The sequence below is a fragment of the Longispora albida DSM 44784 genome, assembly GCF_000379825.1.
GTDB lineage: Bacteria > Actinomycetota > Actinomycetes > Mycobacteriales > Micromonosporaceae > Longispora > Longispora albida.
The window spans coordinates 228,044-277,096 of the sequence record NZ_KB903838.1 but is presented as its reverse complement, the minus strand read 5'-3'; the positions used below and the strand labels follow the sequence as shown (position 1 = coordinate 277,096).

Genomic DNA, 49,053 nt, shown 5'->3' with positions numbered 1-49,053 from the left:
TACTCACCCGTTCGCCGCTCGAGTACCCCGAAAGGCCTTTCCGCTCGACTTGCATGTGTTAAGCACGCCGCCAGCGTTCGTCCTGAGCCAGGATCAAACTCTCCAATAAGAATTCAATACCCGGCGATCAGACCGCTGACATCACTAAAATGTGTTGCCATTGTCCGTATCACCAAAGGAATCCCGCCCTGAACAATGCCAGGGCCGGGGTATCAATAACTTGGCACTAACTTTCAGACACCCTGTTGAGTTCTCAAAGAACAAACACACACCTTCAGGAACCCGGTATCACCCGGATCTCTTCGGGGGCTGTTCAAACAACCTACCAGATCAGTTCCGCGACCCTCACCGGCATCACCAGTGATCCGCACCGCTCTGGCATTCGAGACTGACAAGCTGTCCTGCCGCCCTAAGCGGTGTCCATCGCCTTGTCGCTCGACCACACTACCCGGTCGTTCACGCCGAACCAAATCGGCCTCGCCCGGTGTCTTCGTGATCCGCGCCGCCCCGGTGTCTTTCTTTCCGGTTTGTCGCGTTCCCCGCTGACAGAGAGAAATTTACGCTAGGGCCCCGGCGGGGTCAAATCGGGGGTCGGGTTAGGCCAGCGGGAGGCTCGCCCTATCCACATTCGACGATGGCTTGTGTCCCTTGAGCAGGTGCGGGGCCAGTGTTGGTGTTCGGGTTGTCCACAGTGCTGGCCGCAGGCGAGTGCACGGTGGGTCGCTGTTCGCGTCTTTGACGGGACTCTCCGTGACGAGCGTGTCCCCGTGCGCAGGGTGGGCAGCGGCTGGCGGGGCGCCGGGAGCCATAGACTGGATTCAGTCTAGATACGGGAGGCAGACGTGGCGCACTGGTACGAGTCCCGCATTGACCGTCAGATCCGTGAGGCTCAGGAGCGCGGGGAGTTCGACAACCTGCCTGGGGCGGGTAAGCCGCTGCCTGACGCCGGCCGTCCGCTCGGCGAGGACTGGTGGCTCAAGGATCTGCTGCGGCGGGAGAACCTGAGCTTCGCCGGCCCCGCCACGCTCATGCTCCGCAAAGAGGTCGAGGAGTTCGCGGCCGCGCTGGCGAAGAAGAAGACCGAGCAGCAGGTACGGCTGGCTGTGGCCGCGTTGAACGAGAAGATCGTGCGGGCCCAGCGCGGGCTGATGGACGGGCCCTCGGTGGTCATCAGGACGATCGACGAGGACGAGGCCGTCCGCGCTTGGCGTTCAGCCAGGTCGTGAGGTGGGCCGGGCCGGCACAGGTACAAGATCAAGAAGTTTTCCCGGAGACTCTTGGCCTGGGGTGTCGATCTGGCCTGGTGCCGTTCGACGTGAGGGTGTGAGAGGCGGGGGCTGGCCCCGCCTCCTGCTCGCTGAGGAGTCGTCATGCCGCGTTTTCTGACCCTGGTCCGGTTGTCGGAGAAGGAGCCCGCTGAGGGGCACGGCCCTGAGTTCGGGGAGAAGATGGGTGCGCTGTTCGAGGAGATCACGAAGGCCGGGGTCATGCTCGACACGGCTGGTCTCACCCCGAGCGCGCAGGCCACCCGGGTGACGTGGGAGGACGGCAAGCTGTCGTACACCGACGGGCCGTTCGCCGAGAGCAAGGAAGTGATCGGCGGCTACTCCATCTCTCAGTGCAAGGACAAGGCTGAGGCGCTGGAGTGGGCGCGGCGGTTCCTGGAGTGCCACGAGGCGCACTGGACGGTCACGTGTGAGGTCCGGGAGATCACCGAGGGGTGATGATCCGGGGTGCGGCCGGGTGGCGTGCTGCCACCCGGCTGGGATCATGGGGCGGTGTCTGCTGTGGAGGTTAGGGCGACCGTCGAGGCGGCGTTCCGGATCGAGTCGGCGCGGATCATCGCCGCGGTCACGCGGATCGTCCGCGATGTGGGGATCGCCGAGGAGCTCGCCCAGGATGCGCTGGTCGCGGCACTGGAGCAGTGGCCGGAGGCCGGGGTGCCGGATCGGCCGGGTGCCTGGCTCACCGCTGCCGCCAGACGGCGGGCCATTGATCTGGTACGGCGGCGTGAGGTCTACGCGCGCAAGCTCGCGGAGGCTGGGCGGGAGCTGGCTGACGTGCCGCCGGTGGAGGTGGGTGATGCCGAGGACATTGATGATGACCTGCTCCGGCTGATGTTCACCGCTTGTCATCCGGTGCTGGCGGCGGAAGCGCGGATCGCGCTGACCCTGCGGCTGCTGGGCGGGCTGACGACCGGGGAGATCGCGCGGGCGTACCTGGCGCCGGAGCCGACCGTCGCGCAGCGGATCGTCCGGGCGAAGCGGGCACTGGCGAAGGCTGCTGTGCCGTTCGAGGTGCCGTACGGGGCTGATCGGCAGGAACGGCTGGCCTCTGTTCTTGAGGTTGTGTATCTGGTGTTCAACGAGGGGTACTCGGCTACCGCCGGGGCCGACCTGGTGCGGCCCGCGCTGTGCGAGGAGGCGATGCGGCTGGCGCGGGTACTGGCTGGGCTGATGCCGGGCGAGCCTGAGGTGCACGGGCTGGTCGCGTTGCTCGAGTTGCAGGCTTCGCGGCTGGCTGCGCGGACGGGGGCCGGCGGGGAGCCGGTACTGCTGGCCGACCAGAACCGGCAGCGCTGGGACCGGCTGCTCATCCACCGGGGGCTGTCGGCTCTGGAGCGTGCCGGTACCGGGCCGTACTCGATCCAGGCGGCGATCGCGGCGTGTCATGCCAGGGCTGCCCGGTACGAGGACACGGACTGGGCGGCGATCGCCGTGTTGTACGGGGGGCTGATGATGGTCGCGCCCTCCCCCGTCGTCGAGCTGAACCGGGCTGTCGCGCTGTCGATGGCGGAGGGGCCCGCCGCTGGGCTGGCAGTGGCCGACCAGCTGACGGGCGTGGCGGCGCTCCGGGACTACCACCTGCTGCCGAGTGTGCGCGGTGACCTGCTGGCGCGGCTGGGCCGGGTGGAGGAGGCCCGGGCCGAGCTGGAGCGGGCTGCGGCGCTGACCCGGAATGAGCGGGAGCGGGAGTTGCTGCTCGCGAAGGCTCATGGTCTGGGACTTCAGCGCGGGTAGCGTCGGGTGGATGCGCATCCTGGTGCTTGGCGGTACCGCTTTCGTGGGCCGCGCCATCGTGGCCGACGCTCTCGCACACGGCTTTGATGTGACTCTCTTCAGCCGGGGCCTGACCGGCTCCGATCTCTTTCCCGGCGTACCGCGCCTGGTTGGTGACCGGGCCACTGGTGACTACTCGGCGCTCACTGGCGGCGAATGGGACGCGGTGGCGGACGTCAGCGGGTACGTGCCGCGTGAGGTGAACCAGGCGATGGCTGTGCTCGGGGACCGGGCCGGGCGGTATGTGTTCATGTCCAGCCAGGCCGTGTACCAGGAGGACTGGGCAGAGGACGGGTCCACCGAGGACACTCCGCTGCGGCCGGCGGTCCGGGACACCGAGGTGCTGACCAATGCCACGTACGGGCCGTGCAAGGTGGCGTGCGAGGAGGATGTCGCTGGCCGGTACGGGGACCGGGCGACGATCGTGCGGGCCGGGAAGGTCGCCGGGCCGTGGGACAACCAGGGGCAGTTCACGTACTGGGTACGGCAGGCGCAGCGGGGCGGGACGGTCGAGCTGGCCGCCGACCCGGAACAGCCGGTGCAGATCGTCGACGTGCGGGACCTGGCCCGGCTGACCGTGCGGCTCGTCGCTGATGGGCGGGCGGGAGCCTTCCACGCGGTCGGGCCCGCCGAGCCGACGACGCTCGGCGGGCTGATCCGGACGTGCGCGGAGGCTGCGGGGAGTGCGGTGCGCATCGTGCCGGTCGAGCACCGGCCGGGTGTGCCGCTCGCCAGGCCCCGGGAGCACTGGGCGACCCAGCGGCGTTCGGCTGCAAAGGCGCGGGCCGCAGGGATGCCGGCTACTCCCCTGCTCACGACCGCCGCGGATGTGCTCGCGTGGGATGTGGCCCAGGGGCAGCCGGACTTCGTGTGATCCCCTGGCTGGGTTCCCGCACCGCCGTGAGTGGTGGCGGATGCGGGAACCAAGGGTCCGGGCCAGGGCGTGTCCTGCCGGTCTTGCCGAGGTCGCGGCGAGCCTGAGAATCCTGCGCCGCCGGTCGTGCTCTCAGGCCGGCGCGACCCGGTGAAGATCGGCAGGACACGCCCTACGTGAGGGCCAGGCGGATCACGTCCGCCACGTCGGCGACGGGGTGGATGGTGAGTTCCTTGCGGATCTCCTCGGGTACGTCGTCGAGGTCCGGCTCGTTGCGGGCCGGGATGATCACCTCGGTCAGGCCGGCCCGGTGCGCGGCGAGCAGCTTCTGCTTCACGCCGCCGATCGGGAGCACGCGGCCGTTGAGGGTGACCTCGCCCGTCATGCCGACCTCGGGGCGGGCCGGGCGGCCGGTCGCCAGGGAGGCGAGCGCGGTGACCATCGTGATCCCGGCGCTCGGGCCGTCCTTGGGGATCGCGCCGGCTGGTACGTGCAGGTGGATGCGGCGTTCGAGGGCCTCGGGGTCGACGGCGGATCCGGCGCCGTGGGACTTGAGGTACGACAGGGCGATGTGCGCTGACTCCTTCATCACGTCGCCGAGCTGGCCGGTGAGCGTGAGGCCCGGCTCGCCCTTCGCGAGGGCGGTCGCCTCGATGAAGAGCACGTCGCCGCCGGCGCCAGTGACGGCCAGGCCGGTGGAGACGCCCGGTACGGCCGTGCGCTCGGCCGACTCGGGGGTGAACCTGGGGCGGCCGATGTAGCTGGACAGGTTCTCCTCGGTGACGGCGATCGTGGCCGGGTCGTCGGCGAGCCGTACTGCCGCCTTGCGGAGGATGCGGGCCAGCGAGCGTTCGAGCTGCCGGACACCGGCCTCGCGCGTGTGCTCGGCGGCGATCCGGCCGAGCGCGGCGTCCGTGATCGTCACGTCGGCCGTGGTCAGGCCTGCCCGGTCGAGCTGGCGTGGCCAGAGGTGGTCGCGGCCGATGGCCACCTTCTCCGCCTCGGTGTACCCGTCGAGGGTGACCAGTTCCATCCGGTCGAGGAGCGGGCCCGGGATGGCTTCGACGACGTTGGCCGTGGCCAGGAACAGCACGTCGGACAGGTCGAGGTCCACTTCGAGGTAGTGGTCGCGGAAGGTGTGGTTCTGGGCCGGGTCCAGCACTTCGAGGAGGGCCGCGGCGGGGTCGCCTGCGTACCCGGCCGAGATCTTGTCGACCTCGTCCAGGAGCACGACCGGGTTCATCGTGCCGGCCTCGCGGATCGCGCGGACGATCCGGCCGGGCAGCGCGCCGACGTACGTGCGCCGGTGGCCGCGGATCTCGGCCTCGTCGCGGACGCCGCCGAGCGCGACGCGGACGAACTTGCGGCCGAGCGCGCGGGCCACCGACTCGCCGAGGCTGGTCTTGCCGACTCCGGGCGGGCCGGCCAGCGCCAGCACGGCACCGGAGCCCCGGCCGCCGACGACGTCGAGGCCCTTGGCTGCGCGGCGGTTGCGGACGGCCAGGTACTCCAGGATGCGGTCCTTGACGTCCGCCAGGCCCGCGTGGTCGGCGTTGAGGATGTCGCGGGCGGAGGGCAGGTCGGTGTTGTCGGTGGTCCGCGTGTTCCACGGCATGTCGAGGATGGTGTCGAGCCAGGTCCGGATCCAGCCGGCCTCCGGGGAGGCGTCGCTGGCTCGCTCGAGCTTGCCGGCCTCGCGCAGCGCGGACTCACGGACGGCTTCTGGCAGGTCAGCCTGCTCGATCCGGGACCGGTAGTCGCCGGCGCCCTCCGGCTCGTCCTCGCCGAGTTCCTTGCGGATGGCGGCGAGCTGCTGGCGGAGGAGGAACTCGCGCTGTGTCTTCTCGACGCTCTCGCGCACGTCCTCACTGATCTTCTCGGAGACGTCCAGTTCCGCGAGGTGGTCACGGACCCAGGTGGTCAGCTTCTCCAGCCGCTCGGCCACGTCGGCCGCCGCGAGCAGCTCGACCTTCTGCTCCAGGGACAGCCAGGGTGCGTAGCCGGCGGAGTCAGCCAGTTCCGCTGGCTCGGTGATCCGCTCCACGGCGTCGATGACCTGCCAGGCGCTGCGCCGCTGGAGAAGACCAATCAGGACTTTCTTGTACTCGCGGGCCAGCTCCCGGATCCGCTCGGTCGCGGGGGTTTCGGGTACGGCCTCGGCCTCGACCCACAGCGCGGCACCCGGGCCGGGGACTCCGGAGCCGATCCTCGCCCGGGTCAGGCCGCGGATCACGGCGGCTGGTTCGCCGCTGGGGAGCCGTCCGACCTGCTCGATCACGGCGATCGTGCCGACCGGGCCGTACTCGCCGTCCAGCCGGGGTACCGCGAGTACCTTGGAATCGCCTGCCGTCCGGGCCGCGTCGACAGCCGCCTGGGTGGCCGGGTCGAGGGTGACCGGGACAGCCATTCCGGGCAGGAGTACCGAGTCGGCCAGGGGCAGGACCGGAAGTGTCGCCATCTCGCACCTCTGTAATCAGGTAAACATGAGCCTGCACCACTCAAGTTACGAAAGGTTAGTTCTGTTCCCGGTGAGTGATGGCCGTCACAGCCGGCGTTGCTCTCGATGGCCGCTTCCGCCGATCGAGGGTGATGATTGGCGAAGGGGCCGGTTGTGCCCTGCGCGGGAGGGTGTCATGGCCCGGCGTGCGTGGTTCGTCCTGCTGTTTTCGCTGGTACTGGGCCTGGTGGGCTTGCTGGGCTCACTGGGCTGGGGTGGCTCCGGCTGGCTGCCTGGCGCGGCGGGGGCGGCGGATGGCGACGGCGCTGTGCTGCGGACCCGGGTAGCCGGGCCGATCACGCCGGTCATCGCCGACCACCTGCGTGACGGGGTCCGGGAGGCGGAGCGCGACGGGTACCGGGCGTACCTGGTGGAGCTGGACACGCCGGGCGGGCTGGACACGTCGATGAGGTCGATCATCCAGGGGTTCCTGGAGGCTGGCGTGCCGGTCATCGTGTACGTCGAGCCGTCCGGCGCGCGGGCGGCGTCGGCCGGGGCGCTGATCACGTTCTCCGCGCATGTGGCGGCGATGGCCCCGGGTACGACAATCGGGGCGGCGACCCCGGTCGACCTGCAGGGCGGCAAGATCAGTGACAAGGTCATCAACGATGCCGCGGCTTTCGCGCGTTCGGTGGCGGCGCACCGCGGCCGGGACGCTGACTTCGCGGAACAGACCGTCCGGGAAGGCCGCGCCGTGGCCGCCGACGAGGCGGTGCGGCTGGGGGCCGCGGACCTGATCGCCCGGGACCGGGGCGAGCTGCTGGCCCTGGCCGACGGGCGCACCGTCACCCTGGCGGACGGCCGGGAGATCGTGCTCCACACGGCCGGAGTGACCATTGTGGACCGTGACCTCGGGGTGTTCCGATCGCTGCTGCAGCTGCTCGCCGACCCCAACCTGGCATTCCTGTTCCTGTCGCTCGGCACGCTCGCGCTGCTGTACGAACTCGCGAACCCAGGCCACCTGGTCAGCGGGATCACCGGCCTCATCATGCTCGTGCTCGGCTTCGTCGCGCTGAGCGTGCTGCCGATCAACATCGGCGGTGTGGTGCTGGTGCTGGCTGGGATGGCGTTGTTCGCCGCAGAACTGTTCACGCCCGGGACCGGCGTACCGGCCGCCGCCGGAGCGGTGTGCCTGCTGGCTGGCGGGCTGCTGCTGTTCCAGGGGCCGTTCCGGCTGAGCCTCGCCGTCGTGCTGCCGGCCGTGCTCGTACTGGCTGGCGGCGCGATCCTCGCTGGCAGGCTCGTCTGGGCTGGCCGGCAACGACCGGTCGTGAGCGGCACGGCGCTCCTCATCGGGCAGGAGGCGACGATCCGCCTGGTGGACGGGCCCGGGGCTGGCGCTGGGGCTGGTGGACTGGGCCGGGTCGTTCTCGAAGGCGCTTGGTGGAACGCCAGGCGGGCTGGCGGGGCGCTGCGGGCCGGGCAAAGGGTACGTGTGGTCGGGGTGGAGGACCTTGATCTCGTGGTCGAGGTGGTTAAGCCGGTTGGGGTGGACGGGCAGGTTGACGCGGCCGAGCTTGTGGGGGTGGCAGGAGTCGTCGAGCCGGTTGACGTGGTCGAGGTGGCTGAGCCGGTCGAGGTGGTCCAGCCGGCTGAGGAACGTCTGGGGGCCGAGGTCGCTGACGGGCCGCCGGAGGCTGGGTCTGCCGGCGGGGGCCCGGCGGGAAAGCCTCGGGACGGAGGCGCGGGTGGCGGGCCTGGTGATGGGCGTGGAGGAGGCGGAAGATGAGTAGCGGGCTGTTCGGGCTGGTGCTCGCCCTCCTGGTGGTGATCGCGCTGTTCGCGGCGTCGGTGCGCGTGCTCCGGGAGTACGAGCGAGGGGTTGTTTTCCGTCTTGGGCGCGTGATCGGAGCGAAGGGGCCAGGTCTGTTCTTCCTGATTCCGGTCATCGACCGGATGGTGCGGGTATCGCTGCGCACCGTGACCCGCGAGATCCCGCCGCAGGATGTCATCACCCGCGACAACGTCACGGTCAACGTCAACGCCGTCACGTACTTCAACGTCGTGGACCCGGTCCGGTCGGTCGTGGCCGTGGAGGACCACCTGGCCGCGACGTCGCAGATCGCGCAGACCACGCTGCGCAGCGTCCTGGGCCAGGCGGATCTCGACGACCTGCTCGCCAAGCGCGACGAGCTCAACCAGCGGTTGCAGCAGGTCATCGACGAGGTGACCCAGCCGTGGGGTGTCAAGGTCACACTCGTCGAGGTCAAGCAGGTGGAGCTGCCGGAGACCATGCGCCGCGCGATCGCCCGCCAGGCCGAGGCCGAGCGGGAACGCCGCGCCAAGGTCATCCACGCCCAGGGCGAGAAGCAGGCCGCCGAGGCGCTCTCGGACGCCGCGGCGATCCTGGAGGTACATCCGGCGGCGGTCCAGCTCCGTGTCCTGTCCACGATGGCCGAAGTGGCCGCCGAGCGGAACTCGACGCTGATCTTCCCGCTGCCGGTGGAGGTGATGCGCCTGATCGACGCGATGGGGCGGCGGGAGTGAGGCTCAGCTGGGACTGGGCTGTGTGACTGGGGTCGGCCGGAACGTATTACTGGGCCGGAACGGGTAGTTCGCGGAGCCGGACCACTGGGGACAGGGCGATGCCGATCACCACGGCCGCCGAGCCCGACGCCGCCACGGCCAGCGCGCCCCACGCGCCGAGCCAGCCGGTCGCGTACCCGGCGAACAGGCCGCCGAGCGCCCCGCCGCCGAAGAGCAGCGTGCGGAACGCGGCCGTCATCCGCCCCATCATCGCCTGCGGGGTACTCGACTGGCGGAGGCTCACGATGATGACGCCGGCGACGCCGAGTCCCAGGTACGTGACGAAGAACGAGGCGACGAACATGCCGATCATGAGGGGGCGCGGGCCGGCGGCGAGGACGAGGAGCGCGGGGCCGAGCAGGAGGGCTGACTGGGCGATCAGGTACACCTTCCCGAGCGGGAACCTGGCGATCACCTTGCGGGAGATCAGCGCGCCGCCGAGCCCGCCGACCGAGGCGGTCGCGAAGATGCCGCCCAGGGTCGCCGACGGCAGGCCGAGGTCACGGGTGCCGTAGAGCAGGAACATCGTCCACACCGTGATCATCGAGAAGTTGCAGCAGAAGCCGATCAGGGCCAGCGCGCGCAGTACCGGGCTCCCCCACACCCAGCTCAACCCGGCGCGCAGCTCGGCCAGCAGGTGGCGGCGGGTCTCCGGCGGGGCTGGCTTGGGTTCCGGGGTGCGGATGAGCAGCAGGGAGACCATCGAGACGAGGTACGAGAAGGCGTCGACGACGAGGGCGACCGGAGCGGTCAGCCAGCCGATCAGCAGGCCGGCCAGGCCAGGACCGGCCACATCGGACGCCGAGGAGCTGACGCCCATCTTCGCGCTCGCCTCGACGTAGTGGCCGGGGTCGCGGACGAGGGCCGGTACGTAGGACATCCAGCTCACGTCGAAGAGGACGGACGCGATGCCGATCGCGCACGCGATGACGAGCAGCGGGGTCATGGTGAGCAGGTCGAGCCAGTACAGGATCGGAATGGCGGCGATCAGGACCAGGCGGACGGCATTGGCAGCGAGCATCACGTTCCGGCGGCGGCACCGGTCCACCCAGACCCCGAACAGCAAGGCCAGGCCGAGGTAAGGGGCCAGCTGAAGAAACCGGAGCACGCCGACCTGCTCGTCGGACGCACCGAAGGCGTGGATGGCGGTCAGCGGCAGCGCCAGGGTGGTGACCTGCGTGCCGAGGAGCGACAAGGTCTCGCCGAGCCAGAACTTCAGGAAATCCCGGTTACCCCAGAGGCTGGCACTAGTGCTGGCTCCGGCCGTTCCGGTTGCTGGGGCCGGGGCCTTGGCAGGGGCGGGGCCGGGAGCTGCGGGCGGAGCGGATAGCGGTTCCGGGGAGGTGGCAGTAGCGCTATTCTTGTCTCTCATGGCAGACAGTAGCACTTCTGCGGAACTGGCAACCAGCCTCCGGACCCTGCTGGGCGAGCTGTCCCCTGGCGACCGGCTGCCCAGCAGCCGCGAGCTCGTTCAGCGGTACCGGGTCAGCCCGGTCACCGTCGCGCGGGCCATCGCGCAGCTCGCCGCCGAAGGTTCAGTGATCACGCGGCCCGGCAGCGGGACGTACGCCGCTCAGCGAGTCAGGCCTGGGCGGGCGGCCGCCGATACCGGCTGGCAGACCGTGGCACTCACCGACCGCACCGTGGACCTCCAGTCCATTGCGGACATGCCTGGTGTCCCGCCGCCCGGCACGATCATGATGGACGGCGGGTACCTGCACCCGAATCTCCAGCCCGTGAAAGCCCTCAGCTCCGCCCTGGCCCGTGCGGCCCGCCGCCCGGGAGCCTGGGACCGTGCGCCGTCCGAGGGCCTGGCCCCGCTGAGGTCCGTGTTCGCCAACCTGGCTGGCGGGGGCGGCGGTACGGGAGGTGCAGCGGGTGGCGTCAGTCCCGAGGACGTGCTGATCACGTCGGGCGGGCAGAGCGCGCTGTCGATGACGTTCCGCGCGATCGCCGCCCCGGGCAGCCCGATTCTGGTGGAATGCCCGACGTACCCGGGCGCGATCGCGGCGGCGCGGGCTGCCGGGCTGCGGCCGGTACCGGTGCCGATCGACGAGCACGGTACCCGGCCGGACCTGCTCGCCGACGCGTTCGCCATGACCGGGGCCAGGTTGTTCTACTGCCAGCCGGCGTTCAGCAACCCGGCCGGTACGGTGCTGGCGGCTGCACGTCGTGCCGAGGTCATCGACGTGGCGCGGGCCTCGGGGGCGTTCGTGGTAGAGGACGACTTCGGCAGGTACCTGAGCCACGGCTCCATCCCGCCGCGCCCGCTGCTGACCGACGACCAGGACGGCACCGTCGTGTACGTCACCTCGCTCACCAAGCCCGCCGCGCCGAGCATGCGGATCGGTGCCCTCATCGCCCGCGGGCCGGTCATGGAGCGGCTTCGCGCGATCCGCCAGGTCGACGACTTCTTCGTCGCCAGGCCACTCCAGGAAGCCGCGCTGGAACTGCTCAGCTCCCCGGCCTGGGAACGCCACATCCACGGGCTCGGGATGGCCTTACGCGACCGGGCGGCAGCGCTCGTCGCCGGGCTGGAACGGCACCTGCCGGGGTGGGAGGTGACCCGGTACCCGGCTGGCGGGCTCCACCTGTGGCTCCGGCTGCCGGCCGGGACGCGGTGCTTGCAGGTGACCGTGGCGGCACGGGCGGCGGGGGTGGCGGTGAGCCCTGGATTCCGGTACTTCGCGGCAGAGGTACCCGGGCCATACCTCCGCATCGGCTTCGCGGCGACGGCCAGCCAGGCCGAACTGGGCGAAGCCGTCCAGCGCCTCGCCACCGTCGCAGCCTGACCGATACCGCCGCGCGCCGCCCCGGAAGAGTGCGCTACTCTGTACCGGCTGCCGGGGTTCGTCCCCGGAAGTGTTCGGGCTGTGGCGCAGCTTGGTAGCGCACTTGACTGGGGGTCAAGGGGTCGCAGGTTCAAATCCTGTCAGCCCGACAGTGTAGTACCAGGTCAGGGCCGGGTTTCTGAAGATCAGAAACCCGGCCCTTGATCATTTGACCCCAGTTGCCCCCCGAGGGCCGGGGTGACATAGGACGGCAGCTCAGCGGGGGTGAGCGGATATCCAGACGGTTGTCCCCTGTGGTCAAACCGATCCTCGGCGGCAGCCACCCGGCATGCCCCTCCTGGCCCCACATCCACGCCCGAAGTTCCAGTGAATGGCTCAAGTCCGCGCCGTGACCACATGACGCCAGCCAATCATGGGCATCGGAGGGAAGTCTCGGGCCGCAAGTACGCTGCGCCATGCAGTTCAGGCCCTCACTTCACAGTGAAGGCCTGAAACTTCTGCCGCCCTCGGGGACTGCTGGCCCGACTCGGGCCAAAAATGTCACGTGCCGCCCTCAACACAGCTTCATCCACGGTTATCGATTACTTGGAGTGGCAGGCGCAGCTGCGGGGCTAGCGCACACGCCAGGTCAGCCAGCCTGGGGCGGCTCACCCCGGATCGCTGCCGAGGCGCGGTTCAGCAGGTCGCGGAGCTGCGCGGCTTCCTGGGCTGTGAACGCCGCCGCCAGCCTGCGCTCGATCTCCACCGCCCGCCGGTCAGCCAGCCCGAGCAGCCTCGTGCCCTGTGGCGTGAGCCGGGTCTCCAGCACGTGCTGGTGCAGGGAGTGCGCCGCCCGTTCCACCAGACCGCGTCCTTCGAGGACCTTGAGCACCGCCGCCATGTTCTGCGGGGTGACCAGGCAGGCCCTGGCCAGGGCCGCGCCGGAGATACCGGGCTGCTCAGCGAGGGCGAACAGCGCCGCGTACTGCCCCACGGTCAGCCCCGCCTCCCGCAGGGCTGCCTGCTTGGCGCTCATCAGTTCCTGCTCGGCCCGTTTGATCTCCAGGCCGAGCCGCTCGGCGGCGGGCATTGTCATGGCGGTGAGTTTACCCAGCGCAACTCTCGTACGTTTATCAAAAATTTGATTCTCATCAAAAATGAGACTACGGTTCGGGTCATGCGCACCATCCTGATCACCGGGGCCGGCCGCGGCCTCGGACTGCACCTGGCCCGCGAGCTGGCTGGCGAGGCCCGCCTCCTCCTGCACGGCCGTGACCCCGCCCGGACCGCCGAGGTGGCGCGGGAGTTCCCCAGCGCCCGGCCGCTGATCGCCGACCTGTCCGACCTGAGCCAGGTGGACGCCCTGGCCGCCGAGATCCTGGCGACGGAGCCCCGGCTCGACGTCGTGATCCACAATGCCGCGATCGGCGGCGGGCCCTTCCGGGGCCGCGAACTGAGCGCCGACGGCCACGAGCTGCGGTTCGCCGTGAACCATCTGGCACCGGCCCTGCTCACGCGGCTGCTCCTGCCGCTGCTTCGTGCCTCGGCCCCGGCCAAAGTGATCAATGTGGCCTCGATGGGCCAGGCCCCGATCGACTTCTCCGACGTGATGCTGGAGCACGGGTACGACGGCATCCACGCCTACTGCCAGGCCAAGCTCGCCATGATCATGGATACGTTCGACCTGGCCGAAGAAGCCGCCGGTTCCGGGGTGGCCGTCAACGCCGTGCACCCCGCCCACCTGATGGCCACCACGATGGTCGCGGACGCCGGCCTCACAGCGGCGACCAGCACCACCGAGGGCGCCGCGCCCGTACTTCGGCTGGTACACGACGAGTCCGGCACCACCGGGCGCTACTTTCACCAGCTCGAGGACCGGCCAGCGCACGAACAGGCCTACGACCCAGACGCCCGGGCCAGGCTCCGCGCCCTCACCGCCGCCCTGCTGCGCCCGTAACCGCCCGGCTGCCCGGCTGCCCGGTGCCAGGAAACACGCGGGTAACGGGACGGGGCTTCCCCTGGTCGTGCGGGGCGATAAAACGAGCGGTGCGCCGTCGAGGCGATGTGGCGGTTCCGGGGTCGGGGTGGACACGGCGTGATCGGTGGTTCAGCCTTGTCCGGTGCGGAACGAAACGTTCTATGTCACGGTAGCCCAGGTGCTGCCGGCCCTGGTCATCGCGCTCGTGGTCGAGCTGGGTTCGATCCTCGGCGTGATGCTCAAGCAGTACGACGACCGGGGTGCCGAGGTGACCCGGCTGGAGGCGGCCAGAAGCGCCGGGTCGGGCATCGACGCCAGCTTCGAGGCCGAGGAGCGGCACGCGAGGGAAACACTGGCCCGCGTGACCTTTCCCCTGCGGATCATCGCGCGGCTGGCCGCGGTCGCGGGCGCGGCATTCCTGCTCGGCGAACTGGCCTCGCTCGCGGTGGTCTTCGCCGGTACCGGCGGCTGGTTCCCGTGGGTCGCGGCACCGCTGGCCTGGCTCGCGCTCGTCGTGTGCCTCCTCGTCGTCATCGCGCTACCACTGGTACGGGCCTTCTGGTGGGCGATGAGCTCCCGCAACGGCATGCCAGGAGCCAGCTAACGGCCTGAAAGGACTCGCTCATCGCGAGGCGCCGCACACCGGCCGGATCGCGGGCGTGCGCGCCGGCCGTGAACGGAACGAGCGCGGGGAGGGCCTGTGCCCTGCCGAGGCGCTGGCCCGCACAGCGCAGTGCCAGGTCTGCACTGGAGGTAGCCCGCCAGAGGCTTGTCACCGGCCACGCGTGGCACATGGCCCGGCATCCTCCCTGAGGCTGCGGCCCCGGTTTCTCACCTGGGCTGGTGCATCTCTCCCGGCGTCAGCCGGGGTCCCGGCCGCCGGCGGACGGCTGCTGCGCGGGGCGTCAGTGAGTGGGCTAGGGAGTGTTTGGACATCATCGGAGCCATTCGCCGATGGCGGCGATGCCGATGGTGGCCAGGTAGCGGACGGCGAGTTTTTCGTACCTGGAAGCCACGGCCCGGTATCGCTTATGGCCGTTGATGCCGCACTGGGCTGTGAGGAGTTAGCGCGGTCGGCCAGCACACGGGCAGGGCGTTTGCTGGGCGGCGGACGGTGATCGCGTCGAGCACGCCTGCGAACTGCGGCGCGTCACCGGCCTGGCCCGGCGTGATCAGAACCGGCAGCGGACGTCCCGCCACGGCGACCCGGTCCGCACCCGCCACCGGATCACGTCGATCAGCCTGCGCCGGACGCGACACCAAGGTACGCGGGAAACGGTTTGGATTTGAGGCTGTTGGGTGGCCGGGTGCCCGGCTCTGAGGCCGGGCACCCGGTGGGTGACCGCTAGAGCAGGGTCATCCGGTTCCAGTCGGTGCTGGGGCTCTCCCAGCGGGTGGTGTCCTGGTTGTCGAAGTTCGATCCGTTGGAGTGGATGCCGAACAGCCGGTTGAGCGTGTCGTAGCGGTAGAACGCTAGTACGTCGGCTCGGCCGTCGCCGTCGAAGTCGCCGGTGGTGAACTTGGTCCGGTTGCCGTCCCAGGTGCCCGGGGGCCGGTACCAGGCGCTGGTGCTGGTCAGCTGGGAACCGCTCAGGCTGAAGGACCAGATCCGCGAAGAGCCGTCCGTGGTGCCGTACCACGCCAGGACCTCGGTACGTCCGTCACCGTCGGTGTCGCCGGCGCTGTAGGTCGCAGCCGTGCCGTACCAGTTGCCCGCGCCTGAGTTCCAGACCTCGGTCACGGCGAGGGCGGTGCCGTTCGACTTGAACAGGAAGGCCTTCGAGGAGTTGCCGAAGTCGTACATCGCCATGATGTCGCCACGGCCGTCGCCGTCGAAGTCCCCGCCGAGCAGGCGAGCGGCGTCGCTGCACCAGGTGCCCGCCGGCGCGTTGTGCCAGATCTGCTCGGGCCCGAGGCCGGAACCGTCGGCCTTCGCGAGGTACACGAACATCTTCATCGCGCAGCCGTCGTACTTGTACGACAGCACCAGGTCATCGAAGCCGTCACCGTTGAGGTCGGTGGCGACCGGGCTGACCCTGGCGATCGCGGCGCCGTTGAGCACCGTGGTCTCCGGCAGCGCGTCGAACCCGGTGGCGGTGTTCTTGAGCACGCTCGCCTTCACCACGCCGCCGGTCTCCCGGAGCACGACCACGTCCCGGACGGTCATGCCCCGGGCGGTGAACGCCCCGGACACCGCACGGCTGCCGCTGCCGTAGATCGTGGAGGTCCACGCGGTGTTCAGGTCATGCTTGGCACCGTTGTCCGTCCACTTGAGAATGCTGCTGGAGCCGTCGGCGTTGTTGTGCAGGGCGAGCACGTCGGCCCGCCTGCCGATCGGGTCGCGAACGCCCTGGTACACCTGCACCTCGTCGATCTGGCCGGCGAAGTAGCCCGCGCCGCCCCGGCTGCCGATCAGCAGGTTGCCGGTGCCGGCCCAGGCGGCCGCCCCGCCGATGGTCTGCTGGAGCACGTTGTTGACGAACAGTTTCACCTCGCCGGTCTGCGCGTTGTAGGTACCGGTCAGGCGGACCCACTTGCCGACCTCAGGCGAGGCGATCGAGCGGGCGCTCCACCAGGTACCTGTGCCGGTCTTCATCTGCGGGACCTGCATCGTCCACCGGTCGATCCCGGCGTTGTACATCAGGTAGAACGGCTTGAACTGCGTCGGGTTCTCCTGGGTGATGACGACCTGGTCGCCGCCCTTGCTGGCCAGCTTGGCCCAGGCGGAGACGGTCAGCGACTGGTCGGTGTGCAGCACCGGCTCGTTCGTCGTACCGTCGCCGGCCCCGGTCAGGTGCAGGCAGCGCCCGTCGTAGTTGCACTCGGTACCGGCCGGGTTGGTCGGCACCGTGGCGTTACCCCGCCATTCCAGATCGTGGTAGTAGCCGGAGGTGTCGGTGGACGGCGGCGCGTCCTCACCGAACGCCCAGTCCCCCACGCGCACCGGCGGTGCGAGGTCGGCGACCTCTGCGGTGCTGATCGCCCGGTTCCAGACCTGCACCTCGGACAGCTCGCCCTGCAGCGAGCCGCCGTCACGGCCTAGGTAGAGCGGGCCGGTCGCGGCCCAGGTCTGCGGGACGGCCGCCGTGCCTTCCAGCACGCCGTTGACGTACAGCCTGACCTGCCCGGCCTGGCCGTCGTAGACGCCGGTCAGGTGGGTCCACACGTTCAGCTTCGGCGGGGCCGCGGACAGCGCGCTGTAGTACGCGGCTGGCGGTGCCTGGTCGCCGGAGTCCGGGCGGACGAAGGACCAGCGGTTGCTACCCGGGTCGTACTGGAGGTAGAAGGCGCACCGGTGGGCACCGCACTGGGACACGATGGTCCGGTGCCCGGTCAGCGCGGCCGGCTTGACCCACGCCGAAACCGAGAAGCTCCGGGTGGTGTCCAGAATCGACGGTGCCTGCGCGTAGCTGCCGGCGGTGCCGTCGAGCCGCAGTGCCGTCTCGCCGCCACGGATCCGGCCGGGGACACCGAGCGTGCCGCCGGTCAGGGTGGCGTTGTAGACGTGGGGCTGGTTGATCCAGTTGCCCGAGGCGTCCTGGACACGGGTGCCGGTACCGGTGTTGGCGAGCGTGGTGCCGCCGCCCTCGTTCAGGTCCCAGCGGGCGACCGGCGAGGCGAGCGCCGACACGGGGAACTGGTAGACGGCGGTCGCCGTCCGGCCTGCCCGGTCGATCGCCTTGACCCGCAGGGTTTTCGGCTTGTGGTCCCTGGGCTGCCAGGTCACGGTAACCGGCTGGCCCATGCTGGCAGGCTTGGCTTCCAGCTCACCCGGTACGTCGTCGAAGCTCCACTTGAAGCTCGTCACGTCGGCGGAGGACCGGAACGTGAAGCTGCCGGCCTGGCCGACGCCGCCACAGCCGTCCGGCGGGCAGCCGGCCGGCTTGTACACGTCACCGGTGACGGTAGGTGCAGCCGGGTCGACCAGGTCGACGGCGAACTCACAGCGGTCCACCGAGCCCCGGGCGGCGTCGGCGGTGTCGCGGGCTTCGGCCCAGTAGTTGTAGACACCCTCGTTCACGAAGTCGAACCCGCCGGCCGAGCCCTGAGCGCCGCTGGGGAAGGTACCCGTCCAGGCGCCGTTCTGGTAGGCGAAGCCGCTGCCGTTCCACTTGCCCCAGCCGAAGACGGCCTTCAGGGTGTCACCTTCGGGGTCGGAGGCTGAGACCCGGAAGGTCGGCGTACCCGTCGTGACCCACGGCCGGTTGCCGTCGGCCGCGCAGGGCTTGTTGTCGACGCTCAGACCCCACGGCACGTTCGGTGCGCGGTTGAACGTGATGGACAGCTTGACGGTGTCCGGCTTGAAACGCTTCCAGTCGTTCACATCCGACTCACTCGGAGCCTTCAGGCCCAGCGCGATCGCGTCACAGCAGCTCGCGAGGCCCTGCATGAATCCCGTGATCGGCCACTCCATGTGCGAACCGGTGTTGCCGCCCTGCGAACCCAGGTAACTGATCCAGGAGGAGTTGTTCCAGTTCGTCGCCGGGCTGATCGCGCCGACATGCCACAGGTGCACACCGTGGTACCCGCCGGTCCAGGCATTGTTCACATCGGCCATGAACTTCGCGTCGGTGACCGTCGCGCCCTGGATCCCGAGGTTGTCCCACTGGAACATCGAGCGGTAGAGCGCGTCGTAGGAGTAACCGACCTTGGCGAGATTCTCACCGTCGCCCCACCAGTACTCCGTTTCCTTCCACGAGCCGTTCAGGCCACCCACCAGGCACCAGTTCGTGAAACCGGGCCCGATCGCCTTCGGGTCGATCACGATCGGGAAGGCAGCTTCCGGGTCGGCGAGGATCGACTGGTCGGGGACGACAGACATCGTGCCGTTGCCGACCTCGACGGGCATGTCGGCCTGCCGGGCGGCAACCGGTTCCTCGGCGGGTGCCGCCATGACGCCCGGGCGCTTGGCGGTCTTCGCCTTCTTGCCGCCGGACTCCCACATCTGGGCCGCCGCGAAGCCGAACACCTCCTTGCCCTGGGCGTCCACACCGGACAGAAGTTCGCCCGGCTTCTCGGTCAGGGTGAAGCCGGTGGTCTTCACACCGAACGTGATCTTCTTGAGCTTCGGGTTCTTCGCGGCCTGAGGGGTCTTGACCACGAGTACCTGCGAATAGCCACCCATGCCCGCCTGAATCTTCAGGTCCACACCCGGCAGCACCTCGGGATACGTGGCCACCGGCCCGTCGAGGACCGGGGCTGGCAGCGTGCCTTCCTGCCAGGTCAGGGCAAGTTCCTTGCCGGCGCCACCGGCTTTCACCACCGGAGCGGTGCCGCCGCCGGACATGGTCAGCGGCAGCGGGGCCGCGACCGGGCTGACCGAGCCGTCCGCGTTCTTGCGAAGGGTGAGATCGATACTGGCCCAGGAGCCGTCAGACTTCTTGATCCGCTGCTGGTAGGCGGCGGCCTCACGGGTCTGCGTGCCATCCGGGTTCATGAAGGTCTGAGCGGTCTCGGTACGTAGAGAACCGGCTTCGACTCGTTTGCCGCACGTCTTCGCCAGCGCGGCGGCGGCTGCGGGATCCTGGAGCATCAGCTCACACGCCGGGAGCGGCGGTGCTGCCTGGGCGGCCGGGGCGAGCACCAGCGGGGAGACCCCGCCGCCGATCAGCCCGAAAACAGCCATAAGAGTGAATAATGTGGTTGGTTTGCCTGTACGAGCGCGCACTGAAGACGCAGTCGTCATGCGAGTTCCCCGTTCACTTGACGCTGAAAAGCGAGGCTCAGCATCCGCAACTCGAACCGGTCTGTCAATCAAACGGGACGGGCCTGCGGGAGTGAGCCCGCGTACCAGGGCAAAGCCGTCACGCCAAGAATCGCCGATAACGATTCGGATTGATCTCGGCCCCGGGTACGGCCGCGCCTCGGGCCAAGTACCCTGCGCCGGCTTTCGGTTTGCCGTTCGCGCTGGCAGCCGGCCGCCCTCGTACGGGATTGACAGGTTCCGGCGGCGTGCCAATGCTGTCGCTGACCTAGCCATCTCTGGCGTCACGTGAACGGGGAACTCCATGACGGCAGCGTCTTCAGCGCGCCCTCGTACCAAGAAAAATGTCCGGATATCATCGATGCTGGGCCTGATGGGACTGATCGCCAGCGGGTTGTCGCCCCTGGCGGTGGCCGCACCCGCACAGGCGGGACCGGCGCAGGCCGCAGTGTCCTGTGCGGACTCCAGCCCCGGAGCTGCCCAGGCCGGCACGCTGGCCAGAGCCTGCGGCCGGCGGGTGGAAGCCGCGGAGCTGCGCACCGAGAACGGCCAGACCTTCGTGAACCCGGATGGCTCGCACACGGTGGAGCTCACCGCGCTGCCCACGCGGGTCCGGCAGTCCAGTGGTTCCTGGGCTCCCGTCGACCTGACCCTGCGCAGGAACGCCGACGGCACTGTGAGCCCGGTCGCGGCACCTGTCACCCTGACGCTGTCCGGTGGCGGAGGCGGCCCCCTGGTCCGGGCGGCTCGCGACGGCCGCGAACTCGCGCTGACCTGGCCGGGCACCCTGCCCGAGCCCGTCATCGACGGTGAGGCCGCGACATACCCGGAGGTGCTGCCCGGCGTGGACCTGCGCGTGCGGGCAGAGGTGACGGGCTACTCGGAGGTGCTGGTCGTCAAGACCCCGGCCGCCGCCCGCAACCCCGCGCTCAGGAAGATCACCTTCGGCACGAAGACCACCGGGTTCACCCTGGTGGAGAAGCCGGGCGAGATACTGGCCGGGCGGGACCCCCGGGGCGAGGAGGTGTTCCAGTTCAGCTCCGCGCTCATGTGGGAGTCGCAGGCCAGGCCGGTACGCGCTCCGAAACTGGCCGGGCAGCTCGCCGCGCCGCTGGAGCCCGCCCGGGCCGCACGGCAGTCGGTCATGCCGGTCGAGGCAGGGCCGGAGTCCATGTCGGTCATCCCGGACGCGGGGCTGCTGACCGATCCGGACGCGACGTTCCCGATCCTGATCGACCCCAAGGCGACCGCGCCCACCCGGAGTTCCTGGTGCCTGGTCGGCGGGCTGAACAGCTCGTGGAAGACCCAGTCGTACTGGTTCGGCGGCGCCGACACGGACAAGCTGGCCAAGGTCGGCTACGCGACTGACCCGAAGGGCAACGCGCTCTACCGGTCGTTGTTCCAGTGGGACAGCCCGGTGTACAAGGGCACCGAGATCATCCGCGCGAACTTCTCCGTCGAGCTGAACAACGCCTGGCACGGCGGGAGCGAGTACCAGGTCCAGCTCTGGGAGGCCGGCGGGATCAGCCCCAGCACCACCTGGAACAACGCAGTGTGGTCCAGGGACCTGGGCTGGCGGCCGGTCGACGGTGGCAGGCTGGAGTACGACATCACGCATGCCGTGCGCACGTCCACCAGCCCCAACCTCACCCTCGGGCTGACGACCAACGAGTCCAACGTGAACTACTGGAAGCGATTCAAGCCGGACACCGCCACGATCTCAGTGACCTACAACCGCCGGCCCGACGCGCCCGTCAACCTGCGCGTGGACGAGAAGCCCTGCGCGAAGGGCAGCGCCCGCCCCTGGATCACGACGGCCACCCCGATCCTCAAGGCGTACGCCTCCGACGCCGACGGCGACAGCATGAAGGTCTGGATCAGCAACGCCACCTGGTACAACGGCTCGTGGGTCGGCACGGGAGCCGGGTACCAGGACCACGTCCCGAGCGGCACCGACGCACAGTGGACGGCCTCCGGGCTGACCGACGGCGGGATCTACAGCTTCCGGGCGCAGTCCGACGACTACTCGCACCCCGGGCCGCTGTCGGTGGACTTCGGCACCTGCGAGTACCAGGTCGACCTGAGCGACCCGGCCGCGCCTGCCGTCAGCAGCGACGTGTACCAGGCCCCGTGCCCGAAGGACGGCTGCGGCGCGTCCGGACGGACCGGCACGTTCACCTTCCAGTCCTCGCCGGACGTCACCTCGTACAAGTGGGGCTTCAGCGATCCGCCGTCCTACGTGGCGTCCGCCTCCTCCGGCGCGGCCACTGTGTCCTGGACTCCGCAGTCCGGCGGGCCGAAGAGCCTGTACGTGAAGGCCGTCGACCGGGCCGGGCGGACGACCACGACCGTGCACCAGTTCACCGTCGCGCGCGAGGCGTCCGCGGTGGGTGTGTGGAAGCTGGACGAGGGGGCCGGCGCGCCGAAGGTGGCCAACACAGGCACCGGGCCGCAGGTACTCGAGAACGGCCAGTGGGTGAACAATCCTTCGACGTATGACGCCACCCGGGCCGGCAACGATGTCACTGCCGCGCCGGGGCCGGTACGGAACGGCGACACCGCGTTCCGTTTCCCCGGCACGGAAGCCGGCTACGTCAAGGCACCGAAGGTCATCGACCCGACTCGCAGTTACACCGTCTCGGCGTGGGCCAGGCTCGCCTCGTTCAGCCAGCCGCAGCACCTGGTGACCCAGTGCGGTGGCGCCTACAGGTGCGAGTTCTATCTCTCGTACGAGCCCGGCGCCGGCAAGTGGGCGTTCCAGGTGCCGAGCACCGGAGGGAACGAGCCGTCCCTCACCTTCCAGACCGCCTACTCCTTCCAGCCGCCAAAGCTCGGAGTATGGACACATCTGACGGGTGTCTACGATGCCGCGGGCGGGCGCGTGAAGCTCTACGTCAACGGGGTGCTGGAGGGGACGGCACCTGCCCCGTCCAGCTGGCAGGCCGCCAGCGAACTCTTCCTCGGACACAACGTCCACGGCGACATGGCCCAGGCCCAGGTCTGGAACCGGGCCATCAGCCCCGGCGAGATCGCCAAACTCGTGTCGCCCGCCAGGGTCGGCGACTGGGCCTTCGGCGAGGACAACCCGCCGTCCACCGACGATTCCGGCTACGGCAACGACCTGGAATGGAACGGCGATGCCTCGGTGCCCAGCACGACGTGCGGCCACGACGGACGGTGCCTGACGCTGCCGGGCACCCCGGGCTGGGGCAGCACCGAGAAGGCGGTCATCGACACCGACCAGTCGTACTCCGTCTCCGCCTGGGCGAAGCTGGCGAACACCAGCGCGGACTACGTCGTGCTCACCCAGGACAACCCGTCGGAGGTCAAACCGTTCTACCTGAAGTACGACAAGGCATCCGGCCGCTGGGCCATGCAGATCACCCAGTCGGGCACCGGCACGGGCACCTCATGGACCGCGAAGTCCCTGGCCCCGGCAGCGGTGAACACCTGGACCAGCCTCCAGGGTGTCTACGATGCGCAGTCCGGGCAGGTCACGCTGTACGTCAACGGCGTGCTCCAGGAAACGGTGGGCGGGGCGGCCGGCTGGCAGTCCAGCGGCAGCTTCCTGATCGGCAGCCAGAAGACGTCCGGGCACTTCGCCGGGCAGATCGACAGCGTGCAGGTCTCCCAGGGCCTTCCCTCGGCGTCGCCCGCCGCCGACGACTCTCCACACGTGACCATCCTCAGCTCGGCAACGGGCCGGTGCACCTCGCTGAACCACATGAACGACGCCTCACTGCTGGAGATGTGGGGCTGCAACGGCATGGGCCACCAGAAGTTCCAGTTCCGCGCCGACGGCTCGATCATCAGCACAGCGAACGGCCGGTGCGTCTCGCTCAACACCATGAACGACGGCTCCGTACTGGAGATGTGGGGCTGCAACGGTATGGGCCACCAGAAGTTCGAGCTCCGCGCCGACGGCTCGATCGTCAGCTCTGCGACCGGGCGCTGCGTCTCGCTGAACACGATGAACGACGGCTCCCGGCTGGAGACGTGGGGCTGTAACGGAATGGGCCACCAGAAGTTCAGGCTGGGCTAGCGTAAAGAAGGGGGCGTCGCAGGAGGAATTATCCTCCTGCGACGCCCCCTTTCGTATTTTCAAAGGCTCAGAGTTAGGCAAGCTCCAAGCAAATGACCCATATTCCGTGCTCTTCGGTGGTTACACCACACAGTCGCCGACCGTCGCTGGAGATCGTCAAGAACTCTGGCGAGCCCGGCTCGACCTCCAAAGCCTCCGACATCCTGGCGTAGCCAGCCGCTGATCTCACCTTTGCCCAGGGCAGCGCCGAGAAGCCCGTACCAGACGGCGACAACAGGAATGATCCGTCATTCTCGATGATTCCGTGCTGCCGGGCAAGCTCCTCCCAGCAGTCGCCGATCTCAGTCGCGGGTACTGGGCCGCCATCACCCAGTACCACTGTGGGCCTGCTTTCGCTGCTGGCTATCGCTCGCCACGCGGCCAGCGGACTCACTGGCCCAGCCAGCTCGGTTTCCGCAAGCTTCACCAGCCCCGCGTCCTTCAGCAGACGATCACGAGACAAGGCAGGTATACCGCTCATTCCAGTAGCCTAGTCATCTTGTAGTAAAGATGATGCTTTCCACCTACCTGCTGATATCTCTCATAATCCTTTCCTGTCCCCCATCCAAAGTCCACGCCGTCACGGTCGGCTCCGCCCTTCGGCTGCCCGGCGTGGAAATGCGGATCACCGTCGTTTGTGTGATGGGCGATGACCCTGGAGCCATTATCCGTCTCGAACTGCCTGTACCGGCCATGCCCTCCGGTGTCTTCGGAATAGCGGTAGCCCGGCTGGCCACGCCGGAGCGGATCGTTGCCCACTTCCCATTCGGCGTCCGGCTGAGTCCCGCGCGGAATCCCGGCTCTGTCGTAGGCAGCATCCAGTGCGTCCTGCTCAGAATCGAGCTCCTGATCACCAGGCCGGCATGGATCGAACTTGCCGTTGTTGTGAACAAGGACCGGGGCGCCTGCCGCAACGACATAGTAAGTGTGGAGATTGGCGACAGTGAGGTCGCGCATCTGCTTACTGCCGGTGTGGTTGCGGACCTCGATGACAGTGATGCGATGGCCATCGATGGTGTAAAGCTCGCGACCCGGCACCAGCTTGCCGGCATCGGCCCAGGCGCCGCTAGTGGCATCCCAGAACGGGTGGTTCTGAGTCGTGCTCAGCGTTTCGGTCTCGCCGTTCTCGTCCGCGACGGTGAGCTCGGTGAGTTCGGTGTCCCGGTTGGAGTGCAGGATCGTGACCGGTTCCGCTTTGGTTTCGCCCGTGGCTGGGTCGGTCGCCATGACCTCGTCACCGAGGTCGATGTCACCAATGGGCTCCTTGGTGCCGTCGGCCATCAGAACTGGGGTTTCCGGGTCGAAGCTGTGTTTCTTGCGACCCGGAGCGATGGGGCATGCCGCGCCGCCGACGTCGGCCGCCGCTTCCACGGCGTCGTCGGCGCTCTTCTGGCCGGCCTTCGCCGCTGCCTTCGCGCCCTTGACCGGGGTGCTGACGGCTCGGCCGCCAGGTACCAGGTCCATCAAGCCTGTGGCGCAGTCGAGGGACATGCCCTCGCTACAGGTCTTGAAGGTCTCGATCGCGCCGACTGCCGTGGACGCCGCCTGGAGAAACGGGGCGGCTGCCTGCAACGGCGGGATGATCGCGCAGGCTATGGCGGCCACCTGGAGCACCGTGGAGATGGTGCCGGCGTTGTCGTAGACCCACTGGCCCGCTGCCTTGGCGGCGTTGCCGACTGCCTTGGCCGCGTTGCCGACCGTGCTGACCGCGTTGGAGACGGTGTTCTTCACCGCGCTCGCCACGTTCTTCACGAACTTCGGCAGACCCCAGCGCCCGTCCTCGTCCACATAGGTCATGGGGGCGTTGTTGCCGTAGGCGTACCCGTGCATCTGCTGCGGGTCCTTGTTGTCGATCACGGGATCGACGGACACGAAGCGGCCGGTGGACGGGTCGTACTCGCGGGCTCCGACGTGCGTGAGGCCCGTGTTGTCGATCGTGCCGCCCACGAAGCCCTTGTCGAGCCAGGTCGGCCAGGAGCTGTCCTTCTTGCGCTCCGTACCGAACGGGGTCATCAGGCGCGCCGAGACCGCCTGGGTCATCGCGTCGACGGTGATCGACGCGGTGCCGTGGTGGTCGCTGGACACCCACGTGATGCCCGCTGCGACCCGGCTGGCGACCGTGGTGCTGGCGTGGCTGTAGTACCGGGTGCACGTCTTCGCGCCGGTCGCCGAGGTGTACCGGAGTTCCTGGCCCGGCAGGTACAGCGTGGTGCCCTTGGGGTCCTTGCGGAGGATCCGGTTGCCGTCGATGTCGTAGACGTACGTGGTGGTGCCCGAGCCGTCGGAGCTGCTCGCCAGGTGTCCCTCGGCGTCCCAGGTCATGGTCTGGTTGCCGTCGGACGGCGTCGGCCGGGACTTCATGTTGCCCATCGCGTCGTACGCCCACGCGCTGGTCTTCGTGCCGCCGGCCGTCTCGGTGGAGGTGGTTTCCTTCAGCGAGTTCTTGCCGGGGTACGGCGTGTACGACGTCGTGCGGGTGCCGTTCGCCGTCTCGTACTCGGTGAGCTTGATCCGGTTGCCGGCCTTGTCGTACTCGTACACGTGCCGGTACTTGGCCGCGCCACCGAGCGTCGCGCTCTCCGGTGCGGTGTTGCAGTCTCCGTTGGCCGGCGTCCACGCGTCCGTCGTCCGGCGCAGGTAGTCGGACTTGTAGCACTGCACGTCACCGGACGTCAGGTCGGCGGACCGCTTGACGTTGCCGATGTCGTCGTAGTCGTACCGGATGTCGGAGATCGTGGTCGGACCGGTCTGCTTGCTGGTCCAGATCTGGCTGAGCTTGCGGGTCGTGGTGTCGTAGTTCTTCACCACGTCCACGGCGTTGCCGCCGTTGTGCTGGAGGGTGTACGCGCCCAGTTCCCCGAAGGAGGTGTAGGACGTGCTCATGACCAGCGAGGTCTCCAGGCTGGTGCCGTACTTGGACCGCAGCGTGGACGGCTGGCCCTGGGCGTCGTACCCGTAGGTCAGCGTCTCCAGCTTGAGGTCACCGGCGAGCGGCATCCGGATGGTGTCCGGGGTGCCGTCCTGGTTGTACGTGTACACGTAGGTGTACGTGCCGCCGACCTCGGTGCCCGGGATCGTGTGCACGACCCGGGTCGGCTGGTAGTCGATCGTGAAACCGGTGCTCTCCCGGCTGTACGCGCCCTCCGGCTCGTACCGGGTGGCCTTGACCAGCTGGCCCTTGACCGGGTTGCCCACCGTCATGGTGTCGTAGACCCACTCGGCCCGCTTGTTGGCCGGCGCGATCGAGTCCTTGTAGACGCCGGTCTTGCGGCCGATGGCGTCGTAGCCGGTGACCAGCTTGGTGCCGCGGGCGTCAGTGGTGGAGACCAGGTCACCAGCGTCGTTGAACTCCGAGAAGCTGGTGCCCTTGTCCGGGTCGACGCTCTTGGTGGCGCGGCCGAGCAGGTCGTACTCGTACGTCCACACCAGGCCCGAGGGGCCGGTGACCTTGGCGAGCTGGTCCTTGCGGTTGTACTCGTAGAACGTCGAGTCGTAGCTGCCTGCGGTGCCCGGCGTCGGAGCCGCGCCCTTGTACTGCCGGTACTCGACCGTCTTGCCGTGGGCGTCGACGATCGCCGAGCTGGCCGTGCCGCCGTTCGGCGGGGTCACGTCGGTGCGGTCACCGGCGTGGTAGGTCGTCGTGCGCCACTTCTCCGTGCCACCGTGGCTGCCACCGGACGGCGCGCTGACCCGCATGACCTCGGCGATGGTCCGGCCGGCCCCGTCGAAGACCTTGCCGGTCTGCGAGGGGATGACCTCGGACGGCATGAACAGGGTGGTGCCCGGAACCGCCGTGCCCAGGTACGGGTCGTTGGTCCGCTGCTCACGGCCTGCGGTGTCGTAGAGGATGTCGGTCACGACGGCGTTGGGGCCGCCGGCCGCGTCCGGCTTCTGGGTCTGCCGCTTGCGCCACAGGCCGTCGTACAGGTCGTGCGTGGCGATGTAGTTGCCGGCCTGGTTGATCTTCTTGCTGGTGATCACCGTCGGCTTGTCGTTGCGGACCAGGTAGTCGTACGTGATGGTCGCGCTCTGCGCGCCCTTGTCGCGGCCGGGCTTCCAGACCGAGATCAGGCGGCCGAGGCCGTCGTACGCGAAGTCGAGCTTGCGGCCGTTGGCGTCCACCTTGGACATCGGCAGGCCGTAGGCCGGGTCGAACGTCTCCGACGAGGTCCAGCCGAGCGGGCTGGTCTCCGTCTTCGCCGTCAGCGGGCCACCGCTGGCCGGGGTGTAGTCGGTGGTGGTCGTCCCGCCCCGGACATCCTTGGCCGTCTTGATCCGGCCGTGGGTGTCGTAGGTGGTCTCGCCGGTCGTGAAGTACACCGGGCTGCCGGCGTTGTAGGACTTCATCGTCTCGGTCTTGGTGACCTGGCCCCGCGTCGGCGCCGTGCCGTGAGCGAGACCGTCGTAGGAGGTCAGCTCGTCGGTCAGCACGTCGGCGTCGGTCAGGCCGGTGCCAGCCTTGGCCTTCGTGCAGTCCACGGCGAACGACCGGGTGCGCTTCACCGCGCCGGTCAGCCAGGCCGCACCCGTGTTACGGGCGTAGTCGGTCAGGGTGCACTGCTCGTCGCCGGCCGCCGGGGTGCCACGGTCCTCGACCTCGGTCGGGGTGCCGTACGTGCCCTCGAAGGTGGTGGCGGTGCTCGTCGTCCGGGGAGCCCGGCCGCCGTCGAGCGCGATCCGGGTGTGCTTCTCGGCGGCCGGGTTCGTGAACCGGGCCTTGACGGTGATGCCGTTCAGGGTGCGGGTGGCGGTCTCGCCCGAATGCCACGGAACCGAGACCTCTGCCGAGACCTCGGCGCCGCCCGGCCCGTTGTAGACGATCGCCTCACGGGTCATGCCCGCGTACACGTCCTCGTCGTTGATCGCCGGGATGCCGCCGGTGGCGATGGCAGGCATGACCTCGGTGCGGGTGCCGGCGCCGTACTTGTCACCGTGCATGCCGCGGAAGAAGCGGGTCTCGGTGAACGTGCGCTCGGCGCCCTCGCCCTTCGTGGTCTGGACAGCGCCGTAGCCCCGCCACACCGACCAGGTCTTGTTCTCCGCCTTCACCATGCCGTCGTCGTCGGAGTAGTGCCAGGCCGGAGTGCCCGGGTAGTCGTAGTGCGTGCGGACGGCGGTGGCGCCGCCGACCAGGTCGGACTCGACGACGTCGGTCACCAGGTACTTGTGGAAGAAGTCCGTGACCGGGGTGGTGTGGCCCGGCGGGGTCCACTTGACCGGGTAGCAGCGCTTGGTGTTGAGGTGCAGGTTGCTGACGTCGGGCACGTTGCTGCTCGCCACGCACTCCTGGGCGGAGTAGGTGACGTCGAGCTTGCCGCCGGACTCGTTGCTGACGGTCTTGACCCGCCACCAGTTCATCGCCGGGGAGTGGTCGATGGTGTCGACGCGGTTGCTGAGCTGGATGCCGGCGAAGGTCACGTCGGGCAGGGTGGTGGTCTGGCCGCCTGCCAGGCCCCTGTGCCCGATCTTCTTCAGCCACAGCCCGGCTCGCGTACCGTCGCCCGGGTCCTCGAAGGAGTGGGTGAAGGTCCATTCCTCGACAGCGTTCGCGCCGACCTTGGTGGTGACCTTCGCGAGACGCTTGGTCGACCAGAAGCTCGGGGCGACGTTGTTGCACGGCTTGCCCGTGCAGTCCTGGTCCCACGGAGTGTCGGGCCAGTTCGTGGCGTCGTGCGTACCGCAGGCCGCGGTGACGCACCGGTCGGCGACGTCGAACTTCACCGTGAACGGCACACCCGCCACATCCGTGCGGGTACCGTACTCGATCCGGTCCACATAGGAGCTGCGGTCATAGGTGACCGGGTCCTGGTCCGTCTTCAGGTTCTTCGCGTACTTGCCGGTTTCCTTGCCGTAGAAGTACGTCATCGTGTTGCCGTTGAGGTCGACAACGTACTCCAGGTTCCACCGGTAGGCCTGCGTGCAGAACGACGCGGCGAACGTGGCCTGCCGGCACGGCTCACCCGGGTTGTTGCCAGCCACCGGCACGGTCAGCGTCGACTGGGCGGACTTGCCGAACCAGTACTGCACGCCGTCCGTGGTCGTCGCGACCCAGTACTCGCCGTTCAGCGCCCCGTTGCCGGAGCCGGTCCGGCGCTCGACGAACGTGCCGTCGTCGTTGCGCAGGTGCCACCGGTTCGCGTTGTTCGGGTCCTTGATCAGCTCGCCGGCGTGGCCCGACATCGACATCGTCGCGTTGTCGGTCGCCCAGCACTGGTCGCCGGTCTTCTCGGTGTTGTTGTTGCTGTTGGTCATGTCCTCCGAGCACGCCTGGTACTTGCGCTCGATCGAACCCGGGTCCCAGTCCCAGCCCTCGCCCAGCCACGACGGCTGGTTGTTCGAGGCGGCCATCCGCCCGTCGACGCTCGCCGAGGAGTACCCGATCGAGACCGACGGAGCGGGCCCGCCCAGCGCTGGCGGCGAACGCAGCGGATAACTCCACGAGAAGTCACCCGAGTTGCTGCCACCCGACCAGGTGGCCGACGGCGTCAGCGATGTCGCCGAGAAGTCACCCGACGCGCCGGAAGGCGCAGCGGACAACGCCATCAGCGTGCCGCCGCTGCCCGAGGCGCTGGCGGCCTGGACACCCTTGGCCGACTTCGCCGTCGAGGCCGAGGGCAGCTCGACGGTGACCTTGCCGTCGCGGGTGTTGTTCTTCGACGGGAGCTCCGTGCCACGGCACTCGGGCTTGCCCGGGGTGGTGAGCGCGCATTCCGGCAGCTTCACCAGCTTGAGCCGGGCAGCCCAGTCGCCGCCGTACGCCCAGCGGAACTTCGAGTAGTCGACGTCGACCCTGACCGGGCCGGTGCTGGCCGGGGCCGCGGTGCGGAACCCGTCCGCAGAGGCTGCGTTCACCGGGGCTTCCGGCGCGCTGACCCGGAGGAACAGGCCGTCCACGCCGGCCTTGAGGGCCAGGGACCTGTCGAGTACCTCGACGCGGGCTCCGGTGGCTGACGGGGCTGCCACCGCGTCGGCCCCGGCTGCCTTGACTCCGGCTGGCTGCCGGACGGGGCTCACCCAGACGGGCAGGGCGCCGGCCTTGGTGTTGCTCCGTGCGGCGCCAGCCGTCTGGGTACCGTCGGCAGAGAAGTTGACCTCGGCAACGCCCGGAGCCGGCCAGACCGGCGCGGCACCCTGGAACGGTTTGCCAGGCACTGCCTCGGGGGTGGCACCGGCCCTGCCACTGCCGCTGACCGGCTTTTCCTTCTGGGCCTGGGCTGGCTTGGCGTCGACCACGGCCGCCAGCGCCGGAGGGGCGCCCGGCAGGGTCACGACCAGGGCGGCGCCCAGGGTGAGGGTGAGGACTTTCCGGAGGGATGGAAGATGAGGGCGTCTGGATAGACTTCTGGACACAGAAGACCTTTCTGACCTGACCGCTTGGGTGGAGGGGTGGCGTTCACGCAAGCGGGGATCAGTACAGGAAAGACCGTGCCTCATGCAGATCGGGGCATGGCAAAGCCAGCCTTGTCGTCATGGAGCCCCCGCTCGACTAACACCAAAGACGGTGCACAGCATCTCCGCCAGACGACAGGCTGTCAACGCCCTCCGGCGCACATTGGACAGATGCCCCCTATCACTGGAATCGATATCCAACCGGACCATCGCCATGATCCCGGATCATTCATTCCATCGACCTAGTTCAATCCCAGATCACACGCCCATCGTGTACCCGGAACGCCGCCGGCCGTCCCCAGCCAGCGCGCGCTTCAAGCCGATGGCCGGAGCTGGGATCGTGCTGCCGTGAGCGCGAAGCCGAGAAGGTTGCGGCCCCGCTCCAGATCCGGTCACGGGGACTGGCCTCGACCAGGATCCGCTCCCCCGTGCCGAGCAGGAACCTGCCCAGGACACGCATCGGGCACCTCTTGACGGGGTCCCCGATGCGTTCAATAGAGCGATCTAGTGTGGAGTGCAGGACGTCCGGGTCTGCGTTTTGTAGACCGTCGACACTCCCCAGGTCTCGACATCCCCGCTGCACTGATCGAGCAGCTTGTAACCAACCTGAACCGTGTAGGTCGCATCGCTGTAGAACTTGGTTTCGACAACAACAAGCCCTTGCGGGTCAACCGGCGCCGCCTGGGCGGGCGCAGCGAACAATGCGGTCGTGACTGCCAGCAACGCAACGGCCATTGGGCGTTTGAACATCGGATATTCTCCACCCAGTCGACAATATTGATGGCCAACGATATTGACGCTGTCGATTGTTGTCAACGGCACGTCAGCAGGCTGTTCTCCACCCCTGGTTATAGATGGAGTTCCACCCCAGTGTGGATGCCACAGGGTGACCTCTCTCGATAGTTTGCGTGGCATCAGCTTCCTGAATGCGCGGTTTGAGGGGGACAAGACCATGAGTGCGCAGACAACCGAGATGTACGCCTTCGAGCAGCCCGCTGTGCTGGCGGATGACATTCCCTCGTCGCTGCGGATGGTCGCGTCCCACCGTGCGCCGAGCGAGTTGCTGGAGCGCTGGGCTTCGTGGCGGCAGGCCGCGCGAGACCGGGTCGCCCGGCGCATGCGTGCACTTCGCCTGGCGCGGCGCGCGGCTACGCCGAACCTCGCAGAGGGCATCGAACCGGCAGGAACCGCCGCCCTCGCACCCCTCGGCTAGCAGGCCCGCACCCATTCTCCGGTGGCCGCAGTGGCCGCCAGGTCAGCGGCGGGCGATGAGGACGTAGTACTCGTTCTCGTCGACGAAGTTGCCGTCTGGGCTGAGTTCCGAGAGCCGGTCGGTGACCGCCTGGTCGAATTCGGCGAGGCGGTCACCGAACAGGTGCGGGGCGGCGTAGCTGGTGGAGTGCAGGTAGCCGACGATGTTGCCGGTGGTGCGGGTGCGCCGTACCGGCACGGTCATCTCCTCGACGACGCTGAACGCCGACTCGGCGAGGATGTCGAGGTAGGGCCGGTCGGGGCTGCTGAACACCCCGTTGCCAGCGCGCCGGGCGGGCCCGGGGAAATCCTGCACCACCTCGCGGATGGCTACCTTCCACGGGGTCGCCGACCTCCACAGGCTCCGATCGCCGGCGATGGCCACGGCGCCGTCCGGGGCGACGCAGGTACTGAGGACGTCGAGGACAGCGGGCTGGTCCATCCAGTGGAACGCCCGGCAGATCGTGACCAGGTCCGCCTGCCAGCCGGCCGGCGGCCGGAACTCCTCGGCCGTGGCGCATGTGAACGTCAGCGACGTACCGGCCCGCATCGCCGGACGCGCCGTGGCCTCGGCGACCGCCAGCAGGCGCGGATCGGGGTCCACGGCGATGATCTCATCGAACCGGCCGGCCATCGCATCCACCACGAGCCCGGTACCCGTGCCCAGGTCCAGCAGCCGGCGAGGCTCGCCCGGAGCCGCCGCCGCGTCCAGGATCGCGGCCAGTTCCTCCGGGACGCCTGAGCGGAACCGCTGATAGAAGTCGGCCGTGCCATCGAACAGACTCATGACCCCTCCAGCACAACGATCCTGACCACCGACGATCATGCCTCACCTCCACGCCCAGCGATGCCCGTGTACTCCCACAACTGGATACGGACGGGTCCTGGCAACGAGTCGCGTTGGATGTCCAGGACCTCGCGCTCGATAGGCTCCCGGGATGCCGAAGGATGAGAACACGCCACGGTTACCACAGCCGGCCGAGAGGCCGGCCGGGTCGCCCTGGGATCCCTGCCGGTGCCTGCACCCTCCGGACCGTACCCGGCAACGGAAGGTCTGCTTCCACCCGGACCAGCAGAACACCCAGGCAGCTGGCTGGCTGCGGCTTCTTGACCTGATCGAGGAAACAGCCGCAGACGGGCGCACGGAGTTCACCCCTTTCGCAGGATTCAGCGCCGCCGAGCGCAAGGAGGTGATCACTCTGCCTCCGACGATCGCGAAACTCACCGCAGTCACGCACCTGGGACTCCCGCTGCCCGAAGCTCAACAGCAGCCGGGTGAGCACTCGGGCAATCTACGGCAACTACAAGTACCGGCCGCAGTTTCCGCTATTGCCGGCTGTCACCGACAGCAGAACAGCGCTTGACCCCGGCGTCTGGGGCGCCGAGACCATCCGCGAGTGCAGCGTCTGCTCAGGGCCGGCCGGTGCGCAGGTCCAGCAGGTGTGGATCTCCTACCGGATAGGCACCGACGTGCTGCCACTTCTCGTGAACGCCTGCTCGGCGGACTGCGTCGCGGCGCTACCCAGCCCGCAACCCGGCTACGTCCCCCATCCGCACACCGGAGGACCGGACATCGAACAGCCACTCACCGGCCGTTAGAGCTTTCGCGCCGGGGCCCTTCGGTACTCATTTCGGGGTCCGGCTCACCGCGAAGACCGGCATGAAGTCCACGGCCTGCCGGGCCCGGAAATCCTTACGGTATAACGATTTCCGGGCTGGTTGAACGTGGCTAGCAACGGCCGGGGTCGCACCACATCCATTCAGAGAGCTGCCCGGACGGGGAAAACGGGCGCACTAGCGCTCGAAGTTCTTCACGAAGGCGAGGAGCAGCGCGACGGCGGCCGGGAACAGCACCGCGGCCACTAACGGGTACCGGCCCACCCAGCGGTTGAAGGCGTTGTCCGGCAGGATGCCAGCGCTGGCGATGTCGCGGATCGAGACGAGGCAGAAGCAGACCGAGCCGATCGCCCCGCCCACGACGCTGACGTAGCTGATCCAGGCCGACCACCCGTTCATGTCCACGCGGCTTCCGCCGATGGCCGACGCGACGACGAGCCCACAGGCGCCGCCACGGCCAAGGTAGTCGAGGAACCGGGAGCTGAAAGGAATCCAGCGGGCCTTCATGTCGGGCGCGCGTACCGCCTCCGCCAGCAACTGGAGCCGGACCCACCGGCTCTTCCACTGCAACCAGCGCAGTTCCGGGTAGGAACCTGCTGTGTGGATGCGCGCCTCCAGATCGACGGCGTACCTCGCGCCGCGACCCTCGGCCCCCTTCGCGACGTCCCCCTCTTGCAGCGCGAGCCTCAGACGTTTCGTCCGCGGGTCGTCGTCGGCGTTGGCCAGGAGCAGCGACCTGTAGCCCATCTCCCGCTCGGCGAGGTCGGCCGTGCGTCCGGCGCGGTTGTGCACCCCGCGTGCCCACAGAAGGTCGCCCCGGCGCGGCCCCCACCGCAGGAGGACGGTGACCAGCAGGGATCCGCCTGCCGCGTGGGCACGGCCGGCCTGACCGGAGTTCAGCTCGTCGATCCTGGTGGTCAGGGCCGTGTACACGCGATGACTGAAAGCCTGGGCACCGGTCGCCGAGTAGAGCAGGGCCATGACCAGGCAGGCACTCATCAGAACCGAGTACGCCAGGTAGGCCACCAGATAGGCGCCAGCCGACATGTAGCTCTCCTCTCGCGACACCGGACCGTAGCGGCACAAGGGCTGGTGCGACTGTCGCATGGACGTGCGTGGATCACCAGGGCGGGTCCTCACCGCGCTCCAGGACCGGCGAGCCGAGGTGGTACGGGCCGGGCACACCGCCGCCCGGCACGAGGACGGCTCCGTCTGTCCGGGGTGGAACGTCATACGTCCACGGGCTACGCTCGCCCGATGGGGGAATCGACGGTGATCGTCACAGATCTGGTCAAACGCTATCCGAGACAGGACGCCGATGCCGTGGCGGGGCTGTCCTTCGAGGTCAGCCCGGGTGAGATCTTCGGACTGCTGGGGCCCAACGGCGCGGGTAAGTCCACCACGATCGGCGTGCTGACCACCCGGGTCCGGCCCACTGCTGGCAGCGTGCGGGTCGCGGGAGTCGACGTGGTCGCCGAACCGGCCAGGGCACGGCAGCTTCTCGCCGTCGTACCGCAGCTGGGCAACCTGGACCGCTCACTCACTCCGAGGCAGAACCTGCTCTTCCACGCCGCCTACCACGGCGTGCCGAGGGCGGTGCGCAAGGAGCGGGCGGCGCGCCTGCTGGACGAGTTCGGCCTGGAGGCCAGGGCGGATGGCAAGCTCGACCAGTTCTCCGGCGGCATGGCCCAGCGGGTGATGATCGCCCGAGCGCTCATGCACGAGCCCCGGATACTTTTCCTTGACGAGCCGACCGCCGGGCTCGACCCGCAGTCCCGGCTCTTTCTCTGGGAGCGGGTCAGGCAGCTGCGCGGCCGCGGCCTCACGGTCGTGCTCACGACGCACGACATGGCGGAGGCGGAGGAGATGTCCGACCGGGTGGGCATCGTCGATCACGGGAAGCTGCTCGCACTCGGCACTCCGGCCGAGCTTGGCCGGTCCACCACAGCCCAGTCCACTCTGGACATCACGGTCACGGGCCCGGACGGGGAGCTGTGCGAGGCGCTTGCCACCGTCCCGGGAGTGGAGAGCAGTACGAAAATCAAGAACAACCAGTTCCGCCTGTACCTGAAGACGGAGGCCCCCGGCGTGCTCTCCCCCGTGGCGGAGCTGGTCGCCGCGCGCGGTGCCGCCCTGGCAGGGGTGCAGGTCGGCCGGTCCAGCCTGGAGGATGTCTTCATCGGCCTGACCGGGCGGGGGCTGCGGTGACCGGGCGGGCTTTCCTGGCGATCCTGTGGCGCGATCTGTTCGTCACCGGCAAGGAGTTCTGGGCCTTCCTGTTCCAGGTCGCCGTGCAGCCGTTGTTCATCCTCTTCGTGTTCGCCAAGGTGCTCGGCAGCACCGGGTACGTCTCCGCGGACTTCGGGGACCTGCTCCTGCCCGGCATGGTGGCGCTGACGGCCTTCATCACCGCACTCCAGAGCGTCGCACTGCCGCTGGTGGTCGAATTCTCCTACAGCCGGGAGATCGAGGACCGGCTGATGGCCCCGCTGCCCACGGCGCTGGTCGCGGTGGAGAAGCTGCTGATCGCGCTGATCCGCTCGCTGCTGTCCGCCGTGCTGATGTTCCCGGTGGGCGCGCTGGTGCTGGGGTCGGCCCCGTGGCGGGCCGCCGGGCTGCCGGTGCTGGTCCTCGTCCTGCTGCTCGGCGGGCTGACCGGGGCGGCGATCGGCCTGAACCTCGGCACCTGGCTGCCACCGGCCCGGGTCGGCCTGGCCTTCGGGGCGGTGATGACCCCGATGATGTTCACCGGCGCGACCCAGTACCCGTGGAAGGCACTGGACACGATGCCCTGGTTCCAGGTGATCACGGCCTGTAATCCGCTCACCTACCTCTCGGAGGGTGTCCGGGGTGCCCTCGTGCCGGGCGTACCGCACATGTCCCCGATGGTCTGCGTCGCGGTGCTCGCCGTGGCCGGGGCCGTCCTCACGGCCACCGGCCTCCGTGGCTTCCAGCGCAGGGCGGTCAGTTAGAGGCCGTCCTGCCGGGACCTCTATCGCCGGCTGCGGTAGAAGTAGTACGCGCCGATGGCCACAGTGGACCAGGCGAGGGCGAGCACCGTGATGAGGAGCAGTCCGGCGGCGCCGCTGTTCTCGTACAGGGCACGCGGCACGCTGAGCATCGGCGGCACCAGCCACGGCACCGGTGACCAGCGCTGGTCCAGCACCGCCGCGAGGATCACGCTGCCGGTCAGCAGCAGAGCGCCCGGCCCGGCGGCCTTCGTCACCACCCGGCTGGCCCAGGCCCCGATGGCCAGCGCCGCCGGTGCCAGGACGAGGTGCGCCCAGGCTCCCACCGCCACCGACCGCGGGCTCAGGTCCCCGGCACGGATTCCGCCGACCAGCCAGGGCAGGAGCAGGGAGGCTCCCATCACCGGCAGCATGGCGGCCGCCGCGGCGAGCAGCCCGGCCGTCACCTCCCTGACCTGTGAACCCAGCGCAACCGCCGCCAGTCCCCGCTGCCCGTCCGGCTCGGTGTCGAGAAACAGTTTGGCCTGCACCGCCAGTACCGGGAAGAGAATCATGGCTGACAGGCCGTAGACCTCGGCTGCCTGTCCTTGGCCGCCTGCCTGCAACGCCGCGAGCAGCAGCAGGACGCCGGCTGGCGCGATCAGGCCGCGCTGGCTGCGAACGAAGCTGATCAGCCGCATGCGGACCAGCGCGGTCACCGGGCACGCACCTGGATGTCGTGGTGGCCGGCGGCGCGCAGCAGCGCCATCGTCTCCGGCAGCCGTTCCTCGGCCACAGTGACCTCCACAACGCTGCGCCCGCCCGCACCGGGCAGCGCGAAGAACCGGGCGCCGCCGCCCTCGATCAGCAGGCCACGGGCACCGGGTAGCCGGACAGCCTCGCCCCGATGGTCGCTGACCAGGACGGTGCCGCCCCGTTCCGCGACCTCTGCGATGATCGCGGGAATCTCCTCCCTGGCCTGGGTGTCGAGCCCGTCCCACGGCTCGTCCAGGATCAGCAGGTCCGGCGGGGCGAGCAGGCCCTGCACCAGGCAGACCTTACGGGCGGTGCCCTTGGACAGCGCGGTGAGCCGTACCCCGAGGAACTGCGTGAGATGCAGCCGCTCAGCCCAGGCCACGACCGGCACTGACCGCAGGCCGCGCACCCGGCCCATGTGGGTCAGGTACTCCCCCACGGTGAACGGCTGCCCGGCCGGTAACTGGTCGGGCACCCAGCCGATCACGGCCGGGCGGTCGGTGATCCGGCCGCGAGCCGGGCGGAGCAGGCCGGCCGCAGCCTGGAGCATAGTGGACTTACCCTCGCCGTTGCGCCCGCAGACCACGATCACCTCGCCGGGCCCGAACGTCGCCGTCACCCCGCCGAGCACCCAGGGCTCGCCTGGTGAGTACCTCAGCCACACGTCATCGAACTGCACCAGCGCCCCCGTTGTCGTTCCTCATCGGACGATCGTAGTCACATCGTTCCTGGATCATGGTTGTCGATCCTTCGCGGGCGTGGCTAGAGTTCGACTGCGGCGGATACCTACCGTCGCGGCAGACTCCACGGGGGAGCTTCCGAACACCCAGGGGCGGCTGAGCCTGCGCTTTTGCAGTCTGCCGGCCCTCGCCACCACGTCCCGGCGGCCCAGCTTCCCTGCGGACCTGCTGTACCGAATCCATGTATGGAGGTTCAGCATGACCGCCCTTCTGGAATCCACTGATATCGACGTCGCGCAGATCTGGCGTGACCCGGCCTTCCGTGCCTCACTCGGCATGGACGAGCTGGAAACCCTGCCCGCCAGCCCGATCGGCGAGCTGCGCGCGGTCAACGTCGGCGAGATCACCAGCGGCGAGAGCGCCGTGGTGAGCATCCTCTCCCCGGCCGGCTGCCTGATCAGCTTCGCCTGCACCTGGCCTTGCTGCGCCTGGTAACCAGCCGCAGCTAGTCCCTTGTAGACGGTGTGGCGGCCTGGTGGCCGCCACACCCCAGGGCGGGGAGGCCCAGTCTTGAGTGAGACCCACGCGTACCAGCCCGCCGAACCCACCGGCCTGTTCACCGTGCTGCGGCCGCTGGTCGAGGAAGCCACCGCCGCGCTTGCCGGGCGGATCCGGGCGCTGGCGTCCGGCAGTGCCACCGACCCTGAGGCGCTGGCCGCGATCCTCGGCGCGACCTGGCCCCGTGCCGCCCTGGCCAGGGTGGTCCTGCGGCCGCTCGTGCTGGAGATGCACATCGCCCGGATGGAGGGCCGGCTCACGGCTGGCACCCCGGAGGGGCGTTTCCACGAGTACGGCCGGCTGCTGGCCTCCGGGCAGGCGGGGGCGGAGATCTGGGAGCGATACCCGCAGGCGGCCACCGAGTGCGGGCGTCTCCTGCGTTCCTGGGCCGTGGCCCGTGAAGAGTTCGCCACCCACCTGCTCGCAGGCCTCGGGGCGCTGGCCGGACGGCTGCCGGGTACGGATGTCACGGCCATCCGGCAGGTGCGGTTCGAACTCGGAGACCAGCACCGGGGCGGGCGCAGCGTGGGGTTCGTCGAGTTCGGCGACGGCACCCAGGTCGTCTACAAGCCACGGTCGCTGGCCGTGGACGAGAGTTTCCAGCGCCTCCTCGCCTGGGTCACAGCCAAGGGCTTCCGCCCGGGCCTGGCCACCCTGTGGGTACTGCCGCGAGATGACCATGGCTGGATGGAGTTCGCCCCGGCTGCGCCCTGCGCCAGTGAGCTGGAGCTGCGCCGTTTCTACCGCAGGCAGGGCGGCCAGCTGGCGCTGCTGCATCTGCTGCACGCCCGCGACTTCCACCGCGAGAATCTGATCGCCAGCGGCGAGCACCCGCACCTGGTGGACCTCGAAGGGCTGCTGCACGCCGAGGCCGCCGGCGCGGGTTCCGGCCCGGCAGCGCTCGCCCAGCGCCTGGTGAACTCGACGGTGCTGGCGACCGGCCTGCTGCCCCGTCCCGGCCCGGCAGGCTCGGACGTGAGCGGGATGTCCCACGGCGGGGAGCTGAGCGAGGGCGAGGTGCTGACCTGGGACGCGGTCGGCACCGACGAGATGCGGATCGTGCACCGCCGGGTCGAGATGGGCGTCAGCGACAACCTGCCGGTCACCGGCGGCGGCCGGGTCAGCGTCCGGGACCACGCCGGCGAGTTCGAGGCGGGCTTCGAGGAGATGTATCTGCTGCTCGCCACCCACCGCGCCGAGCTGGCAGGGGAACTGGAGCGGTTCTCCCCCGCCCGGGTCCGCGTGCTGTTCCGCTCGACGCAGATCTACTCCGATCTGCTCGACCAGAGCTACCATCCCGACCTGCTCCACGAGCCGCAGGCCCGCGCGGCGTACCTGAGGTCCTGTTTCAGCGGTGCGGCCAGCCCCTCGGCGGCCGAGCGGGCGGTCATCGCCAGCGAGCTGGCCCAGCTCACGGCCGGCGATGTGCCGATCTTCCACGCGCAGGCCACCGGTACCGCTGTCACGGGCGGCGACGGGGCTGTCATCCCGGGAGCGCTCGGCGACAGCGGCCTGGGGATGGTCCAGGCCCGGGCCGCGGAGCTGGACGAGGCTGGTCTCGGCCGTCAGCTGTGGACGATCCGGGCAGCCCTGTCCGTCGCCGGGCTGGATGCCAGCCGCCCGCTCTGGCCCTCCAGGGTCCGGCCCTGGCCCGCCACCTCCGTACCCGCTGGCCAGCTGGTGGAGCTCGCCGTCCGGGCCGGGGACGACCTGCTCCGGCAGGCGGTGCGGGTGCCGGGAGCGACCGGGTGGCTGGGGATGCAGTACAACGACGAGCAGTGGCGGATCGCCCCGGTCGGCAATGACCTGTACTCGGGGACGAGCGGCATCGCCCTCTTCCTCGCGTACCTGGGTGAGGTCAGCGGCGAGACCCGGTTCAGTGACGTGGCCGGGGAGCTGTTCGGCCAGCTCGCCACCGGGCTGTCCTCTTTGGAGTCCGGAGCGCCGGTCGCGGGACTGCTCGGCATGACCGGCAGCGTCGACGGCCCGCTCTACGCCCTCGCGCACTGGGCGGCGCTCCGTCAGGGGACCGGGGCGCTGGCGGCCACCTACACCGCTGTGGCCCCGCTGCTCGCGGAGGCCATCGCGTCCGACTCCGTCCTCGACCTGATCGGGGGCTCAGCCGGCACAATCCTGTCCCTGGCCGCGCTGCCACGGTCGCTGGGAGCTGGGAGCCTGATCGCCGCAGCCGCCGGCCGGCTCGCGGCTACCAGCGAGGCCGGGGCCTGGCCACTGGGCCAGTTCCAGAAGGTGGCGCTGAGCGGCATCTCCCACGGCTCGGGGGGCATGGCCCTGGCGCTCGCCCGGGCGGCGGCCCTGTCCGGGGACGCCGGGCACCGCGAGCTGTCCCTGGCGGCCATCGCCTACGAGGACAGCCTGTACGACCCGGCGCTGCCTGGCTGGTCGGACCGGCGGCCGGGAGCTGACGCCCCGGGAGCCGCCACCGCCTGGTGCCACGGCGCACCCGGCATCGGCCTGGTCCGGCACGCCCTGGGCCGGAGTGCTGACCTCAGGCTCACCCTCGACGCGGCGCTCGCGCACTACGACTCAGCCCGCTCTGCGGACAAGGTACAGCTCGGCAACCTCTCGCTGTGCCACGGCGAGCTGGGCAACCTGGAGTTCCTGACCACGGCGGCCGGGGCGCTCGGCGACGAGGCCGTCAGCCACCGGGCCGGGCTGCTGCTGCGGGCGGTGGCCGAGCTGGCCGGAGAGGAGGGCTGGCTGTGCGGGGTTCCGAACGGGCTGCCCAGCCCCGGCCTGATGACCGGGATCGCTGGCATCGGCTACGGCCTGCTGCGGCACGCCGCTCCTGAGCGGGTGCCCTCTGTCCTGGTCCTCGCTCCCCCCGCCGGCATCGTGGTCTGATGATGGGTCCGCGTAGCTGCGCACCGCCGTGATGCCGGCTGGCACCGGGCCACCGGGGCGGTGCCGGCCCCGGTGGCGAGAAGTGTGCGGCGGCTGATCATGTGGTTCCTTCCTGGACAGCGCCGAGCTGCGGCACGCCGGGGTCGGAGCCCTGGCACCAGGCGTCGCGGTCCAGGCCCCAGCCTGGCTGGAACTCGTACTCCCTGATCTGGCCGGCGGCCGGTGCCGCAGCCTGGCAATGGCGGGCGTGCGGCCGGATCGATGAGCGGATGTCCGGAGGTGTGGCGGAGCAGGGCTCCGGCCACGGCTGGCCACGTCACGCGGGGCAGGCCCTGGCCGATGCCGGGGAGGGTGAGCAGCGTTGCGTCCGGGATCTCGGCGGCCAGTACGACGCCGTTGTGGTGCGGGAAGAACGGATCCTCGTCGCCGTGGATCACGAGGGCCGACGCGGTGATCTCGCCGAGCCGCTCGCGCCATCGGGGCTGGCAGTCCATCGCGGCGAACGCGGTACCGAGGTGGCTGGCACGCTGGGCCTCGGCGGTGGGTTCCGCCCGGTCGAAGATGGCCCCGGCCGTCGCCCGTACGTCCTGTTCGTTGAAACCTTTCGATCCGGAGAGCAGTCGTGCGGAACCGGTCATGTAGCCGACCACGCTCTCCCGATGCGTCCAGTCCGGCGCTGGGCGTCCGAAGAGCTGCTCCATCACCTCCGGCGCGTGGGCCGGCAGGTCGGGATCGGCCGGGCCGGGGGCGACCGGGCGCGTGGAGACCAGAGTCAGCGATGCGACCTGGTCCGGATGGTCGAGCGCGAGTAGCTGCGCGATGAAGCCGCCGACGCCCATCCCCGCCACGTGCGTGCGCCCGAGGTTCAGCGCCGCCACGAGTTCCGACGCGTCGGTTACCAGGTCGCGCAGGTCGTAGACGGGCGCGCCCGGGTCGGTGAACGTCGACTGGCCGGTGTCGCGCAGGTCGTAGCGCACCACGTACCGGCCGGTCAGCGCCGTGCACAACCCCGACGGCCAGCTCAGCGTGGTGACGCCGATCAGCAGTATCGGCGGATCCGATGGGTTCCCGAGAGTCTCCGCGTACAACTCGATGCCGTTGACCTTGATCTGCATTCCGCGCTCCTTCCGGTTTGCCAGGACAGACCGGCGGGCGGGCGGAAACTCATCGCGCGTGCCCAGGAAGCTGGGCAATGAGTTGATCATGGTGCCTACTATCGGCGCGTGAGAGATCATCCTAAGAGGACTCTGCTGCGTCGCGGGCTTGTCGCCTCGACGCTCGCCGCCGCCGGCATCCTCGCCGCGGGACAGCCCGCCGCCGCAGCGCCGTCCGCGACCGTCACCGTCGACTTCAACCAGTCCGTGCAGGCCGTGTCCGCCGCGTCGTTCGGCGCGACCATCACGGGTTACGGCAACGGTTCCTACATCACCAACGACGCTGTCCATCGTGGACACGTGGACCGGCTCGGCGTCGGCACTGCGCGATTCGAGGTCGGCTACGCGGTGCCCGGTGACCCGGCCAGCGCCCTGCGCTGCGGTGGGAACTACTGCGAGACGAACATCCCGGCTGCCGACTGGATCGCCGCGATCCGGCAGACCGGCGCCGAACCGCTGGTCATCCTGCCGCTGGACGGCCGGCACGACGCCGGGATCGACCGTACCGACGCGGTCAACATCTACCAGCACCTAGCCGCGTCCGGCACGCCTGTCCGGCAGTTCATCATCGGCAACGAACTCAACAACGGCGGCAACCCGAAGAACATGTCCGCCGCCGCGTACAGCAGCCGGTTCAACCTGATCGCCGACGCGCTCCGTGCCGTCGACCCGGCCGTGCGGCTCGGTGGCCCCGCGACCAGCTACTACGACGCCGCGTACCTGGAAACAGTGCTCGCCGGGTCGGGCAGCAGGATGGACTTCGTCGACTTCCACAAGTACGGCCAGGGCGGCACAGTCAACCACGACGACGCGACGCTGCTCGGCGACCGGGTCCGCAGCTACGGAACGGACATCGCCTCGCTGCGCGCCCAGATCACCCGCCTCGTCCCCGGCAGGGCCCTCGGCATCGTGATCGGCGAGTACAACCTGGACTGGGACAGCGACCCGCGTAACCTGACCCCGTTCAACACGGTCTGGTCCGCCGGTGTCCTCGGCACGATCCTGCGCGGCGGGGGCACCGCGATCCAGTACGGCGACAAGAACGGTCCCCTGGGCCTGACCAGTGAGAACGACATGGCTGGGTTCACGCGCAACGCGCCGCTGCCGATCTACCACGGCATCGGGATGTTCACCGGCGAAGGGCTGTTCCGGCCGTTCGGGGCCACGATGGTGCAGGCGAGCGCCGACACCACCGACCTGCACGTCTTCGCCTCCACCGGCGCGAAGAACATCGTCCTGGTCAACACCTCGGCCGACGCGACGGCGACCACGCTGCGGCTCAACGGCCTGCTCGCCGGTACCGCGGAGATCTGGCAGGCCACCACTGGCGCGCCGCAGTCCGCCGGGTCGCTCACCGTCGCCGGCGGCACCGGGACGCTCACCCTGCCGGGCCGGTCCGTCACGACGCTGGTGCTCACCCCGGCGAACGGCCTGACCGCGACGTACGCCAACAAGGCGCAGCCCGGCGATCCCGTACCGCCGGCCACGGTGCGCCGCGTCGACCCGGCGGTCGCCTTCGACTGGGGCCGGTCGGCCCCGGCCGCCGGGATCAACGCCGACAACTTCCTCGCCACCTGGACCGGCCAGGTGCAGGCTGACACCGCAGGCACCTACACGTTCACCACCACCAGCGACGACGGCGTACGGCTGTGGATCGACGGGAAGCTGCTCGTCGACGCGTGGACCGACCACTCGAAGCGTGACGACAGCGGCCAGATCACGCTGACCGCAGGCCGGCACGACATCCGGATGGAGTACTACGAGCACGGCTACAGCGCCATCGCCCAGCTGTCCTGGGCGGGGCCGGGCATCACCCGGCAGATCATCCCGGCCACGCGCCTGTGGTCGGCAGCCGCCTAGACCGGGTCCGAGGGAATACCGGTACAGGTCTCGCCAGTGCCCGGCAGGCGCTTACCCGCCTGCCGGGCACCGGCATCAGGGCCTGTTACCAGCGACCGAGGACAAGCCGCCCTTGGACGTTGTTGAGGGTGTAGCTGCCGGAGGTGTACCAGACACTGCCGGTGTGCAACTCGTTGTCCCACCGGTAGAAGCTGAAAGTACCGTTGTCGTTCTGGTAAGCCATCACGATGTCGTCATCGCCGTCACCGTCGACATCACCGGCGGCCATCCTGTCCCCGACCTTCGACAGGTAGAACGTGCCGGAGGTATAGGTCGCCAGGCTCCCAAAAGACGAGCCGGTAGACAGCCACCGGTGGATGTACATGCTGCTGCCGTCGCCCCTGCTGTAGGCCATCGCAGGCTCGGCCCTATCGTCACCGTTGAAGTCACCGAGCACGAGGCGGCCCTGGACGTTGCTCAGCGTGTAACTGCCGGAGGTGTACCAGACGCTGCCGGTGTGCAGCTCATTGTCCCACCGGTAGAAGCTGAAAGTACCGTTGGCGTTCTGGTGAGCCATCACGATGTCATCTCGGCCGTCGCCGTTGACGTCCCCGGCGGCCATCCGGTCTCCGACCCTGGACAGGTAGAACGTGCCGGAGTTGTAGACCGCCCGGCTGCCGAACGAGGAACCCGTGGACAGCCATCGGTCGATCGACATGGTGCTGCCGTCGCCCTTCTCGTAGGCCATCGCGGGCTCGGCCTTCTTGTCACCGTTGAAGTCACCGAGGACTAGGCGGCCCTGGACGGTGCTGAGGCTGTAGCTGCCCGGGGACGTGTACCAGACCTTGCCGGTGTGCAGCTCGTTGTCCCACACGTAGAAGCTGAAAGTACCGTTGTCGTTCTGGTAAGCCATCACGGTGTCGTCATCGCCGTCACCGTCGACATCTCCGGACGCTATCCGGTTGCCGACCCTGGACAGGTAGAACGTGCCGGAGGTATAGGTCGCCAGGCCCCCGAAGGCTGAGCCGTTGGACACCCACCGGTTGATTTCCATGCTGCTGCCGTCGCCCTTGTCGAAGGCCATCGCGGGCGCGGCCTTCTTCCTGGGTACCTGTGGGGGCATCAGGTTTCCGCCGCTGTCGGACAGGTCCATGATCCACTGGGGCGCGGCGAGCACAGTGTTACCGGCTGGCGCTCGGCCGCTCCCTGAACCACTCCCGTTGGGGCACATCATGACCGCAGGGGAAGCATCACCAACCTCCCAGCTCCTGCCGGTGACGTTCCAGGAAGCGCCGAAGCTCCACGGGCCGGCGGAGAAGCCGTTGATGTCGACTTCTTCGTAGCTGTGTCCGTACACGGCGAATGCCTGCGACTCCTTGCAGTCACCGTTGACCTTGTCAAAGCGGTAGATGATGAGCCCGCCGTAGGCGCTGTAGTCCTGCAGGTAGTTGGCGGGGTCAAACCCCAGGCACCCACCACCGTTGTTCTCCAGGGCGACGGTCCTGTCCTGGAACTTGTAGGTGGCCCCGTACTCGTTCGGCACACCGGGACCCGAGCGCCCCACGCTGTTCTTCATCGCGTAAATGCCGAAGTCGTTACCATGCCGGTCGTCGTACTCGGGATTACCCCAGATCGTCGCCGACGAACTGATGAAGGTGAAGTCGCCATTGGTGACACGAATACCCAGGCCGTCGAGATCCCCGACATTGTCGGCACTGCACAGGCGCTCGGACTCCTCCCCGATGTAACCATTCGTGTGCCATGAATAGTTTGCCATCGCAACATAGTCGTTGGCTGCGGAGTCGTAGTAGAGCGAGGTGCTGTCAAACCAGACCCACGGCTGCGTGCCCGTTTCTTCATCCGGAATGGACTGCACGCCCTGGGGTGCCGCCGACGTGGACAGCGGCTGCAGGCACCAGTCCCGCTGAAGTGCCTGGTTGACGGCGTGCTGACTCGCACCGGCACGCGCCAGCTGGGCGACCTCGCGGCCGATCTGGTCACCTGCTTGCTGCTTGTCAGCGATGACATCCCTCGGGGTGCACGCTGCGGCGGCGCTCTGCGCCGGCATGCTGGGGATGATGAGCCCACCGGCGGCAACCACCAAGGCCATCAGTCTTCGAACAGTCGTACCTGTCATGGAGCTGCCTTCTAGATCGAATTCATGGCGAACTGGCCTGCCATTCCCGCCAGCCAGGACGGCAGACAATACCATCCTGAATTGCCGGCCAGGCAAGGCCAATCCGGAATTCAATAAAGGGCAAAAACGCCAAGCGCGCGGACGTCTCACCGATCAGAAAGTGCCGTGCCGAAACCGGGTTACCGAGACATGTCAGACTCCGACAGAGCTATCCGGCCGCCAGTTGCGAGGACGCCCGGCCCGGCCGCCGGGCCTCAGTAGACGATCGTGGTCGGCGAGGAGCCTTCGCGGATCTGGTACTCGTTGTAGGTCGGGGACCAGAAGTGGACCCGGCCCCAGCCGTTGTGCTGCTGCTGGATGTTCACCGGGGCGACGCTGATCGCCGAGCAGTGCCGGCTGGTCTTCGGGGGCAGCCAGGCCATCACCGAGCAGTAGGCGTAGCCACCGGCGAAGGTGCTCCACACCGTCAGGTCCCGGACGTACTGGTTGGAGGTGCCCGAGCGGTTGGTCACCCAGGCGGTGACGTCCAGGAGGTCGTTGCCGCCCTGGGCGCAGATCTTGAACTCGAGGTTCACGTTGGCGGGCATCGGCCAGTACCAGCAGTTACTCAGGGTCACAGCCTGGGCTGGCACGGCCGGGGTGAGCAGGCCGAGCGCGGTGACGGCGGTGACGGTCAGGCCGAGGATGGTGCGCTTGATATTCATGTGAACAGCTTCCTGATCCGGCTCAGAGCCAGCTCAGAGCCGGCTCTGACCGGGCTGTCAGCTCGCCGACATGGCGGCAGCAGGCACCAGCTAGCCTCGGGTGGTGGAGTTCCGGATCCTGGGCACGATCGAGGCGCGGCTGGCCGGGCGGCAGGTTGAGCTGGGAAAACGGTTCGAACGCTGCCTGCTTGGCCTGCTGCTGCTCGAGCTCGGCAATCCGATGCCAGCGGAACGGCTGATCGAGCTGCTCTGGGACGCCGGGCCGCCGGCTCAGGCCCGGAGTTCGCTGCAGGTACAGGTCTCCCGGCTGCGCCGCCGGCTGGCCGCGGCCAGGGCCGAGGAGTTCGGCTTCCGGCTGGAGACCCGGGGCCGGGCGTACGTGCTGGAGGGCGACCCGGCCCGGGTGGATGTCTTCCGGTTCCGGAGCCTGTACGAACAGGCCCTGGCCACCGCCGAGCCCGCCGCCCGTGTCCAGCTCCTCGGCGAGGCGGAGGCCCTGTGGCGCGGCCCGGTGTTCGGCGAGGACGGCCCGGGGCTGCGGGACCGGCTCGGTACCGGCCTGGAGGAGCTGTGGCTGGCAGCCACCGAGGTACGGCTCGACGCCGAGCTGGCCTGTGGCCATCACCTGACCGCGCTGACGGAACTGACCGAGCTGGCCGGGCGCTGGCCGACCCGTGAGCGCTTCGCCGAGCTGCGCGTGCTGGCGCTGTACCGGGCTGGGCGGCGCGCCGACGCTCTCGTGGCCTGCCAGCAGATCCGGGACGCGCTGCGCGAGGACCTCGGTCTGGACCTGGGGCCGGACCTGGCCCGCCTGCAGGTCCTCGTACTCCGGGACGATCCGGCACTGGAGCTGCCCGCGGCCCCGGCGCCGGCCAGCGGGCCCGGGCCGGACGCGTCCGCTGTCGTGCCCGCGCAGCTTCCGGCTGCCATCGTGGACTTCGTGGGCCGGGACTTCCAGCTGCGCAGGCTGGACTCGCTGCTGGGTACGGCCACCGCCGTGGTCATCAGCACCATTTCCGGTACCGGCGGCGTGGGCAAGACCGCGCTGGCCGTGCACTGGGCCCGCCAGGCCAAGGACCAGTTCCCGGACGGTCAGCTGCACGTCAACCTGCACGGGTACTCCTCGACCAGCCCCGTCCGGCCGATCGAGGCGCTCGGCCGGTTACTGCGGGCGCTCGGGGTGCCAGGCGAGCGGGTGCCGATCGATGTCGAGGAGGCGTCCGGGCTGTACCGGAGCCTGATGGCCGGCCGGCGGATGCTGGTCCTGCTCGACAACGCCAACCATCCGGAGCAGGTCCGGCCGCTGTTGCCGGGCAGCGAGGGCAGCCTGACGCTGATCACCAGCCGGGACCGGCTCGCCGGCCTCGCGGCCAGGGACGGCGCACGGCTGCTCAACCTCGACGTGCTCACCCTGGCGGAGTCCGTCGAGCTCCTGGCCCAGCTCATCGGGCCGGAACGGACGGCTGCCGAGCCCGAGGCCACCGCGGAACTCGCCGAGCTGTGCGGCCGGCTGCCACTCGCGTTGCGGATCGCCGGGGTGTACGCGGCCGACCGGGCACAGGGCGCCACCGGCATCGCGGACTACGTCGCCGAGGTACGGGCCAGCGACCGGCTCGGCGCACTCGAGGTCGCCGGGGACGACCAGGTGTCGGTGCGGATCGCGTT

32 protein-coding genes, 1 tRNA gene and 1 rRNA gene (1 of these 34 running past the window's edge) are annotated in these 49,053 nt (G+C 69.2%); 19 read left to right on the top strand and 15 right to left on the bottom strand.

All coding sequences use genetic code 11. The features are described from left to right. Positions 1 to 109: ribosomal RNA gene (locus A3G1_RS0131185) — 16S ribosomal RNA — on the bottom strand; the annotation flags it as partial. 733 nt (positions 110 to 842) lie between these two features. Here A3G1_RS0131185 and A3G1_RS0131180 point away from each other — a divergent pair. The 4 genes from A3G1_RS0131180 (at position 843) to A3G1_RS37760 (ending at position 3,933) form a co-directional block, all read left to right on the top strand. Beyond that, positions 843 to 1,226: a DnaJ family domain-containing protein gene (locus tag A3G1_RS0131180; RefSeq protein WP_018353428.1), complete on the top strand. Its 384-nt coding sequence runs from the start codon at positions 843 to 845 to the stop codon at positions 1,224 to 1,226. A gap of 144 nt (positions 1,227 to 1,370) precedes the next feature. Then, a complete protein-coding gene (locus A3G1_RS0131175; protein WP_018353427.1) occupies positions 1,371 to 1,724 on the top strand; it encodes a YciI family protein in 354 nt (117 codons plus the stop codon). Between the two features lie 54 nt (positions 1,725 to 1,778). Beyond that, a complete protein-coding gene (locus tag A3G1_RS0131170) occupies positions 1,779 to 3,020 on the top strand; it encodes an RNA polymerase sigma factor (RefSeq protein ID WP_211216415.1) in 1,242 nt (413 codons plus the stop codon). Between the two features lie 10 nt (positions 3,021 to 3,030). Continuing rightward, positions 3,031 to 3,933 carry an NAD-dependent epimerase/dehydratase family protein gene (locus A3G1_RS37760; RefSeq protein ID WP_051110725.1) on the top strand — a complete coding sequence of 301 codons (903 nt, stop codon included), beginning with the start codon at positions 3,031 to 3,033 and terminating at the stop codon, positions 3,931 to 3,933. A 172-nt stretch (positions 3,934 to 4,105) separates the two neighbouring features. Here A3G1_RS37760 and lon read toward each other — a convergent pair whose 3' ends face one another. Beyond that, complete coding sequence (gene lon / locus A3G1_RS0131160; RefSeq protein ID WP_018353424.1) at positions 4,106 to 6,391, bottom strand: endopeptidase La; 2,286 nt, start codon at positions 6,389 to 6,391, stop codon at positions 4,106 to 4,108. A gap of 175 nt (positions 6,392 to 6,566) precedes the next feature. On the opposite strand from lon, the gene A3G1_RS37755 reads away from it, so the two are divergent. Both A3G1_RS37755 and A3G1_RS0131150 read left to right on the top strand, forming a co-directional pair. Next, the gene (locus tag A3G1_RS37755) at positions 6,567 to 8,159 is read left to right on the top strand and encodes an NfeD family protein (RefSeq protein WP_018353423.1); all 1,593 of its coding nucleotides are present in this window, start codon (positions 6,567 to 6,569) and stop codon (positions 8,157 to 8,159) included. Beyond that, a complete protein-coding gene (locus A3G1_RS0131150) occupies positions 8,156 to 8,917 on the top strand; it encodes a slipin family protein (RefSeq protein WP_018353422.1) in 762 nt (253 codons plus the stop codon). The genes A3G1_RS37755 and A3G1_RS0131150 overlap by 4 nt, the downstream gene beginning before the upstream one ends. Positions 8,918 to 8,963: 46 nt before the next feature. On the opposite strand, the gene A3G1_RS37750 is transcribed toward A3G1_RS0131150, so the two are convergent. Continuing rightward, positions 8,964 to 10,328 carry an MFS transporter gene (locus tag A3G1_RS37750; protein ID WP_083937223.1) on the bottom strand — a complete coding sequence of 455 codons (1,365 nt, stop codon included), beginning with the start codon at positions 10,326 to 10,328 and terminating at the stop codon, positions 8,964 to 8,966. Between A3G1_RS37750 and A3G1_RS0131140 the strand changes: the two genes are divergently transcribed. After that, positions 10,327 to 11,748 (top strand): aminotransferase-like domain-containing protein, encoded by a 1,422-nt coding sequence (locus A3G1_RS0131140; protein ID WP_018353420.1) that lies wholly within the window; start codon positions 10,327 to 10,329, stop codon positions 11,746 to 11,748. The two genes, A3G1_RS37750 and A3G1_RS0131140, sit on opposite strands and share 2 nt — an antisense overlap. A gap of 75 nt (positions 11,749 to 11,823) precedes the next feature. Further along, positions 11,824 to 11,897: transfer RNA gene (locus tag A3G1_RS0131135), tRNA-Pro, on the top strand. Positions 11,898 to 12,376: 479 nt separating this feature from the next. Here the strand turns inward: A3G1_RS0131135 and A3G1_RS0131130 are convergent. Continuing rightward, the gene (locus A3G1_RS0131130; protein WP_211216414.1) at positions 12,377 to 12,823 is read right to left on the bottom strand and encodes a MarR family winged helix-turn-helix transcriptional regulator; all 447 of its coding nucleotides are present in this window, start codon (positions 12,821 to 12,823) and stop codon (positions 12,377 to 12,379) included. Positions 12,824 to 12,904: 81 nt separating this feature from the next. On the opposite strand from A3G1_RS0131130, the gene A3G1_RS0131125 reads away from it, so the two are divergent. Continuing rightward, a complete protein-coding gene (locus A3G1_RS0131125; protein WP_018353418.1) occupies positions 12,905 to 13,684 on the top strand; it encodes an SDR family NAD(P)-dependent oxidoreductase in 780 nt (259 codons plus the stop codon). A 163-nt stretch (positions 13,685 to 13,847) separates the two neighbouring features. Continuing rightward, entirely contained in the window at positions 13,848 to 14,309 is a 462-nt protein-coding gene (locus A3G1_RS37745; RefSeq protein ID WP_018353417.1) for a hypothetical protein, read from the top strand. 741 nt (positions 14,310 to 15,050) lie between these two features. Here the strand turns inward: A3G1_RS37745 and A3G1_RS0131110 are convergent. Next, positions 15,051 to 19,331, bottom strand: coding sequence for a LamG-like jellyroll fold domain-containing protein (locus A3G1_RS0131110; RefSeq protein ID WP_018353416.1), 4,281 nt, complete (start codon positions 19,329 to 19,331; stop codon positions 15,051 to 15,053). A 451-nt stretch (positions 19,332 to 19,782) separates the two neighbouring features. On the opposite strand from A3G1_RS0131110, the gene A3G1_RS0131105 reads away from it, so the two are divergent. After that, positions 19,783 to 23,451: a LamG-like jellyroll fold domain-containing protein gene (locus tag A3G1_RS0131105; RefSeq protein ID WP_157641532.1), complete on the top strand. Its 3,669-nt coding sequence runs from the start codon at positions 19,783 to 19,785 to the stop codon at positions 23,449 to 23,451. A gap of 73 nt (positions 23,452 to 23,524) precedes the next feature. On the opposite strand, the gene A3G1_RS41040 is transcribed toward A3G1_RS0131105, so the two are convergent. The 3 genes from A3G1_RS41040 to A3G1_RS0131095 all read right to left on the bottom strand — a co-directional run bounded on the left by A3G1_RS41040 (position 23,525) and on the right by A3G1_RS0131095 (position 31,701). Continuing rightward, positions 23,525 to 23,971 carry a hypothetical protein gene (locus A3G1_RS41040; protein WP_157641531.1) on the bottom strand — a complete coding sequence of 149 codons (447 nt, stop codon included), beginning with the start codon at positions 23,969 to 23,971 and terminating at the stop codon, positions 23,525 to 23,527. Then, on the bottom strand, positions 23,968 to 30,840 hold the full coding sequence (locus A3G1_RS37740; RefSeq protein WP_245563635.1) for a polymorphic toxin-type HINT domain-containing protein: 6,873 nt from the start codon (positions 30,838 to 30,840) through the stop codon (positions 23,968 to 23,970). The genes A3G1_RS41040 and A3G1_RS37740 overlap by 4 nt, the downstream gene beginning before the upstream one ends. 543 nt (positions 30,841 to 31,383) lie before the next feature. Beyond that, entirely contained in the window at positions 31,384 to 31,701 is a 318-nt protein-coding gene (locus A3G1_RS0131095; protein WP_157641529.1) for a DUF6289 family protein, read from the bottom strand. A 130-nt stretch (positions 31,702 to 31,831) separates the two neighbouring features. On the opposite strand from A3G1_RS0131095, the gene A3G1_RS0131090 reads away from it, so the two are divergent. Next, positions 31,832 to 32,092 (top strand): hypothetical protein, encoded by a 261-nt coding sequence (locus tag A3G1_RS0131090; RefSeq protein ID WP_157641528.1) that lies wholly within the window; start codon positions 31,832 to 31,834, stop codon positions 32,090 to 32,092. Between the two features lie 42 nt (positions 32,093 to 32,134). On the opposite strand, the gene A3G1_RS0131085 is transcribed toward A3G1_RS0131090, so the two are convergent. Continuing rightward, entirely contained in the window at positions 32,135 to 32,917 is a 783-nt protein-coding gene (locus tag A3G1_RS0131085; protein ID WP_018353411.1) for a class I SAM-dependent methyltransferase, read from the bottom strand. A 488-nt stretch (positions 32,918 to 33,405) separates the two neighbouring features. Here A3G1_RS0131085 and A3G1_RS41555 point away from each other — a divergent pair, with 488 nt between their 5' ends. Then, positions 33,406 to 33,729 carry a hypothetical protein gene (locus A3G1_RS41555; protein ID WP_211216413.1) on the top strand — a complete coding sequence of 108 codons (324 nt, stop codon included), beginning with the start codon at positions 33,406 to 33,408 and terminating at the stop codon, positions 33,727 to 33,729. Between the two features lie 195 nt (positions 33,730 to 33,924). Here A3G1_RS41555 and A3G1_RS0131080 read toward each other — a convergent pair whose 3' ends face one another. After that, complete coding sequence (locus A3G1_RS0131080) at positions 33,925 to 34,794, bottom strand: hypothetical protein (protein WP_018353410.1); 870 nt, start codon at positions 34,792 to 34,794, stop codon at positions 33,925 to 33,927. A gap of 210 nt (positions 34,795 to 35,004) precedes the next feature. Between A3G1_RS0131080 and A3G1_RS0131075 the strand changes: the two genes are divergently transcribed. Together A3G1_RS0131075 and A3G1_RS0131070 are read left to right on the top strand one after the other, a co-directional pair. Next, on the top strand, positions 35,005 to 35,955 hold the full coding sequence (locus A3G1_RS0131075; RefSeq protein WP_018353409.1) for an ABC transporter ATP-binding protein: 951 nt from the start codon (positions 35,005 to 35,007) through the stop codon (positions 35,953 to 35,955). Continuing rightward, a complete protein-coding gene (locus A3G1_RS0131070; RefSeq protein WP_018353408.1) occupies positions 35,952 to 36,719 on the top strand; it encodes an ABC transporter permease in 768 nt (255 codons plus the stop codon). Before A3G1_RS0131075 ends, A3G1_RS0131070 begins: the two co-directional genes overlap by 4 nt. A gap of 20 nt (positions 36,720 to 36,739) precedes the next feature. Here A3G1_RS0131070 and A3G1_RS0131065 read toward each other — a convergent pair whose 3' ends face one another. Then, a complete protein-coding gene (locus A3G1_RS0131065) occupies positions 36,740 to 37,414 on the bottom strand; it encodes a hypothetical protein (RefSeq protein WP_018353407.1) in 675 nt (224 codons plus the stop codon). Further along, positions 37,411 to 38,130: an ABC transporter ATP-binding protein gene (locus tag A3G1_RS0131060; RefSeq protein ID WP_018353406.1), complete on the bottom strand. Its 720-nt coding sequence runs from the start codon at positions 38,128 to 38,130 to the stop codon at positions 37,411 to 37,413. Before A3G1_RS0131060 ends, A3G1_RS0131065 begins: the two co-directional genes overlap by 4 nt. Positions 38,131 to 38,389: 259 nt before the next feature. On the opposite strand from A3G1_RS0131060, the gene A3G1_RS0131055 reads away from it, so the two are divergent. Both A3G1_RS0131055 and lanM read left to right on the top strand, forming a co-directional pair. After that, positions 38,390 to 38,626: a mersacidin/lichenicidin family type 2 lantibiotic gene (locus A3G1_RS0131055; RefSeq protein ID WP_018353405.1), complete on the top strand. Its 237-nt coding sequence runs from the start codon at positions 38,390 to 38,392 to the stop codon at positions 38,624 to 38,626. Between the two features lie 75 nt (positions 38,627 to 38,701). Continuing rightward, entirely contained in the window at positions 38,702 to 41,554 is a 2,853-nt protein-coding gene (gene lanM, locus A3G1_RS0131050) for a type 2 lanthipeptide synthetase LanM (protein WP_018353404.1), read from the top strand. On the opposite strand, the gene A3G1_RS37735 is transcribed toward lanM, so the two are convergent. Continuing rightward, positions 41,473 to 42,669 carry an alpha/beta fold hydrolase gene (locus A3G1_RS37735; protein WP_018353403.1) on the bottom strand — a complete coding sequence of 399 codons (1,197 nt, stop codon included), beginning with the start codon at positions 42,667 to 42,669 and terminating at the stop codon, positions 41,473 to 41,475. The genes lanM and A3G1_RS37735 overlap by 82 nt on opposite strands. Before the next feature lie 108 nt (positions 42,670 to 42,777). Here A3G1_RS37735 and A3G1_RS0131040 point away from each other — a divergent pair, with 108 nt between their 5' ends. Then, positions 42,778 to 44,568, top strand: coding sequence for a PA14 domain-containing protein (locus A3G1_RS0131040; RefSeq protein WP_026212694.1), 1,791 nt, complete (start codon positions 42,778 to 42,780; stop codon positions 44,566 to 44,568). A gap of 85 nt (positions 44,569 to 44,653) precedes the next feature. On the opposite strand, the gene A3G1_RS39265 is transcribed toward A3G1_RS0131040, so the two are convergent. Both A3G1_RS39265 and A3G1_RS0131030 read right to left on the bottom strand, forming a co-directional pair. After that, positions 44,654 to 46,759, bottom strand: a complete 2,106-nt coding sequence (locus tag A3G1_RS39265) for an FG-GAP repeat domain-containing protein (protein WP_083937218.1) — start codon at positions 46,757 to 46,759, stop codon at positions 44,654 to 44,656. Between the two features lie 179 nt (positions 46,760 to 46,938). Further along, positions 46,939 to 47,388 carry a hypothetical protein gene (locus A3G1_RS0131030; RefSeq protein ID WP_018353402.1) on the bottom strand — a complete coding sequence of 150 codons (450 nt, stop codon included), beginning with the start codon at positions 47,386 to 47,388 and terminating at the stop codon, positions 46,939 to 46,941. Between the two features lie 103 nt (positions 47,389 to 47,491). Here A3G1_RS0131030 and A3G1_RS37720 point away from each other — a divergent pair, with 103 nt between their 5' ends. Continuing rightward, positions 47,492 to 49,053, top strand: the 5' portion of a protein-coding gene (locus A3G1_RS37720; protein WP_169437633.1) for an AfsR/SARP family transcriptional regulator. It continues 1,555 nt past the right edge of the window; the window shows 1,562 of its 3,117 coding nt (coding positions 1-1,562); its start codon is at positions 47,492 to 47,494; its stop codon lies off the right edge, out of view.

Excerpts from the sequence above, each read along its gene's own strand:
- A3G1_RS0131075 (WP_018353409.1), top strand. The coding sequence starts at position 35,005 with ATGGGGGAATCGACGGTGATCGTCACAGATCTGGTCAAACGCTATCCG.
- A3G1_RS39265 (WP_083937218.1), bottom strand. The coding sequence starts at position 46,759 with ATGGTATTGTCTGCCGTCCTGGCTGGCGGGAATGGCAGGCCAGTTCGC.
- A3G1_RS37735 (WP_018353403.1), bottom strand. The coding sequence starts at position 42,669 with ATGCAGATCAAGGTCAACGGCATCGAGTTGTACGCGGAGACTCTCGGG.
- lon (WP_018353424.1), bottom strand. The coding sequence starts at position 6,391 with ATGGCGACACTTCCGGTCCTGCCCCTGGCCGACTCGGTACTCCTGCCC.
- A3G1_RS0131175 (WP_018353427.1), top strand. The coding sequence starts at position 1,371 with ATGCCGCGTTTTCTGACCCTGGTCCGGTTGTCGGAGAAGGAGCCCGCT.
- A3G1_RS0131085 (WP_018353411.1), bottom strand. The coding sequence starts at position 32,917 with ATGAGTCTGTTCGATGGCACGGCCGACTTCTATCAGCGGTTCCGCTCA.
- A3G1_RS0131110 (WP_018353416.1), bottom strand. The coding sequence starts at position 19,331 with ATGGCTGTTTTCGGGCTGATCGGCGGCGGGGTCTCCCCGCTGGTGCTC.
- A3G1_RS37755 (WP_018353423.1), top strand. The coding sequence starts at position 6,567 with ATGGCCCGGCGTGCGTGGTTCGTCCTGCTGTTTTCGCTGGTACTGGGC.
- A3G1_RS0131055 (WP_018353405.1), top strand. The coding sequence starts at position 38,390 with ATGACCGCCCTTCTGGAATCCACTGATATCGACGTCGCGCAGATCTGG.
- A3G1_RS0131105 (WP_157641532.1), top strand. The coding sequence starts at position 19,783 with ATGGGACTGATCGCCAGCGGGTTGTCGCCCCTGGCGGTGGCCGCACCC.
- A3G1_RS41040 (WP_157641531.1), bottom strand. The coding sequence starts at position 23,971 with ATGAGCGGTATACCTGCCTTGTCTCGTGATCGTCTGCTGAAGGACGCG.
- A3G1_RS0131080 (WP_018353410.1), bottom strand. The coding sequence starts at position 34,794 with ATGTCGGCTGGCGCCTATCTGGTGGCCTACCTGGCGTACTCGGTTCTG.
- A3G1_RS0131125 (WP_018353418.1), top strand. The coding sequence starts at position 12,905 with ATGCGCACCATCCTGATCACCGGGGCCGGCCGCGGCCTCGGACTGCAC.
- A3G1_RS0131090 (WP_157641528.1), top strand. The coding sequence starts at position 31,832 with ATGAGTGCGCAGACAACCGAGATGTACGCCTTCGAGCAGCCCGCTGTG.
- A3G1_RS0131150 (WP_018353422.1), top strand. The coding sequence starts at position 8,156 with ATGAGTAGCGGGCTGTTCGGGCTGGTGCTCGCCCTCCTGGTGGTGATC.
- A3G1_RS0131030 (WP_018353402.1), bottom strand. The coding sequence starts at position 47,388 with ATGAATATCAAGCGCACCATCCTCGGCCTGACCGTCACCGCCGTCACC.
- A3G1_RS0131130 (WP_211216414.1), bottom strand. The coding sequence starts at position 12,823 with ATGACAATGCCCGCCGCCGAGCGGCTCGGCCTGGAGATCAAACGGGCC.
- A3G1_RS0131140 (WP_018353420.1), top strand. The coding sequence starts at position 10,327 with ATGGCAGACAGTAGCACTTCTGCGGAACTGGCAACCAGCCTCCGGACC.
- A3G1_RS37750 (WP_083937223.1), bottom strand. The coding sequence starts at position 10,328 with ATGAGAGACAAGAATAGCGCTACTGCCACCTCCCCGGAACCGCTATCC.
- A3G1_RS37760 (WP_051110725.1), top strand. The coding sequence starts at position 3,031 with ATGCGCATCCTGGTGCTTGGCGGTACCGCTTTCGTGGGCCGCGCCATC.